A 56816-nucleotide genomic window follows, 5' to 3' on the forward strand; every position below is an offset into this window, starting at 1 on the left:
TGGGAACTCACCGCCTCGGGGTCGAACTACCAGGTGATCAACGCCAACAGCGACAAGTGCCTGAACACCAAGGACAACTCCACCTCCTCGGGCGCACTGGTGCAGCAGAACTCCTGCGACTCGGCCGCCACCAAGCAGTGGACCCTCCAACCGGCCGGCTCGACCCCGAGCGGAAGCCCCACGGCCAGCCCCACCAGCAAGCCGAGCAGCAGCCCGACGACCAACCCGACGCCGCCGTCGGGCTGGCCGAGCCCGAACGGCTCACAGGCGGTCACCAGCACGATCAGCGTCTCCGGCACCATGGACGGCGGCCTGAAGCGCTACTACGCCAGCGGCGCCATGGGTGACGGCGGGCAGAGCGAGAGCCAGGACCCGATCTTCGAGCTGGCCAACGGCGCGACGCTCAAGAACGTGATCATCGGTTCGCCCGGCGCCGACGGCATCCACTGCCTGGGCAGCTGCACGCTGCAGAACGTCTGGTGGGAGGACGTCGGCGAGGACGCCGCGACCCTGCTGGGCAGCTCGTCGTCGCAGGTCATGACCATCGACGGCGGCGGCGCGAAGAGCGCGTCCGACAAGGTGTTCCAGCACAACGGCCCCGGCACGATGGTGATCAAGAACTTCCAGGTGGACAACTTCGGGAAGCTCTATCGCGCCTGCGGCAACTGCACGAACTCCTACCAGCGGCACGTCCAGATGTCGAACATCGTGGCGACCTACCCCGGCAAGGCGCTCGCGGGCATCAACACCAACTGGGGCGACACCGCGCGCTTCTCGAACATCACGATCAAGAACGACCCCAACCACAAGATGATCGTGTGCCTGAAGTACAAGGGCGTGCCGAAGGGCAGCGAGCCGACGGAGATCGGCAGCGGCGCCGACGGGACGAACTGCATCTACAGCTCCTCCGACATCCACTACCAGTAAGCGCGCCGGCCGGTCCCGGGATCCCCGGGGTCACGTGTGACGGCGGTGCGAAAACGGAAGGCCCGGTGGTCCCCCCAGCCGCCGGGCCTTCCCGCTTGGACGATCGGCGTCAGGCCGCTCAGCTCAGGCCGTCGATCGCCCGCGCGATGGGCACCCCCGGCCGGTACGCGAGGTGCACGTGGCTGGGGGCGTCAAGGATCGTGAGGTTGGCCCGGCGGCCGGGGCTGAGAACCCCGATGTCGTCACGGCGCAGGGCCTTCGCCCCGCCCGCGGTGCCCGCCCACAGTGCCTCCGCCGGGGTCATCCGCATCTCCCGTACGGCGAGGGCCATGACGAGCGGCATCGACGAGGTGTAGCAGGAGCCGGGGTTGCAGTCGGTGGCGAGCGCGACCGTCACGCCGGCGTCGATCAGCCGCCGGGCGTCGGGATAGGGCGAGCGGGTCGAGAACTCGACCCCGGGCAGCAGGGTCGCGACCGTGGTGCCGCCGGCCAGGGCGTCCACGTCGGCGCCGGTCAGGTGCGTGCAGTGGTCGACGCTCGCGGCGCCGAGCTCGACGGCGAGCCGCACGCCCGGACCCGCGGAGAGCTGGTTGCCGTGCACCCGCAGGCCGAGACCGGCGTCCCGTCCGGCCGTGAGGATCGCGCGGGCCTCGTCCCCGTCGAAGGCGTGCGGGCTGGCGGGCTCGCAGAAGACGTCGATCCAGCGGGCGTACGGCGCGCATGCGGCGAGCATGTCACCGGTCACCAGCCGCAGGTAGTCGTCCCGGCCGGTCCCGGCGGGCACGACGTGCGCTCCGAGATACGTCGTCTCCTGAGTGACCTCCCCGGCCAGGCGCAGCGCGCGGACCTCGTCGGCGACGGTGAGGCCGTACCCGCTCTTCACCTCGACGGTGGTGGTGCCCTGAGCGCGCATCTCCGCGATCCGGCCGCCGAGCAGGGCCCGCAACTCGTCGTCGCTCGACGCCCGGGTGGCGGCGACGGTGGTGGCGATGCCCCCGCCGTCATACCTGGCGCCGGACATGCGGGCGGCGAACTCGGCGGCCCGGTCCCCGGCGAAGACCAGGTGGGCGTGGGAGTCGACGAAGCCGGGAACGACGGCCCGGCCGCCGAGGTCGCGCCGCCGGTCGGCGCCGGGCGCCCGCCCGGCTGGGCCGACCCACGCGACGTGCCCGTCCTCGACGATCACCGCGGCGTCCCGGAGCAGGCCGAGAGGCGACCCGTCGCCGAGGGACGGGTCGTTGGTGACGAGTTCGGCGATTCCGGTGAGCAGGGTAGTGGTCACGCGTGCTCCCAAAGCGACTCGACGGCGGCCGACAGCAGGGACGCCACGTCACCCAGGACGTGCCGGCCCTCGGCCACGACGACACGCCCGTCCACGATGACGGTGTCGACGTCCGCCGCGGTCGCGGCGAACACCATCTGGTCCGGCGCGACTCCGGCGGTGCGCGGGGTGTCCAGCCGCACCGCGACGAGATCGGCGCGGGCCCCCGGCTCCAGCCGCCCGGCGTCGGGCCAGCCGAGCCCGTCATGCGCGGTCGCCGCGCCGAGCAGGTCCCCCGGGCCGAAACTGCCCCGCCGCAGCGTGTGCAGCCGTTCGTGCATCTCCAGCGCGCGGGCCTCCTCCAGCAGGTCGATGACCGCGTGCTGGTCGGAGCCCAGGGACAGCGGGGCGCCCGCGTCCCGCAGCGCGCGGGCGGGTCCGATGCCATCGGCGAGGTCGCGTTCGGTGGTCGGGCACAGGCAGGCCGTCGTCCGGGCACGCCCGAGGGCCGCGATGTCCCTTTCCAGCAGGTGTGTGGCGTGCACGGCGGTCGTCATGGGACCCAGCAGGCCCTCCGCTTCGAGCAGCCCTGTGGGGCTCAGGCCGTAGAAGCCCTCACACGCCTCGTTCTCCGCCGGCTGCTCCGACAGGTGGACGTGCAGCGGCCGTCCTGCCGCCGTCTCGGCCACACCCGCCAGGGCCTCGCGGGGGACCGCGCGCACCGAGTGCACGGCCACGCCGACGCGTGTGCCGGGGGAGGGCGGCAGATCGGCGACGCGACCGGCCCAGCTCTCGACATCGCCGTCTCCGTACCGCCGCTGCGGCCCCTCCAAAGGGACATGCCCCCGCGCGGTCAGCCCACCTGCGAGATAGAGCGTGTCGAGCAGGGTCAGCCGGATCCCGGCGTCGGCCGCCGCCTGCCGCAGCGCCTCGCCCATCGCGTTCCGGTCGTCGTACGGCGTGCCGTCCGGACCGTGGTGCAGGTAGTGGAACTCCCCGACGCAGGTGATCCCCGCGAGCGCCATCTCCGCGTACGTCGCCCGCGCCAGGGCGAGGTAGCCGTCCGGGTCGAGCCGCCGTGCCAGGCCGTACATGCGTTCGCGCCAGGTCCAGAAATCACCGCCGCGATCATGGGTGCGGCCGCGCAGCGCCCGGTGGAAGGCGTGGCTGTGGGCGTTGGCGAGGCCGGGCAGCACGACGCCCGGCAGGCGGCGCGCGCCCCCCGCCTCGGCACCCGGGGTGACGGAGGTGAAACGCCCGTCCTCGACCTCGAAGGTCACGTTCCGGGCCAGGCCGCCGGGCAGCCAGGCGTACGCCGCGTGCCAGCGCGTCGCGCTCATGCGACCCGTCCCGTCAGGTCCTCGACGACCCGGGCGAGCGCGGCCACGCCCGCCAGGCAGTCATCGCGCGAGGCGTGCTCGGCGGGGGAGTGCGAGACTCCGGTCGGGTTGCGGACGAACAGCATCGCCGTGGGGATGCCGGCCGCGGCGAGAATCCCCGCGTCGTGACCCGCCCCGGTGCCGAGCACGGGCGCGCCCCCGAGGAGGGCGGCGAGCCGGTCGCGCAGCTCGACCGAGAAGATCGTCTCGGGCGTGAACGACTCCTCCACCGCTTCGACGCCACCGGCCGCACCGGCGACCTCCCCGACCACCGCCCGGACGTCGGGTTCGTACGGCCCCCGAGCGTCCAGCCAGGCGCGTACGGCTGACGGGATGGCGTTGACGCCGTTCGGCTCGACGTGCACCTTGCCGATCGTGGCCACGCAGCCGCGGGCGGCGGCGGCCCGCCGTGCCGTGGTGATGGCCGACGCCAGCGTGAGCATGGGGTCTCGGCGGTCCTCCAGCCGGGTGGTGCCCGCGTGGTTGGCCTCGCCGGTGAGGTCCAGCCGCCAGCGGCCGTGGGGCCAGATGGACGAGCCGACCGCGACCGGACGGCCGAGGTCGACCAGCCCCCGGCCCTGCTCGACGTGCAGTTCCACGAAGGCGCCGACCCGGCGCAGCGCCTCCGGGTCCGGGCCGACCCGGGCGGGGTCGTGCCCCGCCCGGCTCATCGCCTCCGCCATGGTGGTCCCGCCGGCGTCGCGCAACCCCCGCGCGCGGTCGGCGTCCAGGGCGCCGGTGATGATCCGGGAACCGGCGCAGGCCACACCGAAGCGGGCGCCCTCCTCGTCCGCGAAGTTCACCACGCCGATCGGCCGGGCCGGTTCGAACCCCCGGGCGTGCAGCAGGTCCAGCGCGGCGAAGGCGGAAACGACGCCCAGCGGGCCGTCATACGCGCCGCCGTCGGGCACCGAGTCGAGGTGCGACCCGACGACGACTCCCGGACGTCCTGCCGACGCGGCGGAGTCGGGGTCGCCCCACCAGGCCCACTGGTTGCCGGCCCGGTCGACGACGAGGTCGAGCCGCCGGGCCGCGGCCTCGCCGGCGAACCACTCGCGCAGCGTCGCGTCCTCGCCGGTCCAGGCGAAACGGCGATAACCGCCGGTGCGGCCGTCCCGTCCCACCGGTTCGATCGCCGCCCACAGCCCGTCGAAGGCTTCCGCATCCGGTGCCACCTGGTCAGCTCTCCCGCATCGGAACGCGCACGCCACGCTCGGCCGCGACCCGCTCGGCGATCTCGTAGCGGGCGTCGACGTGCCGGATGACGCCCATGCCCGGGTCGTTGGTCAGCACCCGCTCGATCTTCTGCACGGCCAGGGCGGTGCCGTCGGCCACGGTGACCTGCCCGGCGTGGATCGAGCGCCCGATGCCGACGCCTCCGCCGTGGTGGATCGAGACCCAGGTGGCGCCGGACGCGGTGTTGACCATGGCGTTGAGCAGCGGCCAGTCCGCGATGGCGTCCGACCCGTCGGCCATCGCCTCCGTCTCGCGGTACGGCGAGGCGACGCTGCCGCAGTCCAGGTGGTCGCGTCCGATGACGATGGGGGCCGACAGCTCGCCCGAGGCGACCATGTCGTTGAAGCGCAGGCCCGCCTTGTCGCGTTCGCCGTAGCCGAGCCAGCAGATGCGCGCGGGCAGGCCCTGGAAGGCGACGCGCTCCCCGGCGGCGTCGATCCACCGGTGGAGGTGGTCGTTGTCCGGGAAGAGCTCCTTGACGGCCCGGTCGGTGGCGTGGATGTCCCTGGCGTCACCGGACAGCGCGGCCCACCGGAACGGGCCCTTGCCCTCGCAGAAGAGCGGCCGGATGTAGGCGGGGACGAAACCGGGGAAGGCGAAGGCGCGGGCGAAACCGCCGAGGCGCGCCTCGTCGCGGATGGAGTTCCCGTAGTCGAAGACCTCGGCGCCCGCGTCCAGGAAGCCGACCATCGCCTCCACGTGCCTGGCCATCGAGGCCCGCGCCCGCTCGGTGAACTCCTCGGGCTTGCTCGCGGCGTAGTCGTGCCAGTCCGCGACCTCGACGCCCTCCGGGAGGTAGGACAGCGGGTCGTGCGCGCTCGTCTGGTCGGTGACGATGTCGACCTCGACGCCGCGTGCGAGCAGCTCGGGCAGCACGGTGGCGCAGTTGCCGACGAGGCCGACGGACAGGGCGCGCCGCTCCCGCCTGGCCGTCAGGCAACGCTCGATCGCGGCGTCGAGAGAGTCGGCCACCTCGTCGAGATAGCGGTGCTCGACCCGGCGGCGCAGCCGTTCCGCGTCCACGTCGACGACGAGGCAGACGCCCGCGTTGAGGGTGACGGCCAGCGGCTGGGCGCCGCCCATGCCGCCGCAGCCGCCGGTGACGGTCAGCGTTCCGGCGAGGGTGCCGCCGAAGCGCTTGGCCGCGACCGCCGCGAACGTCTCGTACGTCCCCTGGAGGATGCCCTGGGTGCCGATGTAGATCCACGACCCGGCGGTCATCTGGCCGTACATCGTCAGGCCGAGGTTCTCCAGCCGGCGAAACTCCGGCCAGGTCGCCCAGTCGCCGACGAGGTTGGAGTTGGCGATGAGCACCCGGGGGGCCCATTCGTGGGTGCGCATCACCCCGACCGGCCTGCCGGACTGGACCAGCATCGTCTCGTCGTCCTTGAGCGTGGTGAGAGTGCGCACCATGGCGTCGTACGCCCGCCAGTCGCGGGCCGCGCGGCCGGTGCCGCCGTACACCACGAGGTCGTCGGGGCGTTCGGCCACCTCCGGGTCGAGGTTGTTCATCAGCATCCGCAGCGGGGCCTCGGTCTGCCAGCTTCGAGCCGTGAGCGCGGTACCTCGCGGGGCGCGTACGGGACGGGCGCCTTCCATGACGCTGTTCCTTTCCTTGATTCAGGAGATTGTGACGATTCGAACGCCCTTATCAGGACAACGTCCCTATTCGGACATGGCCTCCGCCAGCCGGGCGAAGGAGCCGATCCGGTCCCACGTCGCGGGGTCGACGTATTCCGTCAGGTCGAGGTGGTCGAAGCCGGGCGGCGCGAGGTCGGCACGCTCCGGGAACGGGCCGGTCACCGGCTTGGTCGCGTCGAAGCCGAGCTTCGCGGTGACCACGTCGGGCCGGTCGGCCGAGCCGAGCCGCTTCGCGCTGGGATCCATCTTGATGCCCTTCGCGTGGTCGAGACGGACGAGGTCCCGATCGGCCTGGAACCGGACGTTGAGCGCCCACAACACCTCCCGATCGTCGAACACGTCGACGTCCGGGTCGACGACGACCACGTGTTTGAGGAAGTGGTCACGGGCGAACGCCGCGAGCAGCGCCTGCCTGCCGTCGGCCTCGTGCCGCTTCTCGATCGAGATGTAGGCGCTGAGCGAGCCGCCGTGGAAGGGGATGCGGACGTCGCGCACCGTCGGAACGGAGGCCCGGACGGCCTCCAGCAGCCGTGCCTCCCGCCCGGGGAAGAGCCACAGGCACCGGTGCTCGGCATGCGTGGGGTGCAGATCGTTGAACAGCGCGTCGGCCCGGTGCGTGACCGCGGTGATCCTGCACTGCGGCGCTCGCGCCGCGCCGTAGTAATAGGTGAACTCCCCGAACGGACCCTCCCGGACGACGTCGCGGGCCTCGATGACGCCCTCCAGCACGATCTCGGCGTACGCCGGCACCTCCAGATCGACGCTGACGCCCCGGACCACGTCGAGCGGACGGCCGAGCAGGGCTCCGGCGACCTCGTGGGAGTCCACGTCGGTGGGGTGCTTGAGTTGTGAGGCGATGGCGTAGGCGGGGTGGTGCCCGATCACGATCGCGATGGGCACGTCCTCGCCCCGCTCGGCCGCGGCAGTGATCATCCGGCCGAGGTCGTGGTCCGGCGCGGCGTTCACGGTGATGTGGTCGCGGTCGAGCACCATCATCCGGTACATGCCCGTGTTGATCTTGCCTGTCGCCGGGTCCCGCGCCAGCGTGACGCCCGAGGTGATGTAGCGGCCGGCGTCGTCCCGCGAGTGCACGCCGAACGGCAACGTGGTGAGGTCGACGGCGTCGCCCCGCTCCACGACCTCCTGCACGGGCGCCGCGTCGACGGGACGTGCCGGCAGCGGGTGCCGGATCGAGCTCACCGCGAAATCGACGACCTCGCGGACGTCTCTGCCGAGAGCGAGCGCGATGCGGCGGCGCGTGCCGTACAGGCCGGCGACGACCGGCATCCGGCTCCCCTTGACCCGCTGGAAGCGCACTGCCGGGGCGCCGTGGGGCTCCAGCGCCTTCACGACGGCCGAGAGCTCGTGCACGGGGTCCACCTCGCGCTCGACGGTGATCAGCGCCTCCGGGGCGGACGCCGCCAGGTCCCGCAGGAAGCTCCGCAGATCGGCGGGACCGCCGGGTTCGGGTGCCGCGCCTGCCGTCTCCTCGCTCACCGTCTCTTTGCTCACCGTCTCCGTGCGCACCGTCTCCTCGCTCACTGGGCCGGCTCCGTCTCGGCGTACCGCACGTCGCCGTGCACGAGGAACGCCCCGTCGAGCACCAGGTCCTGGACCGCCTCGATCTCCGGCGCGAGAACCCGGTCGATGTCGAGATAGGGGGCCCGCGCCCGGACGAGGTCGTAAACCGGCCGGGTGCCCGCCGCGACCTGGCCGTCGGCCCGCAGGTCCACGCCCTGCGCCGCGCACAGGAGCTCGATGGCCACCACGTAGGAGGCGTTCGTCGCCATCCGGTGCACGCGGCGCGCGGCATGGGTGGCCATGCTGACGTGGTCCTCCTGGCCGGCGGAGGTCGGGATGCTGTCCACGCTGTTCGGCGTCGCCAGCGCGCGGTTCTCGGCCACCAGGGCGGCCGACGTCACCTGGGCGAGCTGGTAGCCGCAGTTGAGGCCCGCGTCCTTGACGAGGAAGGGCGGCAGCCCGCTCATGCTCGCATCGTTGAGCATCGCGGTGCGGCGTTCCGAGAGGGATCCGACCTCGCACAGCGCCAGCGCGATGATGTCGGCGGCGTACGCCACGGGCTGGCCGTGGAAGTTGCCGCCGGAAAGGATCTCCTCGTCGTCGGGGAAGATCAGGGGATTGTCCGACACCGAGTTGGCCTCGTTGAGCAGCGTGGTCGCGGCGAACTGCAGGAGGTCGAAGGCCGCCCCCATCACCTGGGGCTGGCAGCGCATGCAGTAGGGGTCCTGAAGCCGTCGCCCCGGGAACTCCTTGGCGAGGATGGGGCTGCCGCCGACCAGGCGGCCGAGCGCGGCGGCGACGCGGATCTGACCCGGCTGGCGCCTGATCCGCTGGATGCGCGGGTCGAGCGCCGCCGGACGCCCGGCGACCGCTTCGAGGCTGAGCGCTCCCGCCGCCACGGCGGCGTTGAAGACGGCCTCGGCGGCGAACAGCGCCCGCAGCGCGAGGGCGGTCGAGGCCTGCGTCCCGTTGATGAGGGCGACGCCCTCCTTCGGGCCGAGCACGACGGGGTCCACCCCGGCGATCCGCAGCCCCTCGGCGGCGTCCGTCTCCCGGCCGTGGACGCGGACCCGTCCCTCACCGGTGAGCACCGCCGCCATGTGCGACAGGGGAGCGAGGTCTCCGGAGGCGCCCACCGAGCCCTGGGCCGGCACGCAGGGCAGCACGTCGGCGTTGAGCAGGGCCTGGAGCGACAGCACGATCTCCCGCCGCACTCCGGAGTGACCCTGGACGAGGCAGGCGAGCTTGACCAGCAACATCGCCCGTACGACGTCGTCGGGCAGCATCTCGCCGACACCGGTCATGTGCGACATGATCAGGCGCCGCTGCAGTTCGAGGAGGTCGTCCGGCGAGATCTTCCGGTCGGCCAGCTTGCCGAAACCGGTGTTCACCCCGTAGATGGTGTCGCCGCGCGCGATGGCGGTGTCGATCACCTGGCGACCACGGTCGACCCGGGTGAGGACGTCGTCGTCCAGCTCGACCTGTACGGGCCCGGCGAACGGCCGCCGGAGCGCGTCGAGACCGATTCCCTCGGTCGAGATGCGCACGGTGGTAGTCATGATCAATCCTTTCGATCGAATCAGGTCGAATCAGGTCGAATCAGGTCGAATCAGGGCGAAGCGGGGGGCGTGCCGTCCCACCGGTGGACCAGCCCGGTGTCGATGCCGAAGAGGTCGAGGACGCGCCCGACGGTCTCGTCGACGACGTCGTCCAGCGTCGCCGGCATCGTGTAGAAGCTCGGCGTGGGCAGGGCGATGACGCCGCCCATCTCGGTCACCGTGGCCATGTTGCGGATGTGGGTGAGCGTCAGCGGGGTCTCGCGCAGCAGGAGGACCAGCCGGCGGCGCTCCTTGAGCGCCACGTCCGCCGCGCGGGTGAGCAGGGTGGTGGTGACCCCCGTGGCGATCTCCGCGAGGGTGCGCACGGAGCACGGCGCGATGAGCATGCCCATGGTCTGGAAGGAACCGCTGGACACCGGCGCCGCGACGTTGGTGATCGCATGGGTGTGGGCGGCCAGCCCCCGCACCTCGCGAACCGACATCGGGGTCTCCATCGCGATGGTCATCGCCGCCGCCTTCGACACGACCAGATGTGTCTCGACCTGATGCCGGGCGAGCTCCTGCAGGGCGCGGATGCCGTAGATCGCGCCGCTGGCGCCGGAGATCCCGACGACCAGCCGCCGGTTCTGCCCGGTCGCACCGCTCATCGCGGCCCTCCCGGGTTCTCCAGCCGCCGCGGGACGCGGACGTTCACGGCCTTGGTCTCGAAGTAGCTGAGCAGCTCGTCCAGGCATTCCTCCCGGCCGACCCCGCTGTTCTTCACGCCGCCGAAGGGGGCGCCGAGGAAGTGGCGGTTGGCGTCGTTGACCCAGACGTAACCGGCTTCGAGCTCGTGGGCGGTCCGCAGGGCCAGGTCGATGTCCCGGCACCACACGGCGGCGCTGAGCCCGAGATCGACGTCGTTGGCCAGACGCAGCATCTCGTCGTGGTCCGACCATGTCATGGCGGCGACCACCGGGCCGAATATCTCCTCCCTGGCGATCCGCATGCGTGGGGTGACGCCGGTGAAGAGGGTGGGTTCCAGGTAGTAGCCGCGGGGCGGCACGCCGTCGGGAACCCCGCCGCCGGTCACCAGCTCGGCCCCCTCCTCGCATCCGGAGGCGACATAGCCGCGCACACGGTCCAACTGCTGGAGCGAGACGAGCGGGCCCATGTCGCTGCCCTCGTCGTAGGCCACGCCGACCCGGAGCCGCCGCAGCCGCTCCGCGAGCCTCGTCACGAAGTCGTCGTGGATCGACTCGTGCAGCAGCAGCCGCGAGGTGGACTGGCAGGACTGGCCCTGGCTCACGGTGAAGCTCATTCCGGCCACGGCGGCCTCCACCGCCGCGTCGAGGTCGACGTCCGGGAAGACGACCATGGCGTTCTTGCCACCGAGCTCCGTGGTCAGATGTTTGATCCGGCCGCGCGCCCCGAGGCGGGACTGGATCGCCAGCGCCGTCGGCAGGCTGCCGGTGAAGGCGATCCGCTTGACGGCCGGATGCGTCACCAGTGCGTCGCCCGTCTCCGCGCCGCCGGCCACGATGTTGACCACGCCGGGGGGCAGGACGTCCGCCAGCACCCGGCCGATCGCCAGCGTCGCGAGCGGGGTCTGCGGTGCGGCCTTGATGACCATAGTGTTGCCCGCCAGGAGCGGGAAGATCATGCCGCCGAGGGCGAACAGCGTCGGGTGGTTGAAAGCGATGATCTTCCCGACCACCCCGTAGGGCGTGCGCAACGTGTAGGACAGCGCGTCCTCGGCCGGCGTGGTCGCCCGTCCGGCCAGCGCGAACGCGAAGGACGGCCAGCGCTTGAGATAACGCAGCGCGAGCCCGATGTCCCGGCGGGCCGACGCCAGCGGGTTGCCGCTGTCGGCCGAGTCCAGCAGCGCCAGCTTCTCGCCATGGGCGCGCAAGCTCGCCTCGACCAGCTCCAGGGCGTCGGCGCGTGCCTCCAGCCCGGCCGCCGACCAGGCCGGCTGGGCGCCGCGCGCGGCCTCGACGGCGGCGTCCACCTCCGCGGCCGACGCGTACGGCACCGCGGCGAGCTCCTCGCCCGTCGACGGGTCGTACGACGGCGCGGTGGCGCCGGCGGCGACCCACTCTCCGGCCACGAACGCCCTGGGTTGCGAGTCGGACCAGAAGTGGGCGAGTGCCTCTCCGACACCGGACATGCCGGCTCCTTCCTGCGGTGTGGTCGTGTCAGCCGTTGACAGTGGTCACGAGGCCGTGATCCACCTGCCGCAGGCGCGAGTAGGTCGACAGGTCGATGTCCCGGCCGGTGTGCTCGCCCCTGATGACGAGGGGGGTCGTGTCGACGTCGCGGCCGGACTCGGCCGCGGCGATGAGGGCCGCCATCAGCACCCCCACGAGCGGTGCCGTCTTGAACTGGTTTCCGCTGGTGCCGACGGCCACGTAGAACCCGTCCAGGTCGGTGCGGTCGTAGATCGGCAGCCAGTCGTCCGTGATGTCGTACAGCCCGGCCACGCCGGAGGGACGGGACGGGATCCGCAGCTCGGGCACGCGCCTGGCGAGCCGCAGGACATGCCGGTCCCAGACGGCCGCGCTGACAGCGGGATCGTGGGCGTCGGGGTCGGCCACCTCGACGATCGGGTCGCAGGCCGCGCCGTTCCCGCCGACGAGGATCGCGTTGCCCGCCTCCGGGCGGAAGTTGATGCCGAGGTCGCCGTCGACCACGTGCAGGCCGTCGGCGAGGAAGTCGACGCCGGGCGGTGCCGGAATCTGGTGGAGCTCCTGTCGTATCGGGCGGGAGCGCACCCGCATGCCCTCCTCGACCCCGGCCATCCGGTTGATCGCCGCGGAGTGCGGTCCGGCGGCGTTGACGACGACCGGGCAGTCGATCCGCCGCCCGTCGCCGAGGGTGAGACCGAGCACGCGGCCGCCCTTCCTGCGGATCTCCACCACCGTGGTCCGCAGGGCGCAGTCGGCGCCTTCGAGACGGGCCGCGGCCATGAGATTCTGCGCCGCGAGCGCGGGGTCGGCGACGAAACCGGAGGACGGCGTGTACAAGGCGCCGGGGATCATGACGTCCGTCTCCCGCCCGAAATCGTCGTCATCGGGCAGGGCGGGCGGTCCGAAGGCATGCAGGTCGAAGAACGGCAGGCGCTCGGCGAGCCGCTCGGCGGTCCAGCGCTCGTGCGGTTCGCCGAGAGACGCGAGCGTGGCCGCCGCACGCTCTCCGTATCCCGACCCGTCGCCGAAGATCACGGAGCCGCATCGGCGGAACTCGGCGAGCCGCTCTCCCACGGGCAGCCGTACGAAGTCGGCCCAGTTCTCCCAGTAGGGGATGGCCTCCGCGGCGAGAACGACGGCGTCCCTGGACGCGGCGTGGACCCGGAGGATGCCGGCCGACGCGCTGGTCGACCCGTGACCCGGCATGCCCTCCCGGTCGACGTTGAGCGTCTTCCAGCCGGAACGGGACAGCGCCAGCGCGATGGAGGCGCCGATGACCCCGGCACCGACGATTACGGCGTCGTACGCCCCCCTCCCCGGAGTCGCGGCATCTGTCAGGACCATTCGGGCTCCTTGTGATCGTCGACGTGTGGAGACCGTGGGAGCGAGAGCGTCATCATCACTACCACTGGGCAGGAGAGTATGCCATGAGGCGGTAGTAGCTTCACAAGGTGCCGACGCTGAAAAATCCCTATGAAGCTGAGATCAGCGAGGTAATCCGCCTGTAACGGGCGCGTTGTGCCTGCGTGCGGGGGCAACCGCCAAGCAGAGGTTAGTTCCGCTATGGGGTAGACACTCTCTTGTTCGTGATGGCAGTATCACCGGCCAAGTGGTGCGCCCCCACCACCTCGTGTCCGCACTTCTTCTCATCACGAGGGAGAACGATGAACGTGCGACTCCGAGCTTTTCGGCCCCCCACCCGCGCGCTCTTGGCGGCAAGCCTGGCCTCCGTGGTCGCGCTGGCCGGTTGCGGATCCGGCGACGATTCCGCCGACGACCAGGCTTCTTCCGCAGGTTCTCCCCAGAGCGGCGCCACCGCCCAGGGTGACATCCCCGCCCAGGAGCAGGACGCGGCGGTCGCCGCACTCGTTCCGCAGGAGTTCAAGGACAAGGGCACGCTGACGGTCGCCAGCGACGCGAGCTACCCTCCGATGGAGTTCATGGCCGAGGACGGCCAGACCGTGGTGGGGCTCGACGCCGACCTGGGCAAGGCGCTGACCGAGGTCATGGGCCTCAAGGTCTCCGTCGTGAACTCCCAGTTCGACGCCATCATCCCGGGTCTCGGCGCGGGGAAGTTCGACATGGGCATGTCGGGCTTCAACGACACCGAGGAGCGCCGGAAGATCCTCGACTTCGTCGACTACTACCAGGGCGGGTCGTCGTTCTTCGTGAAGTCCGGCGCCGTGCAGATCAAGAGCATCGACGACCTGTGCGGGCACCGGGTCGCCGTGCAGAAGGGCACGGTGCAGCAGGACGACGCGACGGCGCAGGACGCGAAGTGTAAGAGCGCCGGCAAGGAGGGCGTCGAGGTCCAGGTCTATCCCGACCAGACGGCGGCCAACCTGGCGCTGTCCAGCGGCCGGGCCGACCTCAGCATCGCCGACACTCCCATCGCCGCCTACCAGGTCACCCAGTCGAAGGGGCAGTTCGAGCTGGCGGGAGAGGAGTACGGCGTCGTCATGCACGGCATCGCGCTCCCGAAGGGCAGCGGCCTGGTCAAGCCCCTGGTGGCCGCTCTGGACCAGCTGATGAAGAACGGCACCTACCAGAAGATTCTCGACAAGTGGGGCATCGGGCACACCAAGCTCGACGCGGTTCTGGTGAACGGCGCCGAGCCGCAGGGATGAGCGACGGCGTTTCTTCTATGCGGGTACAGCACATGATGGAAACCGCCGGCACGCCGGCCGCCGAGTCGCTACCGACCGTACGCCGCAGGCAACCGGGGCGCTGGGTCGCGGCAGCGGCCCTCTGCGTCCTGCTGGCGATGCTGATCAACACGATCTTCACCAACGAGCGCTTCCAGTGGGACGTCGTGTTCCACTGGTTCACCTCGGACCGCATCTTCGCCGGGTTGGGCCGCACGATTCAGCTGACGGTCATCTCGATGGCGATCGGCATCGTGCTCGGCCTCGCGCTGGCCGTCATGCGGCTGTCCCGCAACGCGCTGATCTCCGGTGCGGCCTGGGCCTACATATGGCTGTTCCGAGGCACGCCGGTCTTCGTGCAACTGCTGTTCTGGGGATTCATCTCCGCGCTCTATCCGAGGCTGTCCCTCGGCGTGCCGTTCGGCCCCGAGTTCGCGAGCTTCTCGGCAAACGATCTGATCAGCCCGTTCACGGCCGCGATCCTGGGCTTGGGGCTGAACGAGGCGGCGTACATGGCCGAGATCGTCCGGGCCGGGATCCTCTCGGTCGATCGGGGCCAGGCAGAGGCGGCGCAGGCGCTCGGCATGACCCGCGGACTGGCCCTCAGAAGGATCGTGCTGCCGCAGGCGATGCGCGTCATCGTCCCCCCGACGGGCAACCAGGCCATCGGGATGCTCAAGACCACATCCCTGGTCGCGGTGCTGGCCTATCCCGAGTTGCTCTACTCCGCGCAGCTCATCTACTCCGCCAACTACCAGACGATCCCCCTGCTGATCACGGCGTCGTTGTGGTACCTGCTGATCACCTCCGTGCTCAGCATCGGCCAGTTCTTCGTGGAGCGGCACTTCGCCCGGGGGACCACCGTGCTCGCCGGCCGCGACGACCGGCGGCGGAGCCTGCGCGGGCTCGCCGGCCTGCTGCCCGGCCGCCGCCGTTGAGCGCGTTTCGAAGAACAGGAAGGACCCGTTGATGGCCGAGCCTATGGTCAAAGCCGTGCAGGTGCACAAATCCTTTGGCCGAGTGAAAGTCCTGAACGGCATCGATCTCGAGGTGGCCCGCCGAGAGGTATTGTGCATCGTCGGGCCGTCCGGGTCGGGGAAATCCACCTTCCTTCGCTGCATCAACCATCTGGAGAAGATCGACGCGGGACAACTCGTCGTGGACGGCGACCCCGTCGGCTATGTGCGGCGCGGCGGGAAGATGCACGAGCTCGGCGAACGCGCCGTGGCCGAGCAGCGGAAAGACATCGGAATGGTCTTCCAGCGTTTCAATCTCTTTCCGCACATGACGGTTCTGCAGAATGTCATGGAAGCGCCGGTGCGGGTCCGGAAGGAGAGCAGGGCGACCGTCCGCGACCGTGCCGTGGAGCTCCTCGGCAAGGTCGGGCTCGCCGACCGACGGGACATGTATCCGGCCCAGCTGTCCGGAGGGCAGCAGCAACGCGTCGCCATCGCCCGGGCGCTCGCCATGAAGCCCAAGCTGATGCTCTTCGACGAACCGACTTCCGCGCTCGACCCCGAGCTCGTGGGGGAGGTTCTCGACGTGATGCGCTCACTCGCGGAAGAGGGCATGACAATGGTGGTCGTGACCCACGAGATGGGATTCGCGCGGGAGGTCGGCGACACGGTGGTCTTCATGGACGGCGGTGTCGTGGTGGAATCGGGAGCCCCGAGCGAAGTTCTCTCCAACCCGCGGCACGCCCGCACCAAGTCATTCCTGTCGAAAGTGCTTTAGCGCGTTTTTCTGAATTTCCCGCGGCGCTCGCCACCGGCTGTCATGCCGGGTGCAAATCAGCGCGTGGCGAGTGATATCTTCGGTTCGTTGCGCGGCCGTGCGCCCGGCCCCTTGAAGTGTGATGGTGCGTAGATCGGGATCGCGACGGTTGAACGCGTAACCCATGACCAGGCTGATCAATCTGTCGGAGGACGAGGGCCCATGTCCGAGAGTGCCGAGCCGACAGCGATACGTACCGTTGAACGTGCGCTTCGCCTTGCTCACATAGTCGCCACCACCCCCGGTGGCCTCACCCTCACCGTCGCCGCGCGGGAGGCGGAACTCGCCCTGAGCACCGCCGCACGCCTGTTGAAGGCGCTGGAGCTGTCCGGCTTCGCCTGGCGGGACTCGTCCGGTCTCTATCACGCGGGGCCGCGGATGCTCCAGGCGGGCGCCATCGCCCTCGGCAACCTGCCGATCTACAAGATCGCCGAACCGCACCTGCGTGATCTGGCCGACTACACCGGCGAGACGGCCTATCTGGCCGTCCCCGAAGGGGACAGCCACGCGCTCTACCTCCGTCAGGTGGAGAGCCCCCGCGCCATCCGGCACGCGACGTGGGCGGGACGGGCGATCCCCACGGTCGGTACGGCGGTCGGCGCCGCGCTGAACAGGCGGCTGTCCGCCGACGGCTTCGCCACGTCGCGCCGGACCGCCGTCGAGCCGGAGGCCGCCGCCGCGGCGGCCCCCGTGTACGACTCGACCGGGTCGGTGGTGGCGGCACTCAGCATCATCGGGCCGTCGTTCCGCATCAGCGACGAGGATCTGGAATCCTTCGCCAGGGCGGTGGCCAAGCACGCCCAGTCCCTCTCCGCCGAGCTCGGCTATCCCGGCGCCTGGCCCAGGTCATAATCCGCAGCCCGCGCGGGGGCGTCAGGCCGCGCCGTGCCAGCCGCCGTAGTCGGCGAGGAACAGGGCCTCCGTAGTGATGATGCGGCGCAGTTCCTCCAGCACCACCCGCTCGTTGGGGGCGTGGATCGAGGCGCCGTCGTCCTCGGCGCCGTACAGCAGGATCTCGGCCTTGGGGAACTGCCGGGCGAGGGCCGCCACCAGCGGGATCGAGCCGCCCTGGCCGACCTGGCGCGGCGCGCGGCCGAAGGCGCGCTCCAGCGCCCGCTCCGCGGCGTTCATGGCCGGGCCGCCCGGCTCGATCTGGAAGCCCGAGCCGCTGACGAAGTCGCCGAAGGAGACCTTGACCCCCCACGGCGCGACCTTCTCCAGGAAGGCCGTCACGTCGTTCAGCGCCTGCCTGGCGTCCCCGCTCGCGGGGATGCGGATCGTGACGCGGGCCCGGGCCACCGCCTGCACCGCGTTGATCGCGCCGGTCACCGTCGGCACGTCCAGCCCGGTCACCGTGATCGCGTACGACGCCCAGAGCCGGTCGGCGAGCGAGCCGCCGCCGACCAGCGACACCCCGTCGAGCACCCCGGCGAGCGCGCGGAACTCCTCATCGCCGAGAGCCTCGCCGGGGAAGCTCCCCGGTTCGAGCCCGGGCACCCGAACGTTGCCCTGGTCGTCGTGCAGGGCGGTCAGCATGCGCATGAGCGCGGCCAGCGCGTCGGGGGCGGCGCCGCCGAACGCGCCGCTGTGCACGGCCTCGGCGAGCGTGCGGACCTCCACGGTGAACGCGGCCATGCCGCGCAGCGACGTGGTGAGGGCGGGATCGCCCACCTCAGGGTTGCCGACGTCGGCGATGACCATGGCGTCGGCGCGCAGCAGTTCGGGGTTGGCCTCGACGAACGCCTCCAGGCGCTCGCCGGCGTACTCCTCCTGGCCTTCGATGATGACCTTCACGCCGACCGGGAACCGGCCGTTGAAGGCGCGCAGCGCGGCCACGTGGGTGATGACGCCGCTCTTGTCGTCGGCCGCGCCCCGGCCGTACATGATGCCGTCGGCGACCGTGGGCTCGAACGGCGGAGTGCGCCACAGGGCGAGGTCACCGGAGGGCTGCACGTCGTAGTGCGCGTAGAGCAGCACGGTCGGGGCCCCGTCGGGGGCGGGCGCCTCGGCGAACACGGCGGGGAAGCTGCCCTCGATGGGGATCTGCCGGACGTGCGGGAGGCCGGCGGCGCGCAGCAGCCGCTCCACGAGCGCCGCGGCCTCCAGGACCGGGGCCTCGGAGTGGCCGGGGAACGCGACGGACGGGATGGCGACCAGGCGCCTGAGGTCCTCGACCGTCTGCGGCATGCCCTCCTCGACGGCGCGCTCGATCTCCTCTGGTGTCACGGCGTTCTCCCGGATGTACGCGGATCTTCCCGGCTGGGTGGACCCCATTTGACCACAGGTCCGGCGGACCCATCTCCCACGTCTGGGCGGCTTCAATCTACCGTGACGGATTTCGTTGCCGTTACATGTCGATGTCGCGGAATCCGAACTTCTTTCACAGTGAAGCCACGCAATCACTTGGCAAAACGCGGAAGTGGCATGCACACTGTCCAACAGCGACGGATCACCTGAGGGAAGGTTGCGATGACGCGCCCCGACGTACTCAAGGCCGCACAGGACAATCTCTGGATGCACTTCACGCGCCACTCCTCCTACGAGGGAGGGGAGGTGCCCATGATCGTGCGCGGCGAGGGCGCCTACGTTTACGACATCCACGGCAAGCGGTATCTCGACGGCCTCGCCGGACTGTTCGTGGTCCAGGTCGGCCACGGCCGCGCCGAGCTGGCCGAGGCCGCCGCCAAGCAGGCCCAGGAGCTGGCGTTCTTCCCGTTGTGGTCGTACGCGCACCCCAAGGCCGCCGAGCTCGCCGCGCGACTCGCGGAGCTCACCCCCGGCGACCTCAACCGCGTCTTCTTCACCACCGGCGGCGGCGAGGCCGTCGAGTCGGCCTGGAAGCTGGCCAAGCAGTACTACAAGATCAAGGGCAAGCCGCTGAAGACCAAGGTCGTCAGCCGGTCCATCGCCTACCACGGCACCCCGCAGGGCGCGCTGTCGATCACCGGCATCCCGGCGCTCAAGCAGGTCTTCGAGCCGCTGGTACCCGGCGCGATCAAGGCCCCCAACACGAACCTCTACCGCGCCGACGAGATCTCCGGCTTCCCCGGCCTGGAGAAGGACGCCGAGGCGTTCGGCCGCTGGGCCGCCGACCAGGTCGGCAAGGCCATCGAGATGGAGGGCCCGGACACCGTGGCCGCCGTCTTCGTCGAGCCGGTGCAGAACGCCGGCGGTTGCTTCCCGCCGCCTCCCGGATACTTCCAGCGGCTGCGCGAGATCTGCGACGCCCACGATGTGCTGCTCGTGTCGGACGAGGTCATCTGCGCCTTCGGCCGGCTGGGCACGATGTTCGGCGGCCAGAAGTTCGACTACGTGCCGGACATCATCACCTGTGCGAAGGGCCTGACCAGCGGTTACTCGCCCATCGGCGCGATGATCGCCTCGGAGCGGCTGTTCGAGCCGTTCAAGAACGGCACCGAGACCTTCGCGCACGGCTACACCTTCGGCGGCCACCCGGTGTCGGCCGCCGTCGCCCTGGCCAACCTCGACATCTTCGAGCGGGAGGGCCTGCTCGAGCACGTCACGGCCAACGAGCCGGTGTTCAAGGCGGCCCTCGACCGGCTGCTGGACCTGCCGATCGTCGGCGACGTCCGCGGCTCGGGCTACTTCTACGGGATCGAGCTGGTCAAGGACAAGTCCACCAAGCAGACGTTCAACGAGGAGGAGTCGGAGCGCCTGCTGCGCGGCTTCCTCTCGAAGGCGCTGTACGACGCCGGCCTGTACTGCCGGGCGGACGACCGCGGGGACCCGGTCGTGCAGCTCGCCCCGCCGCTGATCTGCGGCCCCAAGGAGTTCGACGAGATCGAGTCGATCCTCCGTTCGGTGCTCACCGAGGCGTGGGCCCGCCTGTAGACCATGGAGCTCGTGCGGCCGGGTAGGGGGCGACCGTGACGAGTGACCGCTTGAAAGGACACAACTCATGAAGATCGGCGTGCCCGCCGAGGTCAAGAACCACGAATACCGCGTCGCCGCCACCCCGGCCGGCGTCCACGAGCTCGTTCGTCACGGCCACGAGGTCAGCGTCCAGCGCGGCGCCGGCCTCGGCTCCCACATCACCGACGAGGAGTACCTCGCGGTCGGCGCCAAGCTCGTCGAGAGCGCCGACGAGGTGTGGGCCGAGTCCGAGATGATCCTCAAGGTCAAGGAGCCGATCGCGGAGGAGTACCACCGGCTCCGCGCGGACCAGATCCTGTTCACCTACCTCCACCTGGCCGCGTCCCGGCCCTGCACCGACGCCCTGCTCGCGGCCGGCACCACCGCCGTCGCGTACGAGACCGTCCAGGCCGGCAACGCGCTGCCGCTGCTGGCCCCGATGTCGGAGGTCGCCGGGCGGCTGGCCCCCCAGGTCGGCGCGTACAACCTGATGCGCTTCAACGGCGGCCGCGGCGTGCTCCCCGGCGGCGTGCCGGGCGTGGCCCCCGCCAAGGTCGTCGTGATCGGCGGCGGCGTCTCCGGCCTCAACGCGGCGCAGATCGCCGTCGGCATGGGCGCGGACGTCACGATCCTCGACATCAACATCGACCGGCTGCGCTTCATCGACGCCATCTACCAGGGCCGGCTGAAGACGCTGGTCTCCACGACGTACGCGATCGAGCGGGCCGTGCTGGAGGCCGACCTGGTCATCGGCGCCGTGCTCATCCCGGGCGCCAAGGCCCCGACGCTCGTCTCCAACGAGCTGGTCTCCCGCATGAAGCCGGGCTCCGTGCTCGTCGACATCGCGATCGACCAGGGCGGCTGCTTCGAGGACTCCCGCCCGACCACGCACGACGACCCGACGTTCCGCGTGCACGAGTCGGTGTTCTACTGCGTGGCGAACATGCCGGGCTCGGTGGCCAACACCTCCACCTACGCCCTGACCAACGCGACCCTGCCCTACGTCGTCAAGCTCGCCGACAAGGGCTGGAAGGACGCGCTGCGCGGCGACGAGGCGCTCGGCCTGGGCCTCAACACCCACGCCGGCGTGCTCACCAACGAGCCGGTCGCGGTGGCGCACGACCTGCCGTACACGCCGGTGGCGGAGATCCTCGCCGCCTGACGCGGCGTGGGGGATCAGCGCAGGCCGAGGCGCCTGCGCAGGTCCCTCGCGGTGCCGAGCACGTGCTCGACCTCGGCCGGGGTGGGCCACGGGGCCGTGCCCGGCCGCAGCAGGGTGGCGCGCACCAGGCCGAGGTGCTCGATCGCGGCCCGGTGCAGCCCGCTCGCCCGTGCGAGCCACCCCACGGTGTCCGCCGGACCGGCCTCGTCCGCGTCCGGCGCGTCGCCGACGGCTAAAGCCCCGGTGGCCAGATTCCCGGTGGTCAGGTTCCCGGTGGTCAGGTTCCCGGTGGTCAGGTTCCCGGTGACCAGATCCCACGTGCCCAGGATCTCGACCAGGTCCGCGGGCTCCGCCGCAGCGTCTCCGCGCCTGCGCGCCGCCGCCACGGCGAGTTCGGCGCGTGCGGCCTGCCCCGGTTCCGCGGGCCGGCTCCAGTACGGCGGGGCCGGGTCGAGCAGGCACTCCTCGGCCTCGGGGGACGCGCCGAGCAGGGGCAGCAGCGTCCGCAGCTCGACCATCGCGCCATGGTGCCCGCGTTCGGCCGCCCGCCTGAACCAGTGGCGCCCGCCCTTCAGGTCGTTGTGCTCAGCGACGAGCAGCAGCCCGAAGCGGAAGGCGGCCTCGGGGTCGTCGGCCGCGGCCCGCCCGTACCAGTGGGCGGCCGCCGCCTTGTCGTCCATCCGGGCGCAGACCAGCGCGGCCATCCGCCGCGCGTCCGGCCGCCCGGTCCGCGCCGCCCGCTCGAAGCAGGCGCGCGCCGTGGGCAGGTCGCCCCGGCACAGCGCCATGTCGCCCAGCCGGAAGGCCGCGCCGGGGTGGTCGGCGCGGGCGGCGAGCCGGTAGAACGCCTCTGCGCCCTTCTCGTCGCGGGCCGCGTGCAGGAGCAGGGCCATGTGATAGGCGGCCTCCGCGTGGCCGCCGCGCGCCGCGTACTCCCACCAGTGCAGTGCCTCGGCCTCGTCGCCCGCGGCGTAGCCCAGGAAACCCAGGTCGTGGGCCGAGCGCAGGTCGCCGTCCACGGCCGCCCTGAAGTGCCAGCGCCGGGCGCCCATGCCGTCGCCCTGGTCCTCGCACAGCAGGGCCAGCCGCCGGGCCGCGTGGCGGGAGCCGTCCTCGGCCGCCCGCTCGAACCACTCGCGCGCTCCGTCGGTGTCGCCGCGCCGCTCCAGCAGCAGCGACGCCAGGTTCGTCGCCGCGTCGGCGTCGCCGGTGCCCGCGGCCAGCTCGAACCAGCCGATGGCCTCCTCGGTCGTCCCGTGCGTGCGGTGCCACAGCCCCAGGTTGTAGGCGCTGTCGACGTTGCCCGCCCGCGCCGCCCGTTCCCACCAGTGCCGGGCGCCCAGTCGGTCGTCGCGCTCCGCGCACAGCCGGCCCAGCCGGTGCGCCGCGTCGCGGTCGCCGTCGCGGGCCCTGTCGAGCAGGTTCGCCTCGGCCGGGTCCAGGGGTTCAGGGGTACGCGGGACCGGTATCCCGGGCCACGCTGTCGCCTCCGTCGCTCCCACTAGTGTCATGGGAGACAGGGTGACACGTAACCGAGTCGTCACGGAGGGTTATTGGTGAGACGTTGGTGTCAAGGGGCGCGCTCGAACCTGACGAAGCCCACGTACATTCCCATCCCGCAGGCGTAACGCAGCGGCCCCTCCGGATGGGCCGCGAGCCGCACCACGCGCTCGCCGGTGACGGGGAGCACGACGTCGCGGTCCTCGATCGCGAGCGTGCGCGTGCAGCCCCGGTTGTCCTTCGTCCTGAAGACGATTTCGACGGGCCGGCCGGCGGCGGCGACGGCGATGCCGGGCCGGAAACCCTCCGCGGTCGCCCAAACGGTCAGCCGCTGGACGCCGTCGGTCCCGGTGAGGGCGCGTCCCGCGGCGGAGGCGGGGGAGCCGAACTGCGGCAGCGAGAGGTCCGGCAGCCAGCCGCCGAGCCGCAGGCCGGAGCCGAGGGTGAAGAGCCCGGCGGCCAGGGCCGCGATCCCCGCCAGCGCGGCCAGCCTGGTCGAGGCGAGCGTGCGCAGCAGCAGCCCGAGGGCGGCGAGGGCGGGAGCCGTGCCGAGGGCGAGCCCCGCGAGCGCGGCCGCGCCTCCGAGCGCGGAACCCGCGGAGACGGCCACGACCTCCATGCCGATCGTGACGCCGCAGGGCACGAAGATCGTGGCCATGCCCAGTGCCGCCGCGCGCAGGAGAGTGGGGGAGCGCGCGCCGCCTCGCTCGGCTGTGTCCGGGATGTCGGGGGCGGACACCACGAGTCCGGATGTGCTGCCCCGTGGCGCGCAATCGTGCCCGTGCTCGCTCTGCCCGTGCTCGCTCTGCCCGTGCTCGCTGTGTCCGTGCTCGCTGTGTCTGTGCCCGCTGTCCGCGGACGCGCATCCCGGCGGGGGGCCGCTTCCGGAGGCGGGCCCCTTCCCTGCCGGCGCGCAGCCCGTCTCGCGGCGGCGGCGGAGCATCCGTACGGCGAGCACGACCACCGCGGTCCCGGCGGCGACGAGCAGCGCCGCGCGGGTGCGCGGGCCGACCTGGACGGCCGCGCCCACCAGCCCGAGCAGCGCCCCGAGGGCGGTGTGGGCGGCGAGCCTGCCGGTCAGGAACGCGGCCACCGGCGGAAGCCCGCGCGACGGGCCGTGCGGACTCCCGCGGGGGGAGACGAGGCCGATGAGGAGGCCGCCCTGGACCGCGGCGCACGACGCCGTGCCCGCGGCCAGGCCGGCGGCGAGGCCCCCGGCGAACAGGGCGGCCGGGTTCACGTCAGCCGGTGAGCGCGAGGTCGTCCAGCGCGCCGATCTTCGCCGCCTCCACCAGTGAGCCGAGCTGGTCGAGGCTCATCTCCACCTTCTGGCCGAAGTCGTCGGTGATGACGACCTGACGCTCTGCCGGGGCGGAGGCGTCCACGAACAGCTCGGGGCAGCCGCAGCTGCAGTTGCCACAGAATCGGGCGATGGACTTCACGCCATTCCTCCTCGTACGGCGGCGGCGGGTGCCTTTGCTCGCAACGTAATGTGACCGCATGGGGGCGACCAGTAACAGTTCGCTGACCGGGCGGAGAGAAGACCGCCACTCCTGCCGGACGATCACGGCACTCGGTTTCGCCGCGATTCGGATGAAGGAAAGTTGCAGAACCCTCACGAGTTTTGCAGATTATTGACCTGGACTTGGCCCGCCGCATAAGGTCCGGACAAGATCCGCAGAACAACCCCCCGGAGCGGTCAATGAAACGTCTGACAGCGGTCGCGGCGTTGCTCAGCCTCGCCGCCGTCGCGGCATGTAGCGGCGGCGGCACGAGCGGGAACTCCACAGGCGGCGGTGGCGGCGTCTACACCACGGTCGATATCAACAAACCGTCGCTCGACGTCAACGCGCCGATCAATCCGTGGAACCCCAAGGGCAACGCGTTCTGGGGCTACAACGCGATGAGGATCGCCTGGGCGAAGAACACCCTCACCGACCCGAACCAGTTCTATCCGGGCATCGCGGCGAGCTGGGACATCGCGCCGGACAACTCCTCCATCACCCTCCACCTGCAGCCGGGCAACAAGTGGTCCGACGGGCAGCCCGTCACCGCCGAGGACGTGAAGTTCTCCATCGCGCTGGCCTACACCCAGGGCAGCACCGCCTTCGCGGTCGATCCCGGCGCGGCCGGCGCCGCCTCGGACGTCGAGGTCGTCGACGACAAGACCATCAAGATCACGCAGGACATGAAGAACCCCAGCGTCACGTTCGTACGCGGGGTCATGGACGCCTTCGTGGTGCCCAAGCACGTGTGGCAGAGCGTCGTTCCCGCCGACTTCTGGGACACGCTCAAGACCGCCCGCGGCGACGGCCCGGAGGCGGAGGCGGCGCGCGGGCAGATCAAGGCGCTGTCGGAGAAGGTGCTCGCGTTCGCCCCGGCCCAGGACGTGTCGGCCGGGCCGTTCGTCCTCAAGCGGATGAACCCCGGCGAGGCGCTGCTGGTGAAGAACACGAACTTCTACAACGCCGCCAACGTCGCGCCCGACCAGCTCAAGCTGCTCAACACCACCGGAAACGAGCAGATCTGGAACTACCTGACCTCGGGCAAGCTCGACAACGCTCCGTTCACCGCGGTTCCCGCCGACGTGATGAAGCGCATCAAGGCGACGCCGGGCAACCAGGTCATCAAGGGCTACTCCCCGGTGGCCGTCTCGCTGGCGTTCAACCAGGCGAAGAAGCCGTACGACAACGTGCACGTGCGGCGCGGGCTGGCCTACGTGATCAACCGTGAGGAGGTCACGCAGATCGCCTCTCCGGAGGGCGGCACGGCGGCCGTGACCACCTCGGGCATCCATCAGAAGGCCGCCAGGGAATGGCTCGGCGGCGAACTCGACGCGCTGGAGCCGTACAAGCTGGACCCGGCCAGGGCGGACAAGGAGTTCTCGGAGGCCGGCCTCCAGAAGAAGGACGGCAAGTGGACGCTGGCGGACGGCAAGCCGTGGAAGGTGACCATCCACATCCCGGCGCCGTTCTCCGACTGGGTCTCCGCGGCCAAGGCCATCACCAGCCAGCTCACCGCGGCCGGCGTGGATGCCGAGGTGGTCACCACCGCCGACTACCCACTCTACCTGTCGGAGCTCAACGAGGGCAAGTACGACCTCGGCTTCTGGCTCATCGCGCTCGGCCCCGCGCCGTACAACATCTTCCAGCGCCTGTACGGCTCCTCCAACGGCTGGAACATCCTCGGCGGCAAGGTCAAGCACTCGGCTCCGGGCAAGGACGGCAACTGGATGGGCGGCCCCGAGACGATCGACGTCGAGGGGGTGGGCGCGGTCAACCCCGGCGAGCTGACCGCCCAGCTCAACAGCGTCAGCGGCGACGAGCAGAAGGCCGTCATCGCCAAGCTCGCCAAGGCGGCCAACCAGGATCTTCCGGTGATCCAGCTCTGGGACTACGTGAACACGCAGTTCGTCAACACCAACCGCTTCACCGGCTTCCCCGAGGACGACAGCGACCTGCTGCGCCAGCCCTCCGGCGTCTGGATCCAGCTCGGCATGATCAAGAAGAAGCAGTAGTCCATGGCGGTTCTCCTCCGGCGGCTCGCGGGCCATGTGGCCCGCGGGTTCGTCATGATCCTGGTCGTCACGACGATCAGCTTCCTGATCATCAGGAGCGTCCCCGGCGACCCGCTCGCGGCCCGCTACCAGAAGCTCGTCGAGCAGGGCATGGCCCCCGACGCCGCGCAGCGCGCGGTCGAGGCGTTGTACGGCTTCACGCCGAAGGGCGGCCTGTGGGAGCAGTACGTCGACTACATGGGCGGGCTGGCCCACCTCGACCTCGGGCAGTCGCTGTCCGTGCCCGGCGCGGACGTGTCCACCGTGCTGTTCTCGGCCGCCAAGTGGACCGTGATCCCGGTGCTCGCCGGGACGCTGCTGAGCTTCCTCGTCGGGGTCGTCATGGGCGTCTACGCGGCGATCAAGCGGACCGGCGTGCTGGGCGACGTCCTCGCGATCTCCGGCTCGCTGCTGCACGGCGTCCCGCAGTACGTGCTGGCGCTACTGCTCGGGGCGATCTTCACCACGCTGATCCCGATCCTCCCTGCCGGGGGAACGGCCGACATCGTGATCGACCCCGGCTTCACCGCCGACTACATCGGCTCGCTGGTCCAGCACGCCACCCTGCCGGTCGTCACGTACGCGCTGGCCGGCTACGGCGGGTGGATCCTCGCGATGAAGTCGAGCGTGGTCACCGTGCTCGGCGACGACTTCATCCTGGCCGCCGAGCTGCGCGGGATGAAGCGGTCGATCATCTTCCGCTACGTGGCGCGCAACGCGATCCTGCCGCTCTTCACGATCCTGGCGCTCTCGCTGGGCCTGCTGTTCGGCGGCGCGATCTTCATCGAGCGCATCTTCAACTACCCCGGCCTGGGGCTGATGCTCATCGACAGCATCAACAACCGCGACTACTCGCTGATGGGCGGGGCGTTCCTGCTCATCACGACGGCGGTCGTCGTCGCGAACATCGCCGCCGACCTGCTCTACACGGTCATCGACCCCCGGGTGCGCAGCGGAGGCGAGGCCGCATGAGTGTCACGATCGTGCCGGAGGCGGAGACGGGGGCCGCCGCGGCCGTCCGCCGCAACTTCTGGCGGGGCGTCTGGCGGGTCATGCGTCGCAAGCCGAGCCGGATGGCCGGGGCGGTCATCCTCGCGGTGTTCGCCTTCATGGGGATCTTCGGGCCGATGCTCTACCCCGACCCCCTGCCCCGCGACACGAGCGCGCTCTACGCCCCGCCGAGCCTGCGGCATCCGTTCGGCACCGACTTCGAGGGCACGGACGTGCTCGCCCTCGTCGTCACCGGCTCCCGGTACGTCCTGCTGACCGCCGTCGTGACGGCTGTCATCACGGTCGTGGTCGGCGCGGGCGTCGGGCTGTTCGCCGGGTTCCGGCGGGGCCGCTGGGACACCGTGCTCATGCGGTTCACCGACATGAAGCTCACGATCCCCGGGCTGCCGCTGCTGCTGGTGCTGTCGACGGTGTGGAAGTTCACCGGTGCCGTCGAGATGGGCCTGGTGCTCGGGCTGCTCGGCTGGGGCGGCGTGGCCCGGGCCGTGCGGTCGCAGACGCTGTCGCTGCGCGAGCGCGGCTTCATCGAGGCCGCCCGGGGTCTCGGCCTGTCCACGACGCACATCATCGGGAGGGAACTGCTGCCCGGCATGGCTCCGTACATCGCGATGAACGCGCTCATCGCGGTGACCGGCGCGGTCTACGCGCAGGTGGGCCTGTTCTTCCTGGGCGTGCTGCCGTTCGAGGCGAACAACTGGGGCGTCATGCTCAACCTCGCCGTCTTCGGCGGCGGCGCGCTGACCACGACGGCCGCGCTGCCGTACCTGCTGGCGCCGCTGCTGGCGATCCTGCTGCTCACGCTCGGCATCGTGCTGGTCGTGGACGCAATGGACGAGATCTTCAACCCCCGGCTCCGGGAGGAGTGAGCATGGCTCCCGAGCAGAGTCCTCCCGGTCCTCCCGGCGTGCGCATCCGCGGGCTGACCGTGGTCTACCGCACCCCGGCCGGCGAGCTGCCGGCGGTGTCCGGCGTCGACCTCGACCTCGCGCCCGGCACGATCACCGGTGTGGTCGGCGAGTCGGGCTCGGGCAAGTCGACGCTCGCGCTGTCGCTGCTCAACGCCGTCCAGCCGCCCGGCAGGATCGCCGCGGGCAGCGTCGAGATCGACGGACTCGGCGACGTCGTGGCGCTCGGCGGCGAGGGGCTGCGCCGAGCCCGCGGGCGGCACGTCGGGTACGTTTTCCAGGCGGCGCAGAACTCCCTCAACCCGCTCAAGACGGTCGGCAAGCAGGTGCTCGACCTGGGCCGCTCCCACGGCGTGGAGGACCCGCGCGGCCTGCTGGCGGACGCCCGGGACCTGCTCGGCCGGATGGGCCTGGACGGCGCCCGGGTGCTCGACTCCTACCAGCACGAGCTGTCCGGCGGCATGCGCCAGCGCGTCGGCATCATGCTGGCCCTGGTGCTGAACGCCCGCCTCGTCGTGCTGGACGAGCCCACGACCGCCCTGGACATGATCACGCAGGCGACGATCCTGCGCATCGTCCGGGAGGTCCACGCCGAGCGAGGGCTCACCACGCTCGTCATCACCCATGACCTCGGGGTGGTCGCCGAGGTCGCCGACCGGCTCGCGGTCATGTACGGCGGGCGGGTGGCCGAGCAGGGTCCCACCCGCGAGGTGCTGGCCGAGCCGCGCCACCCGTACACGCGGGGGCTGCTCGGGGCCATCCCGCGCCTCGTCGGCGACATCGGCGAGGCGCACGCCCTGCCGGGCCGCCCGCCGACGCTGGCCGACATCCCGGCCGACGGGTGTGTGTTCCGCGAGCGCTGCCCGCTGCGCATGGACGTGTGCGAGACCGGCCGGCCACCGGTGGTCGTCTCGGGCTCCCGGTCGGCGGCCTGCCACGCCGTACGGGACGACGACGGGGACAGGCCGGCCGTGGCCGCCGCGGCGGGGGAGGAGCAGGCATGATCAGCGGGACCGGCATCACGAAGACGTTCCGGCAGCGCGGCGGCGTGCTCGGGGCCCGGGAGGTCCCGGCGCTGCGCGGCGTGGACTTCGCGATCCAGAAGGGCGGCGCGGTCTCGTTCATCGGCGAGTCGGGCTGCGGGAAGACCACGCTCGGCCGGATCATCGCCGGGCTGGAGACCTGCGACTCCGGGGAGATCGTCATCGACGGCGTGGCGATGTCGTCGCTGAGCCACCGCGGGCGGCAGCCGCACTTCCGCCGGGTCCAGCTCATCCACCAGGACCCGTACTCCGCGCTGAACCCGACCCGCACGATCCACCAGGCGCTGGCCGCGCCGCTCGCGCTGCGGGCGAGGCAGACCGGCCGGCCGCGCTCCTGGACGGACGAGCGGGCCCGGGAGCTGCTCGGCCTGGTCGGGCTCGACCCGGGCTACGTGCTGCCGCGCTATCCCCACCAGCTGTCGGGCGGCATGCGCCAGCGCGTGGTGATCGCCCGCGCGCTCACCGTCGATCCCGAGGTCCTGGTCGCCGACGAGGCCGTCTCGATGATCGACGTGTCGCTGCGCCTGGGCATCCTCGCCCTGCTGAAGGACTTGCGTGAGCGGCTCGGGGTGAGCGTGCTGTTCATCACGCACGACGTGGCGACGGCCCGCTACATCGGCACCGACGGCGAGCTGTACGTCATCTACCGCGGCCAGGTGGTCGAACGCGGCCCGGTCGAGACCGTCATCTCGGCTCCTGTGCACCCCTACACGCAGGCGCTGCTGTCGGCCATCCCGGTGCTGCACGGCCTGGAGTCACCGGGCGAGCAGCGGGTCGTGCCGGTGGAGGCGTCGGCGGAGCACCCGGACGGCTGCCTGTTCGCACCGCGCTGCCCGTTCAGGACCGAGCGGTGTGAACGCGAGCGGCCCGCGCTCGGCCGCGACGGCGACGTGCCGCAGGAGCACGCCTGCTTCCATCCCGAGCGCCGCAGCGTGGTCGCCGTGCCGGTGAGCCGCCGGTGAGAAGTCGTTTCGGACGCGTACGGCGATCGGGGGAGGCCGGAGATGGAAACCGACGACAGGGACGAGATGACTGACCCACTGACGGGCCTGTCCACAGAGCGAAGTGATATCGACACAGAGGAAGGCGATATCGACACCGAGCGAAGCGAGTCGCACAGCGAGCGGAGCGAGTTCAACGCGGAGCACGGCGAGCTCTACACGGAGCAGAGCGATCCGCGTTACCGCGAGATCGACCGGCTCCCGACCGAGGAGATCGCCCGTCTGATGAACGCGGCCGACGCCACGGTGCCGAGCGCGGTGGCCAAGGCCATCCCGGCCGTGTCGGCCGCCATCGACGCGATCGCCGGCCGCATGGCGCGGGGCGGACGCCTGTTCTACGTGGGAGCGGGGACGTCCGGCAGGCTCGGCGTCCTCGACGCCTCGGAATGCCCGCCGACGTTCGGCACCGACCCCGAGCTCGTGCAGGGCGTCATCGCGGGCGGCGAGGCCGCGCTGACCCGGTCGATCGAGGGGGCGGAGGACGACCACGACGGCGGGGCGGCGGCCATCGCCGATCGCGGCCTGGGCCCGCTCGACTCACTCGTGGGGATCTCCGCCAGCGGCCGGGCGCCGTTCGTGCTCGGGGCGCTGGACGAGGCCGCCCGTCGCGGGGCGCTGACCGTGAGCCTGTCCTGCAACCCGGGGTCGCCGCTGTCGGAGCGGGCTGAGCATCCGATCGAGGTGGTCGTCGGCCCCGAGGTGGTGGCCGGCTCGACCCGGCTCAAGGCCGGGACCGCCCAGAAGCTCGTGCTCAACATGATTTCCACGATCGCGATGATCCGGCTCGGCAGGACGTACGGGAACACCATGATCGAGGTCTCGGCGGTGAACGAGAAGCTCGCGCGCAGGGCGACGCGGATGGTCGTCGACATCACCGGCGCCGGGCCCGCCGCCGCCCGGGACGCGCTGGAGGCGGCGGACTGGAACGTCAAGGTGGCCGTGCTGATGATCGAGCACGATCTCGGCCCGGACGGCGCCCGGGCGTTGCTGGAGGCCAACGGCGACCGGCTGGAGGCCGCGCGCCGCGCCGGTGGAGCGGCCTGACCAGTGGCCGCGGCCTTCCCCGGCAGGAGGGATCGCCCAGCCGGGCGGCGGGCGCTTCGAGGCGGCCGCGCTCTCGCGGAACCGGCGGGGCGGCCTGAGCGCGGAGGGTCAGGCCGAGCGGGCGCGGCGGTGGGCGTCGCCGAGGTAGTCGGCGAGCGCGTCGCGGGTCGCGCGTAAGGCGGCGTCGGAGGTGTCGAACGTGCGCTGCGCGACGCCGACGAAGACGCAGTCGACGATGAGCAACTGGCTGATCCGGCTGGCCAGCGCGCCCGGGCGGAACGCCGTCTCGCGCCCGGCGGAGACCAGGACGTGGTCGGCGAGTCCGGCGAGCGACGAGCGGGGGTTGTTCGTGATCGCCACGACCGTCGCGCCGGCCTTGCGGGCGACCCGCGCCGGGCCGAGCACGTCGGGCGTCTCGCCGGTGCAGCTCACCCCGACCGCCACGTCTCCCTCGCGGAGCAGCGCGGCGCTGGTGAGCGCGAGGTGCGCGTCGGTGAAGTAGTGGCCGGGCAGCCCGATCCGCATCAGCTTCTGCGCCATGTCGGCCGCGACGAGGCCGGAGGCGCCCACGCCGTAGACGTCCACGCGGCGGGCGCCGGCGACGGCGTCCACCACCGCGCCGAGCCCGTCGGGATTGAGCTGGGCCGCCGTGTCGGCGAGCGCCTGCGACTCGGCCCGGGTGACCTTGGCGATCACGTCGGTCAGGGGGTCGTCCGGGGCGAGGTCGCCGGGCACGAGCCGCTCGGGGGTGTCCCTGGCCACGGCCGCCGCCAGGGCGAACCGCAGCTGGGAGTAGCCGGCGAAGCCCAGCGCCCGTGCGGTCCGCACGATCGTCGCCTCGCTGATCCCCGAGACCGCGCTGATCTCCGTGATGGTGCTGCGGGCCACCATGGCGGGGTCGTCGAGGATGAGGCGCGCGATGGTCTGGGCGGCGGGGGTGAGCGAGGGCAGCACCGCACGCACCGTCGCGATCGGGTTGACCGGTGCGGCGCCCTCGTTCTCATTCATCACGTGCAGCCTCTCCTGTGCGCGATCAGCTTAGATCCACGCGCCCCGCCGGTGCGGGACAACGGGACCAGAAGTCCACATGTCGAGATATGTACGGCGTGACCTGGACGCCCGCCGTCGTCTCCCATGAGGACCTCCTGGGGCAGATTACACGTCGATGACACTTTCTTTTATCCGCATTGATCTGAAGGTAAGTTTCTGCCAGTGTCGTGATCGCCGCATCCCCCCGGCTTTCGGAGGTCCGATTGAGCTCCCCCTCCCGGCGTGCCGTGCTGCGCGGCCTGGCCCTCGCCGCCGCGGCGTCGAGCGTCCCGCTGCCGGCCCTCGCCGCATCCCCCGCTTCCGCCTTCTCCGCCTCTCCCGCCGGGTACGTCCCGCCGCTGCGCCAGATGCGCGGCATGTGGATCGCCTCGGTCGTCAACATCAACTGGCCGTCGAAGCCCGGGCTGTCCGCAGAGCAGCAGCAGGCCGAGTTCACGGCGTGGCTCGACCTGGCCGTGGCACGCCGGCTCAACTCCGTGTTCGTGCAGATCAGGCCGACCGCCGACGCCTTCTGGCCGTCGCCGTACGAGCCGTGGTCGCAGTACCTCACGGGGGTCCAGGGGCAGGACCCGGGCTATGACCCGCTGGGCTTCGCCGTCGAGGCGGCCCACCGGCGGGGGCTCACGTTCCACGCCTGGTTCAACCCCTACCGCGTGTCCATGCAGGCGGACCCGGCCAAGCTGCACCCCGACCACCCAGGCCGCCGCCATCCCGAATGGATCGTCTCGTACGGCGGGAAGCTCTACTACAACCCCGGCATCCCGGAGGTCCGCGCGTTCGTGCAGGACGCGATGATGGACGCCGTCACCCGCTACGACATCGACGGCCTGCACTTCGACGACTACTTCTACCCGGTCAACACCACGGCGTTCGACGACAGCGCCGCCTACGCGGCGTACGGCGCGGGCTTCCCCGACCTCGCCGCCTGGCGGCGCAACAACGTGGACCTGCTCGTGCGGGAGATGCAGCAGCGCGTACGGCAGGCCAAGCCCGAGGTCGCCTGGGGCATCAGCCCGTCGGGCATCTGGCGCAACAAGGCCACCGACCCCCTCGGCTCCGACACCAGCGGCGGGCAGTCGTACGACAACCTGCACGCCGACACCCGCGGGTGGGTGAAGAAGGGCTGGCTCGACTACATCGCGCCGCAGCTGTACTGGTACATCGGCCAGTCGAACGCCGACTACGCCAAGCTCGTCCCCTGGTGGTCCGACGTGGCCGCGGGCACCGGCGTGCAGCTGTGGATCGGCCAGGCGGCGTACAAGGCGGGCGCGGCGGGGCAGCCCACCGAATGGTTCCAGCCCGATGAGCTGACCCGGCACCTCACGCTCAACCGCGACCATCCGGAGGTCGGCGGGGACATCTGGTACAACGCGGCCGACGTCCGCGACGACCGGCTCGGGTCGATCGGTGCGGTGGTGAGCGGGCACTACACGCGTCCGGCGCTCGCGCCGCTGCTGCCCAGGCTCGCGGGCGGCGAGCCGCCCCGCCGTCCCGTGCTCGCCTCGGCCCGCCGCGTGAGCGGGGGCGTGGAGCTGCACGTCGAGGCCACCGGGCCCCGCGCCCCGTTCCAGTTCGCCGTCTTCCGGTTCGACCGGCCCGCCCGCCGGCAGGACTTCGCCGACGCGGCGCACCTGGTCGCGGTCGTCCCGGCGGGCAGGCACGTCCGCTGGGTGGACCCGGACGGCGCGCCCGGCCACCGCTACCACGTCACGGCCGTCGACCGGGCGTCCCGGCAGAGCGAGCCGAGCCAGGAACGCAGGGTCCACTGAGCAGGGTCCATTGAGCAGGGTCCATTGAGCAGGGTGCATTAAGCAGGGTGTATCGAGCGCCGGTCCGCACGGTCAGGCGGTGCGGGCCGTGGCGTCACGGCGTCAGCGGGCGTCAGCGGGCGGGCGTGAGCTCGGCGAGGTGGGCGTTGAGGGCCTTCCACGCCTGCCATGCCCGCGTCGCCCCGAACTGCGCGGTGAAGCGCAGCACGGCCCGCACGTCCTCGTGTGTGGCGCCGGCCCCCAGGGCGCGGCCCACGTGGATGCGGAACGTCTCGTCCAGCGTCTGGTAGTGCACGTCGATGCTCATCGTCATGAACGCCCGCTCGCGGACGCTCAATGTGCCCGGACCCTGGACGCCCCGCATCCGCGACTGAAGGTCGAAGTACTCCAGGAAGTACGGGTCGAGCTCGGTCAGCTCGGCCCGCACCGGCTCGGGCAGCGGGGTCGGAGCCGCGCCCGGACCGGTCTCCAGCAGTTCCCGGGGCAGCGGTTCGGCGTCCGGACGGGGCAGCCCGGCCGCGGCCTCGATCTCGGCGAGCCGCTCCAGCGCGGCCAGCGCCGCGACATACCCGCTGTCGTAGGAGATCAGGCGCAGCAGCGCGCGCATGTCCGCGGTGGAGACGCCGCGCCGCAGGCCCGCGCGGACGTGCATCTCGAACGGGAACCCGAGGGCCGGCTGGCAGACGTCCGCCACCAGGGCCAGGAACACCTTCTCGCGGTCGGTCAGCTCGGGCACCGCCCAGCAGTGTCCGACGCTGGCGGACGCCATCTGGGCGAACACCGGGTCCATCTCGTTGATCGTGTGGAAGTCCGTAGAAGTGTGGACGGTCACAGGAATCGCTCCTTTGGTGAACAGCTGTAGCGCTACGACTGTAGCGTGATGGTCGTCCTCGTACAATAGGCCGGTCATGGAAGCCACCACGCCCCCGACTCCCGCCGCCCGCCGTCGTCCGAACGCGCGGGGGCAGGGCGAGCGGCTGCGCGAGGAGATCGTCGCGGCGGCCATGCGCATGCTCGACGACCTCGCCGACGACGAGGCGCTGTCGCTGCGGGCCGTGGCGCGCGAGGTGTCGATCGCGGCCACCTCGGTCTACCTGCACTTTCCCGACCGTGACGCGCTCGTGCTCGCGGTTCTGCGGCGCTGTCACGAGGAACTGGTGCGGGCCGGCGACGAGGCGGACGCGGCGCACGAGGCCCCCGCGGCGCGGCTGCGGGCACGGATCCTCGCGCAGGCCGCCTGGGCGCACGAGCATCCGGGCCTTTACAAGGTGCTGCACGAGAGCGCGGTCCACCGCAGGCTCGGCATGCCGTTCAAGGAGGTGCTGGTCGCCAGGACCACGGAGGCGGTCCAGCGCTGCATGGACGCCGGGGTCGCCCCGCGCGACGACGCGGCGACGGTCGCGATCGACCTGCGCACGGCGGTGAACGGCATGCTGTCGCAGCGGATCAACGAGCCCGACCTGCCCTGGCCGCCCGCCGAAGAGCAGATCGACCGTTTCCTCACCAAGCTCGTCGGCCTCCCGCCAAGAGCCGGCTGAAGAATCCTTGCGAGGCTGGTGTGCGCGTACTCGGGCTGATGTCGGGGACCTCCCACGACGGGATCGACTGCGCGCTCGTCCGCTGGTCGCGGGACGGCGACCTGCTCACCGGTGTCGTGGAGCACACGGGCACGGTGCCGTACCCGCCTGAGCTGCGGGCCGCGATCGTCGCCGCGCTGCCGCCGAACCGCACGGACATGGGCGAGGTCTGCCGACTCGACACGCTCGTCGGCCGGGCGTTCGCCGAGGCGGCGGCGGCCTGCCCGGCCGCCGACCTCGTCTGCTCGCACGGGCAGACGCTGTACCACTGGGTGGAGGACGGGCGCGTGCGCGGGACGCTCCAGCTCGGGCAGCCCGCCTGGATCGCCGAACGGCTCGGCGTGCCGGTCGTGTCGGACCTGCGGGTGCGCGACGTGGCCGCCGGAGGGCAGGGCGCGCCGCTCGTGTCCGCCTTCGACCTGCCGTTGCTGTCCGCCTTGCCCGGGCGCGCGGGCGCTCTCAACCTCGGCGGCATCGCCAACCTCACGGTGTGCGAGCCCCCGCTCGCCTACGACACCGGCCCGGCCTCGGCGCTGACGGACGCGGCCGTACGCGCCGCCACCGGCATGCCGTACGACCAGGACGGCAGGCTGGCCGCGGCGGGGAAGGTCCACGAGGGCCTGCTGGCCGAGTTGCTCGCCGAGCCGTACTATCACCGGCCACCGCCCAAGACGACGGGCAAGGAACTGTTCCACGCGGGCTATCTGGACCGGATCGCCGGGCCGTACGCGCTGGGCCTGCCGGACCTGGTGGCGACGCTCACGGCGCTCACCGCCCAGACGGTCGCGGTGGAGATCCGGCGGCACGGGCTCGGCACGGTCGTCGTCTCCGGTGGCGGCGTGCGCAACCCGGCCCTGATGAGCGCGCTGCGTGAGCGGGCCGAAGGCGTGCGGCTGCTGCCGAGCGACGATCTCGGGGTGCCCTCGGACGCCAAGGAGGCCGTCGCCTTCTCCTACCTCGGCTGGCTGACCGCGCACGGCCTGCCCGGCACGGTGCCCGCGTGCACCGGCGCGGCAGGGCCGCGGGTGCTCGGCACGATCACCCCGGGCCGCGGGCCGCTGCGGCTGCCGGAACCGCTGAACCTGCCGCCCCGGAGCATCTCCATGGAAGGGCGAGGGGCGGCGCACCGCGCCTCGCCCTGATCCTGATGGCCTTCACCGGCTCAGCGCGCGGCCTGACCCCGATGTCGGACCAGCGACCGAACGCCGCCATGGCCGCCGTACCGCCGCCTCCGGCCGAAGACGCGGCGCTTGACCCTGACACCGTGTGAGGCACTGGAATCGGCCACACCATGTTCACCATCGGAGACTTCGCCAGGCACGGCCGGGTGTCGGTCCGCATGCTGCGCCACTACGACGCGATCGGGCTGCTGCGCCCGGCCCACGTCGATCCCGCGAGCGGCTACCGCTTCTACGAGGCGGGCGGGGCGCGCACAGGGTGGCCGTTCAGCGTCCGCTCGGTGTCGCCCGGCTGGACCAGCCCGCGGAAGACCTTCGGCCGGGTCGCGTTGTGCTCGGCGACCTCCTGGAAGATCCGCCGCCGGATGATCTCGCGCAGCGTGGTCCGCTCTTCGAAGATCTCGAGATGCCAGGCTTCACGCCGCTCGCCGGGCGTCGTCTCGTCGACGAAGCTCACTCTCACCATGGTCGCGGAGTGTAGGGATCACGCCCGACAATCCGGCGGCGTCTCAGAGCCAGCCGGGTTTGACCAGGCCGGACTCGTACGCGATGACGACCAGCTGGGCCCGGTCGCGGGCGTGGAGCTTGGTCATCGTGCGGCTCACGTGGGTCTTGGCCGTCGCGGGGGACATGTAGAGCCTGGCGGCGATCTCGTCGTTCGTCATGCCGGTGCCCACGAGCGCGAGCACCTCCCGCTCCCGTTCGGTGAGCGGGTCGAGGCTTGTCGCGATGCCGGGCTCCTTGGCGCGGGCGACGTACTCGGCGATGAGCCTGCGCGTCACGCCGGGGGACAGCAGGGCGTCGCCGGAGGCCACCACCCGCACGGCCTGGATCAGCTCGGCCGGCTCGGTGTCCTTGACCAGGAAGCCGCTCGCGCCGCCGCGCAGGGCCTCGAAGACGTACTCGTCCAGCTCGAACGTGGTGAGCATGACGATCTTCACGTCGGCGAGGGCGGGGTCGTCGCCGATGCGGCGGGTGGCCGTCAGGCCGTCGGTGCCGGGCATGCGGATGTCCATCAGCACCACGTCGGGGCGCAGGTCCCGGGTGAGCAGGACGGCCTGCTCGCCGTCGCCGGCCTCGCCCACGACGGTCATGCCCTCCTGCGCGTCGAGCAGGGCCCGGAACCCGGCCCGGACCAGTGCCTGGTCGTCGGCGAGCAGGACGCGTATCAATTCGGCTCCTTCTGGGTGGCGGACGGAGGTAAGGGGAGGCGCGCCTCGACGCGGAAGCCGCCGCCGGGCCGGGGGCCCGCCGTCAGCGATCCGCCGAGCGCCGCGGCCCGCTCGCGCATGCCGGGGATGCCGTTGCCGCTGCCGAGGCCCGTCTCGGCCCGCGCCGTTCCCGCGCCGTCGTCCTCGACCACCACGGTCAGCTCCTCCGGCGCGTAGGCCACGCGTACGGTCACCCGTGAGCCGGGCGCGTGCCGCGAGACGTTGGTCAGCGACTCCTGCACGATCCGGTAGCCGGCCCGGTCGATGCCGGCGGGCAGCGGGCGCGCCTGCCCGGTCACCTCCAGCGTGACCGGCAGCCCGCTGCGCTCGGCGAGGTCGGCCAGGTGGGCCATCCCGGCCGTGGGGGAGCGCGGCGCGCCATCCCTGAGCAGGCTGAGCACGCCGCGCATCTCGGTCAGCACGTCCTTGGACGCCTGCTTGATCGTGGTCAGCGCGGTGCGGGCCTGCTCGGGGTGGTCGTCCAGGATGTGCAGGGCGGTGGACGCCTGGACGTGGATCAGCGAGATGTTGTGGGCGAGCACGTCGTGCAGCTCCTGGGCCATGGTGAGACGTTCCTCGCTCGCCTGCCGCCTGGCCTCCTCCCGCTCCACCCGCTCGCGTTCGGCGAGGCGCTCACGGCGCATCCGGTGGAACTCCGCCACGGTGAGCGTGAGCAGCAGGTACGCCGCGACGGCGGTGTGGTGGAAGAGGCTCGCCCGGTGGGGGATGAACCACGTGGCGTAGACGACCACGAACAGGAAGAACGCCCCCGACGACAGCCACGCCGCACGGCGGTGCCCCGACAGCACCGCGTTGAAGATCACGATGATCGGGCTGAGGAACACCGGCCCGTACGCGTAGCCGAGCAGCATGTAGACCGAGGTCGAGGTGAGCGTGACGACCAGCACGGCGACCGGCGCCCGCCGGCGCAGCGCGATCGCGAGCGGCCCGACCAGCAGCAGCGCGTAGCCCCACCAGGTCAGCGGCACCCGCCCGAGGTCGGGGTTCCGCAGCTGCCAGTATTGGGCGCCCATCGTCAGGAACACCTGGACGACCCCGATGACGACCGGCAGAACGGGATCGATGCGGTGGTACATCGCGGAACGGGAACGCACATCCGCACGCTAGGCCATCGCCGCTGGTCACCGCATCCGCTGGAGGATGTACGGCCGACTGCTCCTCTCGTCGGAGCCGATTCGGGGTCGCGGTCAGGACCACGGAGACGGGCGTCCTGGAGAACGGCGCACTGAACGGCGTCCAAAAGCGGACAATCCCGCAGCGTTTCTGACTCTCGTGAGTCATGCTGGAGTGATCGCTCACGTGGTGGAGGTGCCGGGCATGAGGAGCGTCGTCGTCGCGTCGCTGGGACTGGTCACGTTCGCGGGCTTCCTCGCGCCGCCCGCCCACGCCGCGCCGGGGGGATCCGCGGCGGAGGTCAAGCGGCCGGTCGCGGAGGGGTACGGCGGGGCCGTGGCCACCGTGGACCTGGACGCCAGCAAGGCCGCCCTCTCGGTGCTGCGCCAGGGCGGCAACGCGATGGACGCGGCGGTGGCCGGCGCGGCGGCGCTGGGCGTGACCGAGCCCTACTCGGCCGGGCTGGCCGGGGGCGGCTTCATCGTCTACTACGACGCCCGCAGGCGGAAGGTGACCACGATCGACGGGCGGGAGACCGCCCCACGGGCGATGACCTCGACGGCGTTCGAGGGCATCCCGTTCGCGGAGGCCGTCACCAGCGGGCTGTCGGTCGGTGTCCCGGGCAGCGTCGCGCAGTGGGACATGGCACTGCGCAAGTACGGCACGATGTCGCTGCGGCAGGCGCTGCGTCCCGCGATCGAGATCGCCGAGAAGGGCTTCGCCGTCGACCAGACGTTCTACGACCAGACGCGGCAGAACGCCGACCGGTTCGCCGACTTCACCTCGACCGCGTCGCTCTACCTGCCGGGCGGGCAGCCGCCGCCGGTCGGATCGGTCTTCCGCAACCCCGACCTCGCGCGCACCTACCGTGAGCTGGGCATCCGCGGCCCGGCCTGGTTGTACGGCGGCGCGCTCGGCCAGGAGATCGTCGCCACGGTGAAGAAGCCGCCGGTGCGCGAGGGGGCCACCAGGAACGTCAGGACCGGGCTGATGGAGGTCTCCGATCTCAGGGCGTACCGGGCGCTCGAACGGCCGCCCACGAAGGTCACGTACAAGGGGCTCGACGTGTACGGCATGGCGCCGCCGTCGTCGGGCGGGTCGACGGTGGGGGAGGCGCTGAAGATCCTGGAGGCCCTGCCGAAGGTCGGCCTGCACGAATACCTGGAGGCGTCCCGGCTCGCCTTCGCCGACCGCAACGCCTACGTCGGCGACCCGGCGTATGTGGACGTGCCGCTGGGCCAGTTGCTCTCCGACGGGTTCGCCAAGGAGCGCGCCTGCCTGATCGGCCCGCGGGCGATGCCGCACCCGGCCGCGCCCGGGTCACCCGACGGCTCCTACTCCTCGTGCGCCTCCGCGACCCCGCCGGCGTCGGTCCCCGAGGAGAAGAAGGAGGGGCCGGAGACCACCCACCTCGTGGTGACCGACCGGTGGGGTGACGTGGCGGCCTACAACATCACGATCGAGCAGACCGGCGGCAGCGGGATCGTGGTGCCGGGCCGCGGCATCCTGCTCAACAACGAACTGACCGACTTCACCTTCGGCCCGGCGCCGGGCGACCCCAACCTGCCCGCTCCGGGCAAGCGCCCGAGGTCGTCCATGGCCCCCACCATCGTGCTCAAGGACGGCAGGCCGCTGCTCGCCGTCGGCTCGCCCGGCGGCGCGACGATCATCACGACCGTGCTGCAGATCCTGGTGAACCGGCTCGACCTCGGCATGTCGCTCCCGGATGCCGTGGCGGCGCCGCGCGCCTCGCAGCGCAACACCGTCGCCACCCAGGCCGAGCCGGCGTTCACCGAGCGGTACGGCGCGGAGCTGACCGCGCTCGGTCACACGCTGACGGACGTCCCCGGGCCGCCGGCGGGGGAGATCGGCGCGGCGACCGGCCTGGAGTTCCTCCGGAACGGCCATGTCCAGGCGGTCGCCGAGCCCGCGCGGCGCGGCGGCGGCAGCGCCCTCGTGCTCAGCCCGCGTCGCTGATCCGGTCGGCCCTGGTCGCCCGGGTCAGCTTCGGGCACCGATGAGCTCGTAGGCCTCCGGCTTCACCTTCCGCGTACGCGCCCAGTATTCGAAGGTGAAGCCGGGCCAGAGCGTGCGGTTCCTGCCGTGCTCGTCCAGGTACCAGCTCATGCAGCCGCCCTCGCTCCACACCAGCCGGTCGAGCCGCCGCCGCAGGCGGTCGTTGTAGGCCCGCTGCGCCGACGGCCGTACGTCCAGGGCCTTCGCCCTGGTCCTGGACAGCAGCCGCAGGCAGTCGACGACGTACCGGACCTGTGACTCGATCATGAAGACGACCGAGGTGTGCGCGAGGCCGGTGTTGGGGCCGAGCAGGAAGAACAGGTTGGGGAAGCCCGCGGTCGTGATCCCGTGGTAGGCCTCGACGCCGTCGCGCCACGCGTCCTGGATCTTGACGCCGTTCCTGCCGACGATCCGCTGCTCGTTGAGGGAGTCGACCACCCGGAAGCCGGTGCCGTACACGATCACGTCGACCTCGTGCTCGCGCCCCGCGGCGTCCACGACCGACCGCTCCCTGATCTCCGTGATCGGGTCGGTGACCAGCTCGACGTTGTCCCTGGTCAGCGCGGGATAGTAGTCGTTGGACAGCAGGATGCGCTTGCAGCCGATGGTGTAGTCGGGCGTCAGCTTCGCGCGCAGTCCGGGGTCGGGGACCTGCCGGGCCAGATGCCGCTCGGCCATGCGCCGGTGGACCTTCATCAGCCGGGGGTCGATCGTGAAACCCACGGCCCGGGTCTCCAGCAGCCAGTAGACGGCGTCGCGCAGCAGGCGGGCCGCGCCGGGCGTCTCCATGGCCCGCTTCAGCCGCCCGTCCATCGGCAGGTCAGGCCTCGGCTGGATCCATGGAGGGGTGCGCTGGAAGACGGTGAGCCGGCTCGCCCGCTCGGCGACGACCGGGACGAACTGGACCGCCGACGCGCCGGTGCCGATGACCGCGACGCGCCTGCCGTCCAGGTCGGCGGAGTGGTCCCACCGGGCGGAGTGGAACGCCGTACCGGTGAAGCGCTCACGGCCGGGGATCTCGGGGAACGACGGCACGTGCAGGGCGCCGACGCCGGACACGAGGGCGTGGGTCTCGAACGTCTCCCCGTCGCCGGTCGACACCCGCCACAGGGCCCGCTCGTCGTCGTACTCCAGCCCGCAGACCTCCGTGCGGAACCGCAGGTGGGGCTCCAGACCGTACTTCCGGGCACAGGCCCGCAGGTAGTCCCAGATCTCCTCCTGCGGGGAGAACAGCCGCGACCAGCCGGGGTTGAGTTCGAACGAGAAGGAGTACAGCGGCGAGGGGACGTCGCAGGCGCAGCCGGGATAGGTGTTGTCCCGCCAGGTGCCGCCGAGATCGCCGGCCTTCTCCAGGATCACGAAGTCGTGGTAGCCGGCTTCCTTGAGCTTGATGGCCATGCACAGCCCGGCGAACCCGGAACCGATGATCGTGACACCCGGACTGGGCATGCGTCCTCCCCGTCCTATTGGAAGCTTGGTCCAATATATTCGTGCGGGTGGGGCCGGGTCCAGGGGCCGCTGCGTACGTCCGGAGCCGCCGGGGAGTGCCCACGGCGGCCGTCGTGCACGTTGGCGGCACTCCGTCACTGTATGTCGTGCCAGTGGGGCTGAGAACGCTCGATCTCCGCGGGTTCGGGGGCCGGACCGGCCCCGGGACCTGGGGTGACGTAGAGATCCACGACGTCGGAGCTGTGCATGCGGGAACCGGAGACGACCCAGTCGTCCCCAACCCTGTCGGCGGGTACGGGCTCGTCGGCGAAGCCGCCATCGGGGTAGGTCCACACCAAGCGGTATCCAACCCCGAGGCCGCGCCTAATTAGTTCGGCGCGGGAAGCGGCGACCGTCCTGCCTCGGAAGGAATAGTCGCTCAAGGCCTCCTCACCCGCCGGATCGAAGGCGTCGACCTCGGCGTACGGCTCGCCCGGCCCGGCGGCGCGGCCCACGCCGAAGACCACCCGGCCGGGGAAGTCCGTCGGCATCCAGACCGTGCCGCAGAACGCGGAGGCGCAGGGCGTCGTACGCCGTATCCCCATGGTGCCGTGCCGCCGGAAGCCCTCGGGCACCACCGGGCCGAACAGCACGCCCACCTCGTCGGGCGGCACGGGGATCATCACCACCCTGACGTCCAGCCCCACCGCGCGGAAGGCGTCCTCGAACCGCCGCCGGTCGGCGGTGGGGTCGAGGACGGTCACGCTGAAGGCACCGCCGGTTCTCTCGACGGACATGGCAGCGTTGGCGTACCGGGTGAGCGGGCCGCCCGCGGGCAGGCCGACGCCGATCGCGGCCGCCGCGGCCAGGGCCGCCGTCGCCGCGACCACAGTGGTCACACGTCTCCGCCGCTTCGATGGGAGAACGCGTTTCCACAGCGGTGGCTGTTCCGGCGCGGTGGCCACGATCTCGCCGAGCAGTTCGCGGACTCCCCGGCTCACCACGGGCTCGGCGGCAGCGGCGGCCGGGTCGATGGCGGCCACGATGCGGTCGACCCTGTTCATCGGCTCTCCTCCCTCAGTGCGGTCGTCGTCCGGAACTCGCCGGCGGCGCCAAGCAGCCGGGCCAGCCGTTTGCGGGCCCGATGCAGGCGCAGCCGGGCGGCGGCGCCGCTGCAGCCGAGCACCTTGGCGATCTGCGGCCCGGACAGCCCCTCCCAGCAGGCAAGGGCGAGCACCTCCCGGTCGCCGGGCGCGAGGGCGGTGAAGGCGTCGCGTACGGTGTCCACCCGGGGGTCGGGGGCCGTCACCGGCGGCGCGGCGGACAGTTCGTCGCGCAGCCGTGCGGCGAGGGCGGTGCGACGGGACTGCCCCCGCCGGTGGTTGGCGAGGACGCGCCGTGCTGTGGCGTACAGCCACAGCACGGCCCCCTCCCCGTCGGGGACGTCATCGAGCCGCCGCCAGGCGATGAGGAACGTCTCCGCGATCACGTCGGCGACGTCGTCGGCCGAGTCGGTACGCCGCAGGGCGTAGCGGTACACAGGCGGATAACAGGCGAGATAGAGCGCCTCGAAACGATCTCGCGCGCCGGGGGGCACGCGTTGATCCTGCACGGGTGTCTCCTAACCGAAGAGGTGCTGGACACCTCGGAAAGGTGTCCGGCACCGCCGCGGGTGTTACACCCTGTGCCAGGGCCGGTCAGCGTCGGAACCGGTCAGCGCCGCGAGCCGTCAGCGGGCATGACAAAGCCGCCGACGGGCGCGGTCGTCGGCGGCTGGCACAGGTATGTCAGCGGACCAGGAGGTACGCCACCACGGCGAGGATCACGACGAGCGCCGCACCGACGGCGATCCAAACCGGCAGGCGGGACGGCTGCTCACGGGTAGCCTCCGTGTCCTGCTGCTGCGCGAACGCCCGGAAAGCCTGCGTGTTTCCGGCCGGGTCGATCTGAGGGTCGGACATGAGCATGACTCTAGCGACACATGGTGCGCCCTGGCTGTGATTTGTCGGATTTTGCCCTCTCCTGGCGATGGCTTGGGGAGGGCGTGAAACGGCGGCCCGCATCCGGGACACCGGCGCGAATACCGGACCGGTGTGGGCGGCGGATAGCGTTGTATCCATGTTCCGCACCCTCCTGGCTCCCCGGCTGGTGGCCCTGCACCTGCTGGTCATCGGGGTGCTCGTGTCCTTCACCTTCCTCGGCCGCTGGCAACTCGGCGTCTTCGAGGCGTCGGGCGCCCCACGGCGGGCCCCCGATCCCCCGCCCGTGGCCGTCACCGAGCTGACCCAGGTCGGACAGCATGTCAGCGGTGGCGCGATCAGCCGCAGGGTGACCGCCACGGGGACCTACGACGCCGCGAACCAGCTGCTGGTGGCCGACCGGGTCGCCGACGTCGCCGCCCCCGGCGGCAGGGCGGCCAAGGGGAGCGGATTCTGGCTGCTCACCCCGCTGCGGCTCGCGGACGGCACGGTCGTCCCCGTCGTACGCGGCTGGGTTCCCACGGTTGCCGATCCCGCCGCGGCCGTGCCCGCGGGCACCGTGACCGTGACCGGGCGGCTGCGGCCGGCCGAGCAGACCGACGACGTGATGCGCAGCGGCAACCTGCCACGCGGCCAGGTGGCGACGGTGTCGACGGCGGAGCTCATCAACCTGTGGCCGGACGCCCGGGTGCGGGACGGGTTCGTCGTCGCGACCGCCCAGGAGCCGCCGTCGCGCGCCACGCCCGTGGCCGTGTCTGCGCCGACCGAAGGCGGCGGCTTCACCTGGCGCAACCTGGCCTACGCCCTCCAGTGGTGGATCTTCGCGCTGTTCGCCGTGTACATGTGGTTCCACTTCGTACGCGACGCCCTGCGCGGGCGGCGGGAGCACGAGCGGGAGGAGCCGCAGCCGGCCGAGCCCGCCGCGCCCGTGGATGCCTGATCGGCCCTGAGGCCGGGACCACCGGGTGGCACGGATATCGTGTGGTGACCGTTTCCCCAGCAGAGGTAATGATCGACGTGGAATCCGCGCTCAACTTCTACCGCGTCATGGCGTACATCGTCGGCGTGATGCTGCTCGTGCTGTGTGCCGCGATGGTCGTCAAATATGGCTTCGACAACGGCACGATGGTCGCGGTCGTCGGGCCGATCCACGGCTTCCTGTACATGGTCTATCTGGTGGCCGCGATCAACCTGGGCCTGATCAAGGCCCGCTGGTCGGTCGGCTACCTGCTGCTGGTGCTCATCGCGGGCACGATCCCGTTCCTGTCCTTCGTCCTGGAGCGGAGCGTCACCGAGCGGGTTCGCAGGAGGATCGCCACCGCGTCCTGAGATCGCGAAGCGACACCGGCCGGGCGCCGCGAGGGCGGCCCGGCCGGTGTCGCTTCGTCTCTGTCGGGGCTCAGCGGCCGATCTGGCGGCGGCGGATGCGGCGCAGCCGCGCCCGCTGCGACTCGTCCAGCATGAAGTAGGCGACGATCGGCGCCCCCAGCGCGCCGATCGCGATCAGCCAGGCCAGGAGCGTCGGCACCGGAAGGATGAAGACCAGCACGGCCACCACCGCCGCGCCCACGTAGTACTTGCCCAGTGGCGACATCGTCAGGCCTTTCGTGTCGGGTCCCGCGCGGGGCGTCGTCCCGCGTCGCCTGGGAGAACGTCCGGCGTCCTGTCGGAGTTCCGCGAACGCCCGCGGGTGGACGGCTCCTCCGCGTCGCGGCGCCGCGGCGGCGGGGACGAGTGATCGCCCCCGGCCGGCTCCGCGGCGCCGCGGCACGCTTCCCGGTCTCCGATGTGGGCCGCGCTCCCGATGGCGACGGGACGGATCCCGGCCTCGCCGGCTCCGCCACCACCCCGTACGGCGGCCCGTCCGGAGACTCAGCCTTCGCCGGACTCCGACTTGCCCATCGCCTTGCGGATCAGGTCACGGGCGCGATCCATGATCGCGACCGGCGTCCCCAGCAGGATGTTCGCCGTCGCCGACTCGACCCCGGGGTGCGGGTGCGTGGGAGCCATCGCCTCGGCTGCCTTGACACCCACGGCCATCGCCTTGCGCTCGGCCTCGGACGTGCTCGCCTTGAGTTCGGAGAACTCGTAGCGCTCCTCGGCGGCGGCGTGGGCGAACACGGCGGCCCGCAGCCTCTCCAGCTCCTGGGAGAACTCCGCCGTCGTCACGTCCATGTCGTCGAGGCGGCTGAGCATCTCCTTGGCCTCTTCCTCCTCCTGCAGGCGGTTGTCCACGATCGCGTCTCCGCCGACCAGCTTGCGCCGCGCGTAGGGGTGGACGATCTCCTCCTCCGCCGTCTCGTGAACGGCGAGCAGGCGGACGAGGCGGCTGAAGGCCTCCTTGCGCTGCTCCCCCTGGCTCCTGTCGACCTCGTCGAACAGCTCCCGGATGAGAACGTGCTGCTGCGTCAGGAGATCGATCACATCGTTCTCCCGCATGGTCTCCGGCCTTGACTGGCGGTCCATTAGCGCCTCCTTCCTGGTCATATCGGGGCTACCCGTAACCGGGGAGCGAAACCCCTGACCTGCGGATTCGGCGGGCGGAGGCGGTGCCACGGCCCGGAGATCCCCGTGCGGGACGGGCACGGCCGGCGTGGGCGGCGGCCTTTCCCGGTGCACGGGATCTGCACATTTCCGGACGACGGCTCTGCACAGAGGGCATCTACGCTTCCGTGCATGGCTACCCCTCAGCAACGTCGCGTCCTCGTGGTCGAGGACGACGACACCATCGCGAACGCCGTACGGCTCCGGCTCGTGGCGGAGGGCTTCGACGTACGCGTCGCGAGCGACGGCGAGGGGGCGCTGGCGGCCTACGCGAAGGCGGAGCCCGACGTCGTCGTCCTCGACCGGCTGCTGCCAGGCCTGGACGGGCTCGAGGTGTGCCGCAGGATGCAGGCCGCCAGGCCGGTGCCGGTGCTCATGCTCACCGCCCTCGGCGAGGAGACGGATGTGCTGGTCGGCCTGGGCGTGGGGGCCGACGACTACATCACCAAGCCGTTCAGCATGCGGGAACTCGTCGCGAGGATCCACGCGCTGCTGCGGCGTGTCGAGCGGGCCAGCCTGCTGGCCCACGAGGACACGGTGATCCGGGTCGGCGACGTCGAGATCAACACCGCCGAGCGACGCGTGTTCGTCCGCGGGGCCGAGGCCCAGCTCACCCGCACCGAGTTCGACCTGCTGCGGCGTCTCGCCGAGCGGCCCGGCCAGGTCTTCGAGCGCGAACGGCTGCTGTCGGACATCTGGGGCTTCTCCGAGGCCGCCGCGACCCGGACCGTGGACAGCCACGTCCGCGCGCTGCGCCGCAAGCTCGGCCCGGAGGTCGTCCGTACCGTCCATGGCGTGGGATACGCGCTCGTCCGCTCATGACGCTTCGTTAGGGAGAGCCAGGCGTTGAGGCCGCTCGACTTCCTCGGCCGGATCAAGGTCAAGCTCGGCATCGTGATCGTGCTCGCCGTGGTCACGGCGTTCGTCGTCAACGAGGTCGGCATCGCCTCCGGCCTGTCCCGGGACCTCAGGATCGCGATCGCCGTCGTGCTCGCACTGATCATGGTGCAGCTCCTCGCCCGCGGCATGATCCGGCCGCTGCGCGAGATGGCCGCCGCCGCGCAGACGATCGCCAAGGGCCGGTATGGCCTGCGCGTGAGCGCGACGTCCAGGGACGAGGTGGGGGAGCTGGCCCGGGCCTTCAACGCCATGGCGGCCGACCTCGCCGAGGTCGATCGCCAACGGCGCGAGCTGGTGGCCAACGTCAGCCACGAGCTGCGCACACCGATCACCGGTCTGCAGGCCGTGCTGGAGAACGTCGTGGACGGCGTCACGCCGCCCGACCTCGACACTCTGGGCACGGCCCTCGCCCAGACGCAGCGGCTCGGCCGCCTGGTGGCCCAGCTCCTCGACCTGTCGCGGCTCGACTCGGGGGCGCGGCTGATCGAGCCGGAGGAGCTGGACCTGGCCTCGTTGTGCCGTCAGGCCGTCTCCGAGGCGACCCTCGCGCGTGACGACGTCACGGTGGTGAGCGCGGTCGCGCCGGGGACGGTACTGTCCGCCGACGCGGCCCTGCTCGCCCAGGTGCTGGCCAACCTGCTCGACAACGCCGTACGGCACAGCCCGTCCGGCGGCACGGTCCGGGTGGAGGCGAGGCCCGCCGGGCCCAATCTGGAGATCAGCGTGACCGACGAGGGCCCCGGCATCCCGCCGGCGGAGCGGGCCCGGGTGTTCGAGCGCTTCTCGCGGCTCGACGCGGGACGGGCCGCCGACGCGGGCGGGGCCGGGCTCGGGCTCGCCATCGCCAAGGAGATCGTCGAGTTGCACGGCGGATCGATCTCGGTGGCGGACCCGGCGCCGGGGTGTCGGATGGTCGTCGCGCTGCCGCGCCACGGGGAGCCGGCGGCGGCGGAGAGCGTGGACGGACCCGTCCACGCCCACGAACGAAGGGGAGACATGGAAGTCCAGAAGGCGGGCGCGAGCCGCAGCACCGGTCGGCCCGGCGGGAAGGGCTTACCCGGGGACGACGGCGGTGACCTGACGGGGGGCGCCCTTCTCGCGGCCGGGGGGCCGGGGGAGACCGGGGACACGGTCGTTCCGCCGAGCGGGGGAGCGGAGCAGCGGCACGCGCGCCGTGTGCTGAACGAGAACGCGCTGGACGAGAAGGCGCTGGACGAGAACGCTCGGGACGAGAACGCGCGGGATGAGGGCGTGCGGGCTGAGGGCGCGCTGGACGAGGGCGCCCGGCCGTCCTCGCCCGGGACCCCGGACGGCGGCGAGCGACCCGAGGGCCGCCAGGGGGAGGGATCGGAGCCCATCCATGAGGTCCCGGCACCGTCCCGGCGGACCGAGATCGCGGAGACCGGTGCCCCCCGGGCCGGGGACCACGGCCGCTCTTCGGACGGCACCGGTGCCGTCGGCGACGGCGAGGACCGGGAGGACTCCCGGCGGCCGGACCTCGTCCAGGCACGAGCGGACCACCCGTACGCGGTTCCGCACGCCGGCGGAACCGGCCCGCGGGTGCTCGCGCCGCACCCGCACGTCGTCTACGACCGTGCCGGGCACCTGGCGCGGGCGGCGCTGGGGGCGGGCGTCGGCATGTTCGCCGGATTCCTCACCGGACTGATCGGCCCGATCTTCCTCGGCCTCGGCGGCGACCTGGGCGTCGTACCGCTGATGCTGTTCACCACCCTCGGGACGATCGTGGGAGCGGTGCGCGGCTCGTCGTCGGCCCACCGAGCCGCGGCGGCGGGCGCGCCGCCGTCGCCCTGGTACGCCCCCGAGCCGGCACCCGCGCCGGTCGCGCGAGTGCCCCAGGTCTCCGCCGAGGCCGCGTCGGAGCCGGTCGCGGCCAATTCAAGCAACGGGCCGGGGCCGCACCCCGGGCCGCACACAGGGTCCCCCGCCTCGCCCGGCTCCGCCATGGAAGCGTCCGGCTCCGCGACGGGGGTCGCCGTCCAGGGGGCGCACGTTTCGCCGCCGCCCCCGATGGCCGGCGCCCCCGCGGAGCACCCGGCGGGCCCGCGGGCCCAGGGACACGCGGAGCAGCGGCCGGTCTCCCCGGAGCCGCCCGTGCCCGATCCGCAGGGGCCGGGGCGATACCCGCCGCCTCCCGCGTACGTGCCGCCGCCGCTGTTCCCCCGGCCGGAACTGCCGGACGCGCCCCGGTGGCTGCTGCCGGCCGCCGCGGCGGCCGGTCTGGTCGCCGCTGTCGCCCTGCCGTACGCGTCGGCCGGGCTGGGCCTCGTGCTGACGGCGGTCGCGATGGGCGCGGCGGCGTTCCCGGCGGTTCTGCCGCTCCGGCGTGGCCGGGTCACGCCGTGGACGGTGGCCTTCGGCCTCCTGGCGTACGCGCTGGTCTCCGTGGCGCTCTTCCGCGACGCCGACTGGCTGGTCGGGCCGGTGCTGCTGGCCGCGTTCGGAGTCGGGTCCCTCGCGTTGTCGGGCGGCGGGCGGGGCTGGGTCGCGGTGATCAGGGGAGGGATCTCGGTCGCGTTCGCGGTGCTGCCGGTGCCGTGGTTCCTGGCCGGGCCGCTCAGGACCCTGGCGCGGCGGCGCCGGATGCTGCCCACGCTGGTCAGCGCCGCCGTGACCGTCGTCCTGCTGGCCGTCTTCGGCCTGCTGTTCTCCTCCGCCGACGCCGTCTTCTCCGCCTTCCTCCGCGACCTGCTGCGGACGCCGGAATGGGCGCAGAGCCTGCCGTTCCGGGTCTTCGTGTTCTGCGTGTTCGCCGTGCTGGCCGGGGCGGCGGTGCTGGTGGGCCTGCGCCCGGTGGCCGAGCCCACCACGCCCGACCTGCGGATGTCTCTCGGCCGACAGGTGTGGGTGATCCCGCTGCTCGGGCTGAACCTGCTGTTCGCGGCGTTCGTGACCGTGCAGATCACGGTGTTGTTCGGCGGGAGCCGCAGGGTGCTGACGACGGCGGGGCTCACCTACGCGCAGTACGCGAGATCGGGCTTCTTCGAACTCGTCACGGTCAGCGTCTTCGTGCTCGGCGTCGTGGCGGCCGCGGTCGCCCTGCTGCGCCGCGAGAGCCGGGCCGACCGCTGGCTGCTCGCCGTGCTGCTCGGCCTGCTGTGCGCGTTCACGCTGGTCATCCTCGCCTCGGCGCTGCACCGTCTCGGCCTCTACACCGACGCGTACGGCCTCTCGCGGCTGCGGGCCTCGGTGGAGGCGACGATCTGGTGGCTCGGCGCGGTGTTCGTGCTGGTGCTGGCGACGGGAGCGGTGCGCCTGTCCGGCGGCGGCACGTCCTGGTTCTTCCGTGCCCTCGTGCTGCTCACCGGGGTGTCGCTGCTGGCGTTCGCGGTGTGGGACCCCGACGCGCGGGTGGCCGAGACCCAGCTGACGGTCCGGGGCGTGGAGCGGCTCGACCACGGCTACCTGAGCGAGCTGGGGGCCGAGGCCGTACCGGTCCTGGACCGCCTGCCCGAGCCGGACCGCAGCTGCGTGCTGAGTGACGTGGTGGCCGTCAACGACCTCTACAAGCCGGACCCCTGGAACGGCTGGAACCTCGCCCGCGCCCGCGCCCGCGAGGTGCTGGAGCGGCGGCCCGTCCTGAAAGGCGGCGACTGCCCCGGCTCCTCGCGTGTGCCCGGCCTGTACGACTGATTCAATCGGGGGCGTGACCTTCGATGTGCTGATCAGCGGTGGCCGGGTCGTGGACGGCACCGGGGCTCCCGCGTTCCGGGCCGACGTGGGTGTGTGTGGGGGCCTGGTCGAGACGGTGGGCCGTCTCGACGCGGCCGAGGCGGCCGTGCGGATCGACGCGGCGGGCAGGTATGTGCTGCCGGGCCTGGTCGACTGCCACGCGCACGGCGACGCGGTCGTGTTCGACCCTCTCGTGCAGCAGGCGGCGCTGCGGCAGGGGGTCACGACGTTCGTGCTGGGCCAGGACGGGCTGTCGTACGCACCGGCCACCTCCCCGGCCGCCTTCGCGTACGCGAGCCGCTACTTCGCCGCGGTCAACGGCGCGCATCCGCACGTGGACGGGCCGGTCGGCGTCGCCGAACTGCTCGCCGGATACGACGGCAGAACCGCGCTCAACACCGTCTACCTGCTGCCGCACGGGACGATCCGGTTCGACGTGATGGGCCCGGCGGAGCGGGCCGCGGACGCGGACGAGACGCGGGCCATGCTCCGCAGGGTCGAGGCGGGCCTGTCCGAAGGGGCGGCCGGCCTGTCGTCGGGCCTGGAGTACGCCCCCGGCCGGTACGCCGACGCCGCCGAACTGGCCGCGTTGTGCGCGCCGCTGGGCGACCTGCCGTACGTGACCCACATGCGCGCCTACGGCGCGTCCGCGTCGGTGGGGATGGCGGAGGTCGTGGAGATCGCCCGGCGCTCCGGGGCGGCCGTGCACGTCTCGCACCTCCACGGCCCGGCGTCCACCCTGCTGCCGCTGGTCGAGGACGCCCGGCGGAAGGACGTCGACCTGACCTTCGACACCTATCCCTACCTGCGCGCCAGCACGATCCTGGCGATGGTGACGCTGCCGCCGTGGGTGCCCGCCGCCGACCCCGACCGCGCCGTGGCGATGCTGTCCTCGGAACGCGAACGCCTCTCCAAGGAGTGGGCGGGACGCGACGATCTCTGGCCGCGTATCACGCTCTCGCACGCCCCCGGGTTCGAGTGGGCCGAGGGGATGACGCTGCCCGCCGCCGCGGCCGAGTACGGCGCCACCGCCGCAGAGTTCTGCCGGGTGCTGCTGGTGAAGACCGGGCTCCAGGCGGGCTGCGTGCAGGCCCGCCCCGACGAGGGGCCGGCGGGGGAGGAGTCGGTGCGCGCGGTCATGCGTGACCCCGGCCACACCGGCGGCTCCGACGGCATCTACGTGGGCGGCCATCCGCACCCGCGCGGCTTCGGCGCGTTCGCCCGCTACCTGGGCCGGCACGTCCGCGAACTCGGCGACCTCACCTGGGAACAGGCCGCCGTGCACCTGGCCTCACACCCGGCGCGCCGCTTCCGGCTGCCCGACCGCGGTCTCGTACGGCGGGGTCAGGTCGCGGATCTGGTCGTGGTCGACCCGGCCACGGTAGCCGACACGGCGACCTACGAGGAGCCCCGCTCGCTCGCCGTGGGCGTGGACGACGTGCTCGTCGGCGGCGTGCCGGTGCTGCGCGGCGGCGAGCTCACCGGGGCCACCCCCGGCCGCGCGCTGCGCCCCTGATCCGTGCCCCTGAGCAGCCCCTGACCCGTGCCCTGCCCCCTGACCTCGTGCCCTGCCCCTGACCTGCGCCCCTGACCCTGACCTGCGCCCCTGACCCTGGGGCCCTGATTGTGCCCCTGACCCGTGCCGCTCTACTCGGCCAGGACCTGACGCAGCGTGACCGCGAAGTTGTCGGGGTCGCCCGGCATGCCGAACGTGTCGTCGAGGAACCCGCCGTGGTTGCTGGGGAAGATCACGGGCTTGGTGCCGAGCCGCTCGGCGACCGCCTCGCCCGCACGGCGGGCCATCTGGCCCTCCGACTCGACCCCCACGCCGATGACGACGCGGGTCGGGGCCGCGCGCAGCGCCTCGAAGTCGTGCTCGTAGTGCGTGCAGGTCATCAGGTTCTGCCGCATCATGGGGTCGTCGCGAGTGCCGTCGTCCTCCGTGGGCAGCCCGAAAGCGGCCGGGCTCTGCGTGGGCTGATCGGCGAAGTCCGCCGGGATCTCGCCCTGGAGGCCGACGACCGCGATGAACTTCACCATCGCCGGGCCGAAACCCTCCCGATCGTACGTCCGCCGGATGTCCGCGATCGCGGCCAGCGCCTGCTCCCGGTCCGGCAGCACCTGGGCGGCGGGCGGCTCGTGCGCCACGAGCGTGCGCACCCGTTCCGGATGCCGTGCCACGAGCGCAAGCCCGTTGACCGCGCCTCCGCTGCTGGCGAAGATGTCCACCGGCCCGCCTCCGAGCGCGTCGATCAGCCGGTGCAGGTCGTCGGCGTGCAGGTCGGGGGTCGACTCGGCGGCGCCGTCGGTCCGCGTGCTCCGCCCGATCCCGCGCGGGTCATAGGTGACCACCGTACGATCCTGGAAGTGCCGGGCCAGGGCGGTGAACCCGGTGGCGTCCATCGGCGATCCGATCATCAGCAGGATCGGCTCGGTGGTTCCCCCGGCCTCGCGCACGTCGTAGTGGAGAACGCAGCCGGGCACCTCAAGGGTGTGGGTTCTGGGCTCGGTCATGGGGATCTGCTCCTCTTTCGCCACGAGTGATTCGACGTGCGGAAACGTAGAGCCCCTGTGAGGGCGGTCACACCCTATCTCGAACATGTCATCGAATGCATCCCTGATCGCGAGGAGCGCGCTTCGTGCGAGCTCGACCCGCACGAGAACACAGGTGCGCAAAATTTATTGTGCAAATTCCGTTGTGGATTTGCTAGCCTCTGCTCATGGGCAGGAAGACGGCTCGGATCACCGACCCCAAGACCCTCAAGGTCATCGCTCACCCGGCGCGCCTGCGGCTGTACGAGGTCCTGGTGGCCGGTGGGCCGGCGACCGCGGCGCAGCTGGCCAGGCACGTCGCCGGAGCGCCCGGCTCCCTGAGCTACCACTTGAGGCAACTGGCCGCTCACGGCTTCATCGAGGAAGCGCCCGACCTGGGCAGCGACGGCCGGGAACGCTGGTGGCGGGCGATACCCGGCGGGGTGCGCTGGTCGCCGGAGGACTTCGAGGACAGTCCGGGGGCGCGGGAGGTGGCCGCGACAGCGCAAAGAGTGCTCACCGGACGCCACATCGACCGGCTGGAGGAATGGCTCGCGACCGGCCCTCGACGCTGGGGGCCCACCTGGGCGTCGGCCGCGCGGAGCACCGACACCGTGCTTCGCCTCGACCCCGACGAGCTGCGCGAGCTCGGGGACGAACTCGACGCCGTGATCGCGCGATGGGCGAACCGTCCGGACGACGGCTCGGATCGCGAACAGGTCTTCCTCTTCCTGCACGCCTTCCCCATCGAGGGATCACCACCTGTCGGTCGCTCCTCCGACCAGCCGGAGTGAGCCGGATCCGCCCCCGGGACACCGCCATGCCAGACGTTCGCGGACCGAATCGAGCCTCTCCCCTCGCTCTCAGGCGCTCCGTTCGACGGCGGAGCCCAGCACGATCGACGAGGGTGTTGCGCGCCCCCGGGTTCAGCCGTTATCTCACCGGTTTCGGCCTGTCCCTGCTGGGCGACCAGATCTGGTTCATCGCTCTGGGCTGGGCGGCGGCCCGCATGGGGGATCCCCGGCAGACCGCGCTGGTCATGACGGCCGCGTCTGTCCCCCGGGCCGTGCTGATACTGCTCGGGGGGACGCTCGCCGATCGATACGGGCCCCTGCGCGTGTCGCTCGTCAGCCAGACGCTTCGGGCCGCCCTCATGGTGACCTTCGCTGTCGCGGTGGTCACGGCCATCCCCGGTCACCTCTGGCTCCTGATCGGGACGGCGCTGCTCTTCGGGGCGCTGGACGCCGCCCACATGCCCGCCGCGGCGGCGCTCCCGCCCTCCCTGCTGCGCCCGCACGAGCTGCCCGCGGGCCAGGGGCTGGTCCAGACCCTGGAGCGCACCGCCACCGTGCTCGGGGCTCCGCTGGGTGGCGTTCTCGTCGCGGCGGGCGGCCCCGGCCTGGCCGCGGCTGCCAACGCCGCGCTCTTCACCACGGCGCTGGTGCTGTTGCGACACCTGAGGCTGCCGGCTCGCACGCGGGAGGCGGAGCCGGAGATCCCGGCCGACCGGCGAAATCTGGTCGTCTCCCTGTGGACCGGTGTGCGCTATGTGGTCACCACGCCCGTCCTCGGCCCGATCCTGCTGGTCGTCAGCACGCTGAACCTCGCTCTCGCCGCGCCGCTCAACGTCGGTGTGGCACTCCTATCCGGTGATCGCGGTTGGGGCGCGGCCGGGTTCAGCCTCGTCATCGGCGGGTTCGGTGCCGGAGCCGTCGCCGGGGCTCTGCTGCCGGTGGTGTTGCCCGCCGCCCGCAGACCCGCCGTCACGGGACTGTGCTGGGTGACCGCAGGCGCCGGCTGTGTCGCGCTGCTGCCGCTTCTGCCCGGCCTGACACCCACCACAGTGGCCGCCGCGGTGCTCGGGTTCACCACGGGACCCGCCGGCGCGCTGCTCCTCGGTGTCGTCCAGACCCACACCGACCATGCCTTTCTCGGGCGCGTCATGGCACTGGTCAGCTTCTCGGCCCTGGGACTTGTGCCCGTTTCCTACACCGTCTTCGCCGTCGTCGTCCAGCACTCCAGCCTCACGGCCGCGTTCGCGGGCTGCGGGGTCGCCGAGGCCGTCGCCGCCGCCGTCGCCCTGAGCGCTCGCTCGATCCGCGCGGCGACCACATCGCGGGAGGAGCTCCCGGGATAGTCGTGTCCCGGCCCGCGCCCCGCCACCGCGTACGGCGGCGAGTCCGCCCCCGCGGGTGCGGTCCAGTACGATCCAGCGAGGTGGTCTGAACCGGGACAGCGAGGGGGCGGCGTGGGTTTCGCGGACGGCCCCCCAGAGAGCACAGAGCAGAGCACAGAGCAGAGCGCGGTGCGCCCGCCGGCACGGCCAGGAGGACTGCCGGAGGTCGTCGTCGACGCGCGTACACGCGGTTTCCTGTGGCCGGGCGAGCCGATCGGCGGACGGGAGTTCGCCGAGGCTCGGCACTCCCTGTTCGACGGCTCGTTCACCTGGCCGGTGATGACGGCCAGGCGCTCGGCCCTCGACCACAACATCGCGACGCTGGCGCGCTTCGCCGACCGGCACGGGCTCGCCTTCGCGCCGCACGCCAAGACCACGATGTCGCCCCAGCTCGTACGGGCCCAGCTCGACGCCGGGGCGTGGGGGG

At 71.9% G+C, this 56816-nt stretch carries 50 protein-coding genes and 1 pseudogene (1 of these 51 running past the window's edge); 26 read left to right on the forward strand and 25 right to left on the reverse strand.

The window, feature by feature from the left end; genetic code table 11:
- A partial coding sequence (locus ABZ857_RS32895) for a pectate lyase (RefSeq protein WP_357050875.1) occupies window positions 1–927 on the forward strand: 927 nt, incomplete at its 5' end.
- Window positions 928–1045: 118 nt separating this feature from the next.
- On the opposite strand, the gene hutI is transcribed toward ABZ857_RS32895, so the two are convergent.
- From hutI to ABZ857_RS32940, 9 genes are all read right to left on the reverse strand, one after another.
- Window positions 1046–2209 (reverse strand): imidazolonepropionase, encoded by a 1164-nt coding sequence (hutI, locus tag ABZ857_RS32900; RefSeq protein ID WP_357050877.1) that lies wholly within the window; start codon window positions 2207–2209, stop codon window positions 1046–1048.
- Window positions 2206–3528 carry a formimidoylglutamate deiminase gene (locus ABZ857_RS32905; protein ID WP_357050880.1) on the reverse strand — a complete coding sequence of 441 codons (1323 nt, stop codon included), beginning with the start codon at window positions 3526–3528 and terminating at the stop codon, window positions 2206–2208. Before ABZ857_RS32905 ends, hutI begins: the two co-directional genes overlap by 4 nt.
- Window positions 3525–4742: an allantoate amidohydrolase gene (locus ABZ857_RS32910; protein WP_357050883.1), complete on the reverse strand. Its 1218-nt coding sequence runs from the start codon at window positions 4740–4742 to the stop codon at window positions 3525–3527. The genes ABZ857_RS32905 and ABZ857_RS32910 overlap by 4 nt, the downstream gene beginning before the upstream one ends.
- Before the next feature lie 4 nt (window positions 4743–4746).
- Window positions 4747–6402 (reverse strand): urocanate hydratase, encoded by a 1656-nt coding sequence (gene hutU / locus ABZ857_RS32915; RefSeq protein ID WP_357050886.1) that lies wholly within the window; start codon window positions 6400–6402, stop codon window positions 4747–4749.
- A 66-nt stretch (window positions 6403–6468) separates the two neighbouring features.
- Window positions 6469–7986, reverse strand: coding sequence for a UbiD family decarboxylase (locus tag ABZ857_RS32920; RefSeq protein WP_357050889.1), 1518 nt, complete (start codon window positions 7984–7986; stop codon window positions 6469–6471).
- Entirely contained in the window at window positions 7983–9524 is a 1542-nt protein-coding gene (gene hutH / locus ABZ857_RS32925; protein ID WP_357050892.1) for a histidine ammonia-lyase, read from the reverse strand. Before hutH ends, ABZ857_RS32920 begins: the two co-directional genes overlap by 4 nt.
- 50 nt (window positions 9525–9574) lie before the next feature.
- Window positions 9575–10171 (reverse strand): UbiX family flavin prenyltransferase, encoded by a 597-nt coding sequence (locus ABZ857_RS32930; RefSeq protein WP_357050895.1) that lies wholly within the window; start codon window positions 10169–10171, stop codon window positions 9575–9577.
- On the reverse strand, window positions 10168–11673 hold the full coding sequence (locus tag ABZ857_RS32935) for an aldehyde dehydrogenase family protein (protein ID WP_357050898.1): 1506 nt from the start codon (window positions 11671–11673) through the stop codon (window positions 10168–10170). Before ABZ857_RS32935 ends, ABZ857_RS32930 begins: the two co-directional genes overlap by 4 nt.
- Before the next feature lie 28 nt (window positions 11674–11701).
- Entirely contained in the window at window positions 11702–13036 is a 1335-nt protein-coding gene (locus ABZ857_RS32940) for an FAD-dependent oxidoreductase (RefSeq protein ID WP_357050900.1), read from the reverse strand.
- 365 nt (window positions 13037–13401) lie between these two features.
- On the opposite strand from ABZ857_RS32940, the gene ABZ857_RS32945 reads away from it, so the two are divergent.
- The 4 genes from ABZ857_RS32945 (at window position 13402) to ABZ857_RS32960 (ending at window position 16962) form a co-directional block, all read left to right on the forward strand.
- Entirely contained in the window at window positions 13402–14319 is a 918-nt protein-coding gene (locus tag ABZ857_RS32945) for an ABC transporter substrate-binding protein (RefSeq protein WP_357050903.1), read from the forward strand.
- A 32-nt stretch (window positions 14320–14351) separates the two neighbouring features.
- On the forward strand, window positions 14352–15275 hold the full coding sequence (locus ABZ857_RS32950) for an amino acid ABC transporter permease (RefSeq protein WP_357050906.1): 924 nt from the start codon (window positions 14352–14354) through the stop codon (window positions 15273–15275).
- Between the two features lie 31 nt (window positions 15276–15306).
- Entirely contained in the window at window positions 15307–16071 is a 765-nt protein-coding gene (locus tag ABZ857_RS32955) for an amino acid ABC transporter ATP-binding protein (protein ID WP_357050909.1), read from the forward strand.
- Between the two features lie 201 nt (window positions 16072–16272).
- Window positions 16273–16962 carry an IclR family transcriptional regulator C-terminal domain-containing protein gene (locus tag ABZ857_RS32960; protein WP_357050911.1) on the forward strand — a complete coding sequence of 230 codons (690 nt, stop codon included), beginning with the start codon at window positions 16273–16275 and terminating at the stop codon, window positions 16960–16962.
- Window positions 16963–16983: 21 nt separating this feature from the next.
- Here ABZ857_RS32960 and ABZ857_RS32965 read toward each other — a convergent pair whose 3' ends face one another.
- On the reverse strand, window positions 16984–18336 hold the full coding sequence (locus tag ABZ857_RS32965) for a M20/M25/M40 family metallo-hydrolase (protein WP_357050914.1): 1353 nt from the start codon (window positions 18334–18336) through the stop codon (window positions 16984–16986).
- Window positions 18337–18579: 243 nt separating this feature from the next.
- On the opposite strand from ABZ857_RS32965, the gene ABZ857_RS32970 reads away from it, so the two are divergent.
- Both ABZ857_RS32970 and ald read left to right on the forward strand, forming a co-directional pair.
- Window positions 18580–19962, forward strand: coding sequence for an aspartate aminotransferase family protein (locus tag ABZ857_RS32970; RefSeq protein WP_357050917.1), 1383 nt, complete (start codon window positions 18580–18582; stop codon window positions 19960–19962).
- Between the two features lie 67 nt (window positions 19963–20029).
- Window positions 20030–21145 carry an alanine dehydrogenase gene (gene ald / locus ABZ857_RS32975; RefSeq protein ID WP_357050919.1) on the forward strand — a complete coding sequence of 372 codons (1116 nt, stop codon included), beginning with the start codon at window positions 20030–20032 and terminating at the stop codon, window positions 21143–21145.
- 14 nt (window positions 21146–21159) lie between these two features.
- On the opposite strand, the gene ABZ857_RS32980 is transcribed toward ald, so the two are convergent.
- Genes ABZ857_RS32980 through ABZ857_RS32990 form a run of 3 tightly spaced genes read right to left on the reverse strand, consistent with a single transcriptional unit; the run spans window position 21160 to window position 24087 of the window.
- On the reverse strand, window positions 21160–22656 hold the full coding sequence (locus tag ABZ857_RS32980; protein WP_357050922.1) for a tetratricopeptide repeat protein: 1497 nt from the start codon (window positions 22654–22656) through the stop codon (window positions 21160–21162).
- 59 nt (window positions 22657–22715) lie between these two features.
- Entirely contained in the window at window positions 22716–23885 is a 1170-nt protein-coding gene (locus ABZ857_RS32985) for a sulfite exporter TauE/SafE family protein (protein WP_357050925.1), read from the reverse strand.
- Window position 23886: 1 nt separating this feature from the next.
- The gene (locus ABZ857_RS32990) at window positions 23887–24087 is read right to left on the reverse strand and encodes a hypothetical protein (protein WP_357050928.1); all 201 of its coding nucleotides are present in this window, start codon (window positions 24085–24087) and stop codon (window positions 23887–23889) included.
- Between the two features lie 260 nt (window positions 24088–24347).
- Here ABZ857_RS32990 and ABZ857_RS32995 point away from each other — a divergent pair, with 260 nt between their 5' ends.
- From ABZ857_RS32995 to murQ, 6 genes are all read left to right on the forward strand, one after another.
- Window positions 24348–26162, forward strand: coding sequence for an ABC transporter substrate-binding protein (locus ABZ857_RS32995; RefSeq protein ID WP_357050930.1), 1815 nt, complete (start codon window positions 24348–24350; stop codon window positions 26160–26162).
- A 3-nt stretch (window positions 26163–26165) separates the two neighbouring features.
- Complete coding sequence (locus ABZ857_RS33000; protein ID WP_357050933.1) at window positions 26166–27173, forward strand: ABC transporter permease; 1008 nt, start codon at window positions 26166–26168, stop codon at window positions 27171–27173.
- Complete coding sequence (locus ABZ857_RS33005; protein ID WP_357050936.1) at window positions 27170–28078, forward strand: ABC transporter permease; 909 nt, start codon at window positions 27170–27172, stop codon at window positions 28076–28078. Before ABZ857_RS33000 ends, ABZ857_RS33005 begins: the two co-directional genes overlap by 4 nt.
- A gap of 2 nt (window positions 28079–28080) precedes the next feature.
- Entirely contained in the window at window positions 28081–29121 is a 1041-nt protein-coding gene (locus ABZ857_RS33010; RefSeq protein WP_357050939.1) for an ABC transporter ATP-binding protein, read from the forward strand.
- Entirely contained in the window at window positions 29118–30122 is a 1005-nt protein-coding gene (locus tag ABZ857_RS33015) for an ABC transporter ATP-binding protein (protein ID WP_357050942.1), read from the forward strand. Before ABZ857_RS33010 ends, ABZ857_RS33015 begins: the two co-directional genes overlap by 4 nt.
- Window positions 30123–30188: 66 nt before the next feature.
- On the forward strand, window positions 30189–31205 hold the full coding sequence (gene murQ, locus ABZ857_RS33020) for an N-acetylmuramic acid 6-phosphate etherase (RefSeq protein ID WP_357050945.1): 1017 nt from the start codon (window positions 30189–30191) through the stop codon (window positions 31203–31205).
- 108 nt (window positions 31206–31313) lie between these two features.
- On the opposite strand, the gene ABZ857_RS33025 is transcribed toward murQ, so the two are convergent.
- Window positions 31314–32213: a MurR/RpiR family transcriptional regulator gene (locus tag ABZ857_RS33025; RefSeq protein WP_357050948.1), complete on the reverse strand. Its 900-nt coding sequence runs from the start codon at window positions 32211–32213 to the stop codon at window positions 31314–31316.
- Window positions 32214–32458: 245 nt separating this feature from the next.
- On the opposite strand from ABZ857_RS33025, the gene ABZ857_RS33030 reads away from it, so the two are divergent.
- Entirely contained in the window at window positions 32459–34024 is a 1566-nt protein-coding gene (locus ABZ857_RS33030) for a family 10 glycosylhydrolase (protein WP_357050951.1), read from the forward strand.
- A 112-nt stretch (window positions 34025–34136) separates the two neighbouring features.
- Here the strand turns inward: ABZ857_RS33030 and ABZ857_RS33035 are convergent, their stop codons facing one another.
- Window positions 34137–34856: a carboxymuconolactone decarboxylase family protein gene (locus tag ABZ857_RS33035; protein WP_357050954.1), complete on the reverse strand. Its 720-nt coding sequence runs from the start codon at window positions 34854–34856 to the stop codon at window positions 34137–34139.
- A gap of 76 nt (window positions 34857–34932) precedes the next feature.
- Between ABZ857_RS33035 and ABZ857_RS33040 the strand changes: the two genes are divergently transcribed.
- The 3 genes and pseudogenes from ABZ857_RS33040 to ABZ857_RS33050 form a co-directional block, all read left to right on the forward strand.
- Window positions 34933–35562 carry a TetR/AcrR family transcriptional regulator gene (locus tag ABZ857_RS33040; RefSeq protein WP_357050957.1) on the forward strand — a complete coding sequence of 210 codons (630 nt, stop codon included), beginning with the start codon at window positions 34933–34935 and terminating at the stop codon, window positions 35560–35562.
- A gap of 20 nt (window positions 35563–35582) precedes the next feature.
- Window positions 35583–36743, forward strand: a complete 1161-nt coding sequence (locus ABZ857_RS33045) for an anhydro-N-acetylmuramic acid kinase (RefSeq protein ID WP_357050960.1) — start codon at window positions 35583–35585, stop codon at window positions 36741–36743.
- Window positions 36744–36892: 149 nt separating this feature from the next.
- Window positions 36893–37021: pseudogene (locus ABZ857_RS33050) on the forward strand (MerR family DNA-binding transcriptional regulator); the annotation flags it as partial.
- Here ABZ857_RS33050 and ABZ857_RS33055 read toward each other — a convergent pair.
- The 3 genes from ABZ857_RS33055 to ABZ857_RS33065 are packed head-to-tail and all read right to left on the reverse strand — an operon-like array spanning window position 37012 to window position 39105.
- Window positions 37012–37245, reverse strand: a complete 234-nt coding sequence (locus ABZ857_RS33055; RefSeq protein WP_357050962.1) for a hypothetical protein — start codon at window positions 37243–37245, stop codon at window positions 37012–37014. The pseudogene ABZ857_RS33050 and the gene ABZ857_RS33055 sit on opposite strands and share 10 nt — an antisense overlap.
- 43 nt (window positions 37246–37288) lie before the next feature.
- On the reverse strand, window positions 37289–37951 hold the full coding sequence (locus ABZ857_RS33060) for a response regulator transcription factor (protein ID WP_357050965.1): 663 nt from the start codon (window positions 37949–37951) through the stop codon (window positions 37289–37291).
- Window positions 37948–39105, reverse strand: coding sequence for a sensor histidine kinase (locus ABZ857_RS33065; RefSeq protein ID WP_357050968.1), 1158 nt, complete (start codon window positions 39103–39105; stop codon window positions 37948–37950). Before ABZ857_RS33065 ends, ABZ857_RS33060 begins: the two co-directional genes overlap by 4 nt.
- Before the next feature lie 223 nt (window positions 39106–39328).
- On the opposite strand from ABZ857_RS33065, the gene ggt reads away from it, so the two are divergent.
- Window positions 39329–41101: a gamma-glutamyltransferase gene (gene ggt, locus ABZ857_RS33070; RefSeq protein WP_357050971.1), complete on the forward strand. Its 1773-nt coding sequence runs from the start codon at window positions 39329–39331 to the stop codon at window positions 41099–41101.
- A gap of 24 nt (window positions 41102–41125) precedes the next feature.
- Here the strand turns inward: ggt and ABZ857_RS33075 are convergent, their stop codons facing one another.
- The 4 genes from ABZ857_RS33075 to ABZ857_RS33090 form a co-directional block, all read right to left on the reverse strand.
- Window positions 41126–42589 carry an NAD(P)/FAD-dependent oxidoreductase gene (locus tag ABZ857_RS33075; protein WP_357050974.1) on the reverse strand — a complete coding sequence of 488 codons (1464 nt, stop codon included), beginning with the start codon at window positions 42587–42589 and terminating at the stop codon, window positions 41126–41128.
- A 134-nt stretch (window positions 42590–42723) separates the two neighbouring features.
- Complete coding sequence (locus ABZ857_RS33080) at window positions 42724–43632, reverse strand: hypothetical protein (RefSeq protein ID WP_357050977.1); 909 nt, start codon at window positions 43630–43632, stop codon at window positions 42724–42726.
- Window positions 43629–44180: an RNA polymerase sigma factor gene (locus tag ABZ857_RS33085; RefSeq protein WP_357050980.1), complete on the reverse strand. Its 552-nt coding sequence runs from the start codon at window positions 44178–44180 to the stop codon at window positions 43629–43631. The genes ABZ857_RS33080 and ABZ857_RS33085 overlap by 4 nt, the downstream gene beginning before the upstream one ends.
- Before the next feature lie 175 nt (window positions 44181–44355).
- Complete coding sequence (locus tag ABZ857_RS33090) at window positions 44356–44529, reverse strand: hypothetical protein (protein ID WP_357050983.1); 174 nt, start codon at window positions 44527–44529, stop codon at window positions 44356–44358.
- A 157-nt stretch (window positions 44530–44686) separates the two neighbouring features.
- Between ABZ857_RS33090 and ABZ857_RS33095 the strand changes: the two genes are divergently transcribed.
- Both ABZ857_RS33095 and ABZ857_RS33100 read left to right on the forward strand, forming a co-directional pair.
- Window positions 44687–45487 (forward strand): SURF1 family protein, encoded by an 801-nt coding sequence (locus ABZ857_RS33095; protein WP_357050986.1) that lies wholly within the window; start codon window positions 44687–44689, stop codon window positions 45485–45487.
- A 68-nt stretch (window positions 45488–45555) separates the two neighbouring features.
- Entirely contained in the window at window positions 45556–45876 is a 321-nt protein-coding gene (locus tag ABZ857_RS33100) for a DUF3817 domain-containing protein (protein ID WP_179155439.1), read from the forward strand.
- A gap of 70 nt (window positions 45877–45946) precedes the next feature.
- On the opposite strand, the gene ABZ857_RS33105 is transcribed toward ABZ857_RS33100, so the two are convergent.
- The gene (locus ABZ857_RS33105; RefSeq protein ID WP_189180090.1) at window positions 45947–46141 is read right to left on the reverse strand and encodes a hypothetical protein; all 195 of its coding nucleotides are present in this window, start codon (window positions 46139–46141) and stop codon (window positions 45947–45949) included.
- 278 nt (window positions 46142–46419) lie between these two features.
- Window positions 46420–47013 (reverse strand): hemerythrin domain-containing protein, encoded by a 594-nt coding sequence (locus ABZ857_RS33110; RefSeq protein ID WP_357050990.1) that lies wholly within the window; start codon window positions 47011–47013, stop codon window positions 46420–46422.
- Window positions 47014–47223: 210 nt separating this feature from the next.
- Here ABZ857_RS33110 and ABZ857_RS33115 point away from each other — a divergent pair, with 210 nt between their 5' ends.
- From ABZ857_RS33115 to ABZ857_RS33125, 3 genes are read left to right on the forward strand one after another with little or no spacing between them, the layout of a single operon-like run.
- Window positions 47224–47913: a response regulator transcription factor gene (locus tag ABZ857_RS33115; RefSeq protein WP_079319272.1), complete on the forward strand. Its 690-nt coding sequence runs from the start codon at window positions 47224–47226 to the stop codon at window positions 47911–47913.
- Window positions 47914–47937: 24 nt separating this feature from the next.
- Window positions 47938–51642, forward strand: a complete 3705-nt coding sequence (locus ABZ857_RS33120) for a DUF4153 domain-containing protein (RefSeq protein WP_357050993.1) — start codon at window positions 47938–47940, stop codon at window positions 51640–51642.
- Between the two features lie 13 nt (window positions 51643–51655).
- Window positions 51656–53197 carry an amidohydrolase family protein gene (locus ABZ857_RS33125; protein WP_357050996.1) on the forward strand — a complete coding sequence of 514 codons (1542 nt, stop codon included), beginning with the start codon at window positions 51656–51658 and terminating at the stop codon, window positions 53195–53197.
- A gap of 131 nt (window positions 53198–53328) precedes the next feature.
- Here ABZ857_RS33125 and ABZ857_RS33130 read toward each other — a convergent pair whose 3' ends face one another.
- Window positions 53329–54195 (reverse strand): alpha/beta hydrolase, encoded by an 867-nt coding sequence (locus ABZ857_RS33130; protein ID WP_357050999.1) that lies wholly within the window; start codon window positions 54193–54195, stop codon window positions 53329–53331.
- A 206-nt stretch (window positions 54196–54401) separates the two neighbouring features.
- Here ABZ857_RS33130 and ABZ857_RS33135 point away from each other — a divergent pair, with 206 nt between their 5' ends.
- The 3 genes from ABZ857_RS33135 to ABZ857_RS33145 all read left to right on the forward strand — a co-directional run.
- Window positions 54402–55007, forward strand: coding sequence for a helix-turn-helix domain-containing protein (locus tag ABZ857_RS33135; RefSeq protein ID WP_357051003.1), 606 nt, complete (start codon window positions 54402–54404; stop codon window positions 55005–55007).
- Window positions 55008–55120: 113 nt separating this feature from the next.
- Window positions 55121–56350 carry an MFS transporter gene (locus tag ABZ857_RS33140; protein ID WP_357051006.1) on the forward strand — a complete coding sequence of 410 codons (1230 nt, stop codon included), beginning with the start codon at window positions 55121–55123 and terminating at the stop codon, window positions 56348–56350.
- 195 nt (window positions 56351–56545) lie between these two features.
- On the forward strand, window positions 56546–56816 hold the 5' portion of the coding sequence (locus ABZ857_RS33145; RefSeq protein ID WP_357051174.1) for an alanine racemase. It continues 926 nt past the right edge of the window; only the first 271 of its 1197 coding nucleotides appear in the window; its start codon is at window positions 56546–56548; its stop codon lies off the right edge, out of view.

It is taken from the genome of Microbispora sp. NPDC046933 (assembly GCF_040644635.1).
GTDB lineage: Bacteria > Actinomycetota > Actinomycetes > Streptosporangiales > Streptosporangiaceae > Microbispora.

Coding starts and splice junctions, on each gene's coding strand:
- ABZ857_RS32905 (WP_357050880.1), bottom strand. CDS start 3,528: ATGAGCGCGACGCGCTGGCACGCGGCGTACGCCTGGCTGCCCGGCGGC.
- hutU (WP_357050886.1), bottom strand. CDS start 6,402: ATGGAAGGCGCCCGTCCCGTACGCGCCCCGCGAGGTACCGCGCTCACG.
- hutH (WP_357050892.1), bottom strand. CDS start 9,524: ATGACTACCACCGTGCGCATCTCGACCGAGGGAATCGGTCTCGACGCG.
- ABZ857_RS32930 (WP_357050895.1), bottom strand. CDS start 10,171: ATGAGCGGTGCGACCGGGCAGAACCGGCGGCTGGTCGTCGGGATCTCC.
- ABZ857_RS32935 (WP_357050898.1), bottom strand. CDS start 11,673: ATGTCCGGTGTCGGAGAGGCACTCGCCCACTTCTGGTCCGACTCGCAA.
- ABZ857_RS32940 (WP_357050900.1), bottom strand. CDS start 13,036: ATGGTCCTGACAGATGCCGCGACTCCGGGGAGGGGGGCGTACGACGCC.
- ABZ857_RS32950 (WP_357050906.1), top strand. CDS start 14,352: ATGATGGAAACCGCCGGCACGCCGGCCGCCGAGTCGCTACCGACCGTA.
- ABZ857_RS32955 (WP_357050909.1), top strand. CDS start 15,307: ATGGCCGAGCCTATGGTCAAAGCCGTGCAGGTGCACAAATCCTTTGGC.
- ABZ857_RS32960 (WP_357050911.1), top strand. CDS start 16,273: ATGTCCGAGAGTGCCGAGCCGACAGCGATACGTACCGTTGAACGTGCG.
- ABZ857_RS32970 (WP_357050917.1), top strand. CDS start 18,580: ATGACGCGCCCCGACGTACTCAAGGCCGCACAGGACAATCTCTGGATG.
- ald (WP_357050919.1), top strand. CDS start 20,030: ATGAAGATCGGCGTGCCCGCCGAGGTCAAGAACCACGAATACCGCGTC.
- ABZ857_RS32980 (WP_357050922.1), bottom strand. CDS start 22,656: ATGACACTAGTGGGAGCGACGGAGGCGACAGCGTGGCCCGGGATACCG.
- ABZ857_RS32995 (WP_357050930.1), top strand. CDS start 24,348: ATGAAACGTCTGACAGCGGTCGCGGCGTTGCTCAGCCTCGCCGCCGTC.
- ABZ857_RS33000 (WP_357050933.1), top strand. CDS start 26,166: ATGGCGGTTCTCCTCCGGCGGCTCGCGGGCCATGTGGCCCGCGGGTTC.
- ABZ857_RS33005 (WP_357050936.1), top strand. CDS start 27,170: ATGAGTGTCACGATCGTGCCGGAGGCGGAGACGGGGGCCGCCGCGGCC.
- ABZ857_RS33010 (WP_357050939.1), top strand. CDS start 28,081: ATGGCTCCCGAGCAGAGTCCTCCCGGTCCTCCCGGCGTGCGCATCCGC.
- ABZ857_RS33015 (WP_357050942.1), top strand. CDS start 29,118: ATGATCAGCGGGACCGGCATCACGAAGACGTTCCGGCAGCGCGGCGGC.
- murQ (WP_357050945.1), top strand. CDS start 30,189: ATGACTGACCCACTGACGGGCCTGTCCACAGAGCGAAGTGATATCGAC.
- ABZ857_RS33025 (WP_357050948.1), bottom strand. CDS start 32,213: ATGAATGAGAACGAGGGCGCCGCACCGGTCAACCCGATCGCGACGGTG.
- ABZ857_RS33040 (WP_357050957.1), top strand. CDS start 34,933: ATGGAAGCCACCACGCCCCCGACTCCCGCCGCCCGCCGTCGTCCGAAC.
- ABZ857_RS33055 (WP_357050962.1), bottom strand. CDS start 37,245: ATGGTGAGAGTGAGCTTCGTCGACGAGACGACGCCCGGCGAGCGGCGT.
- ggt (WP_357050971.1), top strand. CDS start 39,329: ATGAGGAGCGTCGTCGTCGCGTCGCTGGGACTGGTCACGTTCGCGGGC.
- ABZ857_RS33075 (WP_357050974.1), bottom strand. CDS start 42,589: ATGCCCAGTCCGGGTGTCACGATCATCGGTTCCGGGTTCGCCGGGCTG.
- ABZ857_RS33080 (WP_357050977.1), bottom strand. CDS start 43,632: ATGAACAGGGTCGACCGCATCGTGGCCGCCATCGACCCGGCCGCCGCT.
- ABZ857_RS33090 (WP_357050983.1), bottom strand. CDS start 44,529: ATGTCCGACCCTCAGATCGACCCGGCCGGAAACACGCAGGCTTTCCGG.
- ABZ857_RS33095 (WP_357050986.1), top strand. CDS start 44,687: ATGTTCCGCACCCTCCTGGCTCCCCGGCTGGTGGCCCTGCACCTGCTG.
- ABZ857_RS33100 (WP_179155439.1), top strand. CDS start 45,556: ATGATCGACGTGGAATCCGCGCTCAACTTCTACCGCGTCATGGCGTAC.
- ABZ857_RS33105 (WP_189180090.1), bottom strand. CDS start 46,141: ATGTCGCCACTGGGCAAGTACTACGTGGGCGCGGCGGTGGTGGCCGTG.
- ABZ857_RS33110 (WP_357050990.1), bottom strand. CDS start 47,013: ATGGACCGCCAGTCAAGGCCGGAGACCATGCGGGAGAACGATGTGATC.
- ABZ857_RS33115 (WP_079319272.1), top strand. CDS start 47,224: ATGGCTACCCCTCAGCAACGTCGCGTCCTCGTGGTCGAGGACGACGAC.
- ABZ857_RS33130 (WP_357050999.1), bottom strand. CDS start 54,195: ATGACCGAGCCCAGAACCCACACCCTTGAGGTGCCCGGCTGCGTTCTC.
- ABZ857_RS33135 (WP_357051003.1), top strand. CDS start 54,402: ATGGGCAGGAAGACGGCTCGGATCACCGACCCCAAGACCCTCAAGGTC.